This is a genomic window from Streptomyces sp. NPDC014801, assembly GCF_043082085.1.
GTDB lineage: Bacteria > Actinomycetota > Actinomycetes > Streptomycetales > Streptomycetaceae > Streptomyces.
In genome coordinates, this window is the sequence record NZ_JBIBXG010000015.1 from 56,732 (window position 1) to 113,198 (window position 56,467).

Below are 56,467 nucleotides of genomic sequence, written 5' to 3' on the forward strand. Positions count from 1 at the left end.
CGGCTACCTGAACTCCGCGTACTACGGGCGCAACGCCTACGGCATCCAGGCGGCCGCACGGGCCTACTTCAACAAGGACGCCGTGGACCTGAACCCCGGCGAGTGCGCGTTCCTGGCCGCGATGCTCAAGGGCGCCACCTACTACGACCCGGCCGGGGCGACCTCGATCGACCCGGCGGCAACAGCCGAGGCCAACGCCGTGCGTGCCGAGCGCCAGATGCAGGACACGCTGAACAAGATGGTCGAGTACGGCCATCTGGACGCTCAGGAGCGGAACAGGTACCGGACCCTCCCCAAGGTCCAGAACCCTCGCTCGAACACCCGGCTCAGCGGCCAGATCGGGTACCTCGTCGACCTCGCGAACAGCTACCTGGTGACGCACCAGAACGAGACCCATGTGACCCAGCAGAAGCTGCGCGAGGGCGGCCTGTCGATCTACACCACCTTCGACAAGAAGAAGATCCAGGCGCTCGAGGCCTCGGTCACCGCGGTGCAGAAGGCCAACATCAAGCCGAAGCTGCGCCCGCAGTACGACACCCACGTCCAGTTCGGCGGGGCGTCCGTGGATCCGACCACCGGAGCCATCAAGGCGATCTACGGGGGTGAGGACGCCACCAAGCACTTCACCAACAACGCCGACGCCACCGGCGCCCAGGTCGGTTCGACGTTCAAGCCGTTCGTGCTCGCGGCCGCCATGAAGTGGGGCGTGCGCGATGCCAAGCTCGGTCCGGACCAGGCGCAGGACGAGCGCACCATCGTCTCGCCCAAGAGCCTGTACAGCGGCAAGAACAAGCTGAAGATCAAGGACTACCAGGGCAACGTCTGGACGAACGAGAAGGGCGAGGAGTGGCTGCAGACCAATGACGGCGACCAGTCGTACGGCAACCCGCCCAAGTACATGATCGACCTGCGCGAGGCCATGCGGGAGTCCGTGAACTCTGCCTTCGTCCAGCTGGGCATGGACGTCGGACTGGACAAGGTCAAGGAGGCGGCCGTCGACGCGGGCCTGCTGGAGAGCAGCCTCGCGGGCACCAACTATCCGTCCTTCTCGATCGGTATCTCCGACCCCAGCGCCATCCGTATGGCCGGCGCCTACGCCACCTTCGCGGCCAGCGGCAAGCAGCGCGACCCGTACTCCGTCGACAAGGTCGTGAGCAAGGACGGCGTCACCTACGAGCACAAGACCGTGACCAAGCAGGCCTTCACCGCGAAGGTCGCCGACAACGTCACCGATGTGCTGAAGACCGTGGTGGACAAGGGCACGGGTACGGCCGCCAAGCTCCCGGGCCGGCAGGTGGCCGGTAAGACGGGTACCACCGACGGCAACAAGTCCGCCTGGTTCGTGGGCTACACCCCGCAGCTGTCCACGGCGATCACCATGTTCCGCTACGACGACGACGCGTCGAACAAGAACCGCACCTTCCTGAAGATGTTCGGCACCGGTGGACAGAAGAAGATCCACGGTGCCTCGTTCCCGGCGCAGATCTGGCACGACTACATGGCGGAGGCGCTGAAGGGCACGCCGGCCGAGCCGTTCCCGACGCCGGAGCCGATCGGTGAGGTCGTCAACGAGCAGCCCTCGCCGACGCCCACTCCTTCGGCGACCGAATCGGAGGAGGAGAGCCCCTCGCCGACGCCCTCGCCGAGCCAGTCGCAGACCAGCCCGTCGCCGACACCCAGCGGTAAGTGCAAGCCCTGGGACTGGACCTGCGACCAGTCCGGAGGCACCACCACGGGTGGCACCGACACCGGCGGCACGAACGGCGGCGTGAGCTCCTCGCCGTCCCCGACCGACACCAGTGGCAACACCCGGGGCAACCAGAACGGTGGCGGAGGACTCTTCGGAGGCCCGGCCGGATAGCCGCCGCACACCCGAAGCGGGCGTTTCACGTGAAACATCCAGACGTTTCACGTGAAACACGGGCCGCCGCACCGACTCAGGTGGGGCGGCCCTCGGCGTTTTCCCAGCCTTGTACGGCAGGATGTGCCCCATGCCCAGTGCAGAATCGACGCCGCCGAGCGTGCACGAGCCGGATCCGGTGCGGCCGACGAAGGACGACGAGGTCGCCGTGGCCGGCAGCGAGCTGATCGGCGGCCCGCTCGGACGGCGTGCCCTGATCGGGGCCTCCTGGTGGACGCCCGTCCGGATCGTCGCCCTCGTGGCGATCGGCATGTTCGCCCTCGGGCTGGTGCAGAAGGCGCCCTGCTACAACGGCGCCTGGTTCTTCGGTGCCAGCTCGCAGTACACGCACGCCTGCTACTCGGACATCCCGCACCTGTACCAGGGGCGTGGCTTCGCCGAGGGACTCGTGCCGTACTTCGACAAGCTGCCCGGCGACATGGACTACCTCGAGTACCCGGTGCTGACCGGCGTCTTCATGGAGGTGGCGGCCTGGCTGACGCCCGGCAGCGGCAACATCCAGCACCAGGAGCAGTGGTACTGGATGGTCAACGCCGGAATGCTGATGGTCTGCGCGGCGGTCATCGCCGTCTGCGTCTCCCGCACGCACGCCCGCCGGCCGTGGGACGGACTGCTCATCGCCCTCGCTCCCGCCTACCTGCTCACCGCCACCATCAACTGGGACCTGCTCGCGGTCGCCCTGACCGCCGCCGCGATGCTGATGTGGTCGCGGGGCCGCGCGCCGGCCTTCGGTGTTCTGCTGGGGCTCGCCACCGCCGCCAAGCTGTACCCGGTCTTCCTGCTCGGCCCGCTGCTGGTGCTGTGCTGGCGCGCGGGCAAGTGGCGGGAGTTCGGGCAGGCCGTCGGCGGCGCGGCCGTGTCCTGGCTCGTGGTGAACCTGCCGGTGATGCTCTTCGCCTTCGAGGGCTGGTCGAAGTTCTACCGGTTCAGCCAGGAGCGGGGCGTCGACTTCGGATCGTTCTGGCTGATCATGGCCCAGAACTCCAGTCACCCGCTGAGCACGGACACCGTCAACACCCTCGCCACGGCGCTCATGCTGTTGTGCTGCGTGGGCATCGCCGTGCTCACCTTCACGGCCCCCCGCCGCCCCCGGTTCGCCCAGCTGGCATTCCTGATCGTCGCCGCGTTCATCGTGACCAACAAGGTCTACTCGCCGCAGTACGTCCTGTGGCTGGTGCCGCTGGCGGTGCTGGCCCGGCCCAAGTGGCGGGACTTCCTGATCTGGCAGGCGTGCGAGGTGGCGTACTTCCTCGGCATCTGGATGTACCTCGCGTACACCACCAGCGGAGATGCCCACAAGGGGCTGCCCACCGACGGCTACCACTGGGCGATCGCCGTGCACCTGCTGGGGACGCTGTACCTGTGCGCCGTGGTGGTGCGCGACATCCTGATGCCGGAGCGGGACGTGGTGCGCCGGGCCGGCGACGACGACCCGTCCGGCGGCGTCCTCGACGGAGCGGAGGACGTGTTCGTCCTCGGGGCCGCTGCTCATCCCCCGCGGCACGCCGCCCACTTCGACACTCCGCCGGTGGAGTGGGGCAACGGACGTGACCCGGCCGGGGGTTCGCTCTGAGCGAACGGCCCTCGTGTGCCGTACGACAAAGGCCGTACACGGGTCCTTCCGTGTACGGCCTTCGGTGTCAGCGGTGCCGGATCAGCGGTCCACGATCCGGTCGAACTGCGTGGTGGTGTGCCGCAGATGGGCCACCAGTTCCTCGCCGACCTTCGGCTCCGGCGCGTCGGCGGGCACGAACAGGATGGACACCTGCATGTGCGGCGGCTCGGCGAACCAGCGCTGCTTGCCGCCCCAGACGAACGGAGAAAGGTTCCGGTTCACCGTGGCGAGACCGGCGCGGGCGACGCCCTTGGCCCGGGGCATGACGCCGTGCATCGCCTTCGGGGCCTCCAGACCCACGCCGTGCGAGGTGCCCCCGGCCACGACCACCAGGAAGCCGTCGGACGCGGCCTTCTGCTGCCGGTAGCCGAAGCGGTCGCCCTTGGCGACCCGGGTGACGTCCAGGACCGCGCCGCGGTACTCGGTGGCCTCGTGGTCGCCCAGCCACAGCCGCGTGCCGATCCGCGCGCGGAACCGGGTCTGCGGGAACTGCTGCTGCAGACGCTGCAGTTCCTCGGCCTTGAGGTGGCTGACGAACATCGTGTGCAGCGGCAGGCGGGCCGCCCGCAGCCGGTCCATCCAGCCGATGACCTCCTCGACGGCGTCCGAGCCGTCGGTGCGGTCCAGCGGCAGATGGATGGCGAAGCCCTCCAGGCGGACGTTCTCTATGGCGGCGTGCAGCTGCGGCAGGTCCTGCTCGCTGATGCCGTGCCGCTTCATCGAGGACATCACCTCGATGACCACCCGTGCGCCGACCAGGCCGTACACGCCGTCGATGGACGAGACCGAGCGCACCACCCGGTCGGGCAGCGGCACGGGCTCCTCGCCGCGCCGGTAGGGGGTCAGCACCAGCAGGTCGCCGCTGAAGAAGTCCTTGATCCGGGCGGCCTCGTACGTCGTGCCGACGGCGAGCATGTCGGCCCCGAGCCGCGTGGCCTCCTCGGCCAGCCGCTCGTGGCCGAAGCCATAGCCGTTGCCCTTGCAGACCGGGACCAGACCCGGGAACTGCTCCTGCACGTGCTTGTGGTGCGCCCGCCAGCGCGCGGTGTCGACGTAGAGCGTGAGCGCCATGGCCGGACCTGGAACCTTTCTCGTGGCTGCGGTGTGTCCGCGTGGATCGGAGGAGTCGCGGTGCGCCGGAGGTGCCGAGGCACCGCGGGGGAGGTCAGCGACGCGACATGTAGATGTCGAGCGCCTTGTGCAGGAGCTTGTTCAGCGGGAAGTCCCACTCGCCGAGGTACTCGGCCGCCTGGCCGCCGGTGCCGACCTTGAACTGGATGAGGCCGAAGAGGTGGTCGGTCTCGTCCAGCGAGTCGGAGATGCCGCGCAGGTCGTACACGGTCGCGCCGAGCGCGTAGGCGTCGCGCAGCATCCGCCACTGCATGGCGTTGGAAGGCCGCACCTCACGGCCGATGTTGTCGGAGGCGCCGTAGGAGTACCAGACGTGCCCGCCCACGATCAGCATGGTGGCCGCCGCCAGGTTCACGCCGTTGTGGCGGGCGAAGTACAGCCGCATGCGGTTGGGGTCCTCGCTGTTGAGGGCCGACCACATGCGCTGGAAGTACGACAGCGGGCGCGGCCGGAAGTGGTCGCGCACGGCCGTGATCTCGTACAGCCGCTGCCACTCCTCCAGGTCGTGGTAGCCGCCCTGGACGACCTCCACGCCGGCCTTCTCCGCCTTCTTGATGTTGCGGCGCCACAGCTGGTTGAAGTTCTTGTGGACCTCTTCCAGGGAGCGGTTCGCCAGCGGCACCTGGAAGACGTACCGGGGCTGGACGTCGCCGAAGCCGGCGCCGCCGTCCTCGCCCTGCTGCCAGCCCATGCGGCGCAGCTTGTCGGCCACCTCGAAGGCGCGTGGCTCGATGAAGTCGGCCTCCAGGTCGCGCAGCCGCTTCACGTCCTGGTCCTGGATGCCCTTCTTGATGGTTTCGGCGTTCCAGCGCCGGATCACCACCGGCGGGCCCATCTTCACCGAGAAGGCGCCCTGCTGCTTCAGATGGGCGAGCATCGGCTCGATCCAGTCCTGCAGATTCGGCGCGAACCAGTTGATGACCGGGCCCTCGGGCAGATACGCGAGGTAGCGCTTGATCTTGGGCAGCTGCCGGTACAGCACGAGCCCCGCGCCGACCAGCTCGCCGGTGCGGTCGTCGAACCAGCCGAGGTTCTCCGAGCGCCACTCCGCCTTCACGTCCGCCCAGGCCGGGACCTGCATGTGACTCGCCGACGGCAGGCTCTGGATGAAGGCCAGATGCTGCTCGCGACTGATGGTCCTCAGGGTCAGGCTCATTCGGGGCGCTCCTCGGGCTGGTGTGTCCCCATGGGTCAGGGGCTCCGGCTCTGGTGCCGAAGCCTACTGCGCCCACGGAGCGCCCCTGCTGGGCGCACGGCAGATCTCGCCCGGCCGCGCGGCGGCCGGGTGAGTCCCGTGGTCGGAAGGGTGGGAGGTGTCGGGTCGGGTCAGAAGAGGCCGCCGAACAGACCGCCGTTCGCCATCCCCAGGAAGAAGCCGACGCCGGACGCGCCCATGCCCACGACCATGCCGAAGCGCTCGCGGGTCGTCACCGAGATCCACTGGCCGAAGGCGCCGCAGAGGAGGCCCACCAGGCCGGCCCAGGAGCTCAGCAGGTGCAGGCTGTCCGCGGTCAGGGCGGTGATGAAGGACAGCACGCCGAGGACGAGGGTGACGACGAGCAGCGTGTCCTGGAGGGGATGAGGCTTTCCGTCCGTGGCCAGCAGGCCGGAGGCGGTCTTGGGTCGCAATGCCTGTGCCATAGGGCACCTCCTGCGGAAGACGGCGCATCGTAGCGCCATACACACCCGATGTGTACAGATTGTCTGTCCCTCCGGCCGGATTTCAACCGGAAGCGGGTGTGCAGGTAGTCTGTAACGTCTGCACCGGTGTCTGCCCAGGCCGCTTCGAGACGGGCCAGGGCGATTGTGCCGCCCGACCGACGATTGTCAGTGGTGGCCGATACCGTTGCGTACGCATCACAACCCTCCTGCCACGGAACGACCGTGGCCGCTGAGTCCAAAGGAGGTGGGTTCCACATGCGTCACTACGAGGTGATGGTCATCCTCGACCCCGATCTCGAGGAGCGCTCTGTCTCCCCGCTGATCGAGAACTTCCTTTCTGTCGTCCGTGACGGTGGCGGAAAGGTCGAGAAGGTCGACACCTGGGGCCGTCGTCGTCTCGCGTACGAGATCAAGAAGAAGCCCGAGGGCATCTACTCGGTCATCGACCTGCAGGCCGAGCCCGCGGTCGTCAAGGAGCTCGACCGGCAGATGAACCTGAACGAGTCGGTCCTCCGGACCAAGGTCCTCCGCCCCGAGACCCACTGAGCCTCCCGCTCAGCTGATCTCGGGATTCCGAGCAGCACCACCAGCAGCCAGCAAACCCGCCGAGAGGTTCCCCCATGGCAGGCGAGACCGTCATCACGGTCATCGGCAATCTTGTCGACGACCCCGAGCTGCGCTTCACCCCCTCCGGTGCGGCGGTCGCGAAGTTCCGTGTCGCGTCCACTCCCCGCACCTTCGACCGCCAGACGAACGAGTGGAAGGACGGCGAGAGCCTGTTCCTGACCTGCTCGGTCTGGCGTCAGGCGGCGGAGAACGTCGCCGAGTCGCTCCAGCGAGGCATGCGCGTCATCGTGCAGGGCCGGCTGAAGCAGCGGTCCTATGAGGACCGCGAGGGCGTCAAGCGCACGGTCTTCGAGCTGGACGTCGACGAGGTCGGCCCCAGCCTGCGCAACGCCACGGCCAAGGTCACCAAGACCGCCGGTGGCGGTGCCCGCGGTGGCCAGGGCGGTTACGGCGGCGGTGGCGGCCAGGGTGGCGGCGGCTGGGGCGGCGGCCCCGGCGGCGGCCAGCAGGGTGGCGGCGCTCCGGCCGACGACCCCTGGGCGACCGGCGCTCCCGCCGGTGGCAACCAGGGTGGCGGCGGCTGGGGCGGCGGCTCCGGCGGCGGTGGCGGCTACTCGGACGAGCCCCCCTTCTAGACCGTGCGGCCCGGTCCTGCGGGCCGGTCCCGGTCGAGGGTGGGTCGTACCCACACTTCTTGATCACACAGGAGAAACACCATGGCGAAGCCGCCTGTGCGCAAGCCTAAGAAGAAGGTCTGCGCTTTCTGCAAGGACAAGGTCACGTACGTGGACTACAAGGACACGAACATGCTGCGGAAGTTCATTTCCGACCGCGGCAAGATCCGTGCCCGCCGCGTGACCGGCAACTGCACGCAGCACCAGCGTGACGTCGCCACGGCCGTCAAGAACAGCCGTGAGATGGCGCTGCTGCCCTACACGTCCACCGCGCGCTAAGGGAAGGGTGACCGACTCATGAAGATCATCCTCACCCACGAGGTCTCCGGCCTCGGTGCCGCGGGCGACGTCGTCGACGTCAAGGACGGTTACGCTCGCAACTACCTGATCCCGCGGAAGTTCGCTATCCGCTGGACCAAGGGTGGCGAGAAGGACGTCGAGCAGATCCGTCGTGCTCGCAAGATCCACGAGATCCAGACCATCGAGCAGGCCAACCAGATCAAGGCCCAGCTCGAGGGTGTGAAGGTCCGTCTGGCCGTCCGCTCCGGCGACGCCGGCCGCCTGTTCGGTTCCGTCACCCCGGCCGACATCGCCTCCGCGATCAAGGCCGCCGGCGGTCCCGACGTGGACAAGCGTCGCATCGAGCTCGGCGCGCCGATCAAGACCCTGGGCGCCCACGAGACGTCCGTGCGTCTGCACCCCGAGGTTGCCGCCAAGGTCAACATCGAGGTCATCGCGGCCTGACCGCGTGATCGCTGCGCTCGCTTGAGCCAGTGAAAGGGGCCGCACCCGTGAGGTGCGGCCCCTTTCGCATGCCCTGAGGCGGGGTGTTTCACGTGAAACGAGAATTGGTGGCGTCGCCGTTGTTTCACGTGAAACGGAGAGACGTCCGGGTCAGCGGGTCGCGCCCGTCACCAGCCAGCGGCCCGAGCGGGCGCGCAGCCACAGGGTCAGCAAGCGCACGGTCATCATCAGCGCCATCGCGGCCCACAGGGCGGTCAGCCCACCGCCCAGCGTCGGGACCAGCAGGGCCACCGGGGTGAAGACCGCCAGGGTCAGCAGCATCGCCCCGGCGAGGTAGGGGCCGTCACCGGCGCCCATCAGGACGCCGTCCAGGACGAAGACGATGCCGGAGATCGGCTGCGAGAGAGCCACGATCAGCAGGGCGGGCAGCGCGGTGTCCGTCACCGAGGAGTCGCTCGTGAACAGGGGCAGAAAAAGCGGCCGGGTGAGCACCACCAGGGCCCCGAGCACGACACCGACCGCGATGCCCCACTCGACCATGCGCCGGCAGGCGGCGCGCGCACCGTCGGTGTCGCCCGCGCCGAGATAGCGGCCGATGATGGCCTGCCCCGCGATGGCGATGGCGTCGAGGGCGAAGGCGAGCAGGCTCCACAGGGACAGGATGATCTGGTGGGCGGCGATGTCGGCGTCGCCCAGGCGTGCGGCCACCGCGGTGGCGATCATCAGGATGGCGCGCAGGGAAAGCGTGCGCACCAGCAGCGGGACGCCGGCTTGCGCCGAGGCGCGGATGCCCGTGACATCGGGACGCAGGGAGGCGCCGTGCCGGCGGGCCCCGCGGACGACCACCGTGAGGTAGACGGCGGCCATGCCGCACTGGGCGATGACCGTGCCCCAGGCGGATCCGGCGATACCGAGGCCGGCCCCGTAGACGAGGACCGCGTTCAGGGCGGCGTTGGCGATGAAACCGGCGACGGCGACGTAGAGCGGTGTCCTGGTGTCCTGCAGTCCTCGCAGCACACCGGTCGAGGCGAGCACCACCAGCATGGCCGGGATGCCGAGAGCGGAGATCCGCAGATAGGTGGTGGCGTACGGTGCGGCGGTGGACGACGCGCCGAAGAGGTCGACGATCGCCGGTGCCAGGGGGAGGACGGCGGCGATGACGGCCGCGCCGATCAGGACGGCGAGCCAGATGCCGTCCATGCCCTGCCGGATGGCGGCCGGGAGGTCACCGGCGCCCACGCGGCGGGCGACGGCGGCCGTGGTCGCGTAGGCGAGGAAGACGAAGACGCTCACGGCCGTGGTGAGAAGGGCCGAGGCCACACCGAGTCCGGCGAGCTGGGCCGTGCCGAGGTGGCCGACGATGGCACTGTCGGCCATGACGAAGAGGGGCTCGGCGACGAGGGCGCCGAAGGCCGGAACGGCCAGCGCGACGATCTCTCGGTCGTGCCGGCGGCGGGTGGCCCTGGGGGTCGCGGGAGCCTGTGTCATGTGCACTAATCTAGTCGTCCACAGGTAAGAGATGCAATGTGATACTGACCCTTACTTCTCTCGGGGATGGGCACATTCGCGCGCAGTGTTCGAAGCGATCTTGGGCCGACTGGGGAAGTTTTTCTTCTGCACAGCCCGTGGACGGTGAAACCGCAGGTCACAGGCGTCCTCGCGGAGAGGGAGCGAGCTTGTTCACAGTGCTGTCCACCGGGTCGTGCACAGGTTTGGCAAGGTTCTCCACAGCATCGGGCCCGTCGTCCACATGGCCTGTGGATAACCAGATTGGCTGACGCCCCCGAGGGGCCTACCGTTGTCCGGCGCCCGCTCCGTCCGCCGGTGGCAGAACCGCCACAAAACCGGCGCACCACAAACGGAGTCGGGCCTCTCGGTTTGTCAGTGCCGTGCCCTAGAAAAGAGGGGCACGGCGAGGTCCGCTCGGCGGACGGGAGGAGGTGGCTCGGTGAGCATTTCCGAGCCCTTGGACGACCCGTGGGCCGACAGCAGCCCCAGTGATCGTCTGCCCGCCTCCCGTCGGCGCGGCGACGGCGGCCGGGTCCGCGAGGAGCAGCACGACCGCGGCCGGGACAGCGGGGAGTGGGACGGCGGCGGCACGACGTTCGAGCGCGTCCCGCCCCAGGACCTCGAGGCCGAGCAGTCCGTCCTCGGCGGCATGCTGCTGTCCAAGGACGCGATCGCGGACGTCGTGGAGATCCTCAAGGGCCACGACTTCTACAAGCCGGCCCACGAGACCATCTTCCAGGCGATCCTCGACGTCTACGCCCGGGGCGAGCCGGCCGACCCCATCACCATCGCCGCCGAGCTCACCAAGCGGGGTGAGATCAACAAGGTCGGCGGCGCATCGTATCTGCACACCCTCGTCCAGACCGTGCCGACGGCGGCCAACGCCGAGTACTACGCCGAGATCGTGCACGAGCGCGCGGTCCTGCGCCGTCTGGTCGAGGCGGGCACGCGCATCACCCAGATGGGATACGCGGCCGACGACGACGTCGACGAGATCGTCAACCGCGCCCAGGCCGAGATCTACGCCGTCACCGAGCAGCGCACCAGCGAGGACTACCTCCCGCTCGGCGACATCATGGAGGGCGCACTCGACGAGATCGAGGCGATCGGCTCGCGCAGCGGTGAGATGACGGGCGTGCCCACGGGCTTCACCGACTTCGACTCGCTCACCAACGGTCTGCACCCCGGCCAGATGATCGTCATCGCGGCCCGCCCCGCCATGGGTAAGTCCACCCTCGCGCTGGACTTCGCCCGCGCCGCGGCGATCAAGCACAACCTGCCGAGCGTGATCTTCTCCCTCGAAATGGGGCGCAACGAGATCGCGATGCGCCTGCTGTCCGCGGAGGCCCGTGTCGCGCTGCACCACATGCGCTCCGGCACGATGACCGACGAGGACTGGACGCGCCTGGCCCGCCGGATGCCGGACGTCTCCGCCGCACCGCTCTACATCGACGACTCCCCGAACCTGTCGATGATGGAGATCCGCGCCAAGTGCCGCCGCCTCAAGCAGCGCAACGACCTCCGGCTCGTCGTCATCGACTACCTCCAGCTGATGCAGTCCGGCGGCTCCAAGCGCGCCGAGAGCCGCCAGCAGGAGGTGTCGGACATGTCCCGTAACCTCAAGCTGCTGGCCAAGGAGCTGGAGATCCCCGTCATCGCGCTGTCGCAGCTCAACCGTGGCCCCGAGCAGCGCACCGACAAGAAGCCGATGGTCTCGGACCTGCGTGAGTCCGGCTCCATCGAGCAGGACGCCGACATGGTCATCCTGCTGCACCGCGAGGACGCCTACGAGAAGGAGTCGCCGCGCGCGGGCGAGGCCGACCTGATCGTGGCCAAGCACCGTAACGGCCCGACGGCGACCATCACGGTCGCCTTCCAGGGCCACTACTCGCGCTTCGTGGACATGGCCCAGACCTGACGTTGCGGCGGACCGTGCCGTCTGCGGCCAAATGCGGTCGACGCGGGCGGCCCGGGCAGGTGGACTGGGGCGTATGACGACATCTCACGAAGAGCTGCTGCCCGCCACCCGGCGCGCCCTGCTGCACCGGATCGCCGTGGCCCAGGCGGACGGACGGGCCCCCTCGCTCGTCGCGGCCGTCGTCCGCGACGGGCGGACGGTCTGGCACGGTGCCCGTACGTCGGTCGACGGCCACGGGCCCGACGAGAACGTGCAGTACCGGATCGGCTCGATCACCAAGACGTTCACGGCGGTCCTGGTGCTGCGGCTGCGGGACGAGGGGCTGCTCGACCTCGGTGACCCGCTGGAGAAGCACCTGCCCGGGACCGGCGTGGGGGAGGTGACGATCCGTGACCTGCTCGCGCACACCGCGGGTTTGGCGGCAGAGTCACCGGCTCCGTGGTGGGAGCGCACCCCGGCGTCGCTGCGCCCCGAACTCGCCGACGTCCTGGGGGAGCAGCCGCTGCGGCACCCGGTCGGACAGCGGTTCCACTACTCCAATCCGGGGTTCACGCTGCTCGGGGCGCTGGTCGAGGAGGTGCGGGGCGAGCCCTGGGAGCAGGTACTGCGGCGCGAAGTGCTCGAACCCCTGGGCCTGCATCGCACCGATGTGCGCCCGAGTACGCCGCATGCCGGGGGCTGGGCGGTGCATCCCTGGGCGGATGTGCTGCTGCCCGAGCCGGCGGAGGACCTCGGCCGGATGGCCCCCGCGGGCCAACTGTGGTCCACCACGGGCGACCTGGCGCGCTTCGCCGCCTTCCTCGCGCGGGGTGACGACCGGGTGCTCAAAGCGGCGTCCCTGCGGGAGATGCGGACGCCCGCGGCGCCCGCCGAGGCGGCGGACGTGGCCGGCGGCTACGCCTACGGGCTCGGTCTGGAGGTCCGGCACCACGAGGGGCGGCTGCTGGCCGGGCACTCCGGGTCGCTTCCCGGCTTCCTCGCCGGTCTCGTGTTCAGCGTGGAGGACGACCTCGCCGCCGTCGTCCTGGCCAACTGCACGTCCGGGCCTGCGGTGACCACCGTGGCCGCGGAACTGGTGGGGATCGTCGCGGAGGCCGAACCGCGTTTCCCGGACCCCTGGCGCCCGCTGCGCGAGGCCGATCCGGCGGTGCTGGAGCTGGCTGGGCCCTGGTACTGGGGGACACAGGGCTATGGGCTGCGGCTGACGGCCGACGGACTGGTGTCGCTGGAACCCCTCACGGGCACCGGCCGGCGCTCGCGCTTCCGCCCGAACGGTGACGGCACCTGGACCGGGCTGGAGGGCTATTACGCCGGGGAGGTCCTGCGGGCCGTGCGACGCCCGGACGGCTCCGTCGACCACCTGGACCTCGGCTCGTTCGTGTTCACGCGCCTGCCGTACGACGGGAACGCCGAGGTGCCGGGCGGTGTCGATCCGCAGGGGTGGCGGGGCGTCGGCTGACCCGCTCACAGGACGAGGGGGCCTGTTTCACGTGAAACAGGCCCCCTCGTGGCGTCACGGCGCCTGTGTCACAGCGACAGCTTGAAGCCCAGGTGCGAGGCCTCGAACCCGAGCCGTTCGTAGAACCGGTGGGCATCCGTCCGGCTCTTGTCCGAGGTCAGCTGTACCAGTTGGCAGCCCAGGCGCCGGGATTCCTCCACCGCCCACTCGATGAACCGCGTGCCCAGGCCACCGCCGCGCTCATCGGCATGGATGCGCACCGCTTCGATGATCGACCGGGTGGCCCCGCGCCGTGAGAGGCCGGGGATGATCGTCAGCTGCAGGGTGCCGACGACGCGGCCCTCGCGGACGGCGACGACCAGGCGCTGGTTCGGGTCCGTGGTGATGCGCTCGAACGCGGTCAGGTACGGCTGGAGGTCGTCGGGCGATTCGCGCTGTGCGCCCAGCGGGTCGTCCGCGAGCATGCCGACGATGGCAGGGACGTCGTCGGGGACGGCGGGGCGTATCTCAAGATCTCCCATGGCCGCACCCTACGCTGCGGCGACCGGGGCCTTCAGGGTCTCCACGGCGTGTACCAGCGGGGCGAGCTCCGGGTTCTTCGCGGCCTCGTCGAGCGCTTCGCGCAGCGCGGCGTCGTTGGTGGGCCGGGCCTCCTCCAGGAGCTTCAGGCCGGCCTCCGTGACGTTGGTGTAGATGCCACGACGGTCGGTGGGGCACAGGTAGCGCTCCAGCAGGCCCCGGTCCTCGAGCCGGGTGACCAGCCGGGTGGTGGCGCTCTGACTGAGGACGACGGCGTCGGCGACCTGCTTCATCTGCAGATGCCCGCCGTCTCCGTCGTGCTGCCGGCTGAGCACGTCGAGCAGGGAGTACTCCCGCACGCTGAGCTCGTGCCGCGTCTGCAGGGCGCGCTCGATGTGCGCCTCGATCCTCCCGTGCAGCAGAGAGAGCGCGCACCAGCCCTGAGCGAGGGCGGTGAGCGCGGGGTCGGTCGCTGTCATCGGCGTGTTCCTCCCGTCCCGGAGCGGCTGCTGTCCAGGATAGGGCAGCGGCGCAATAGAGCGCGCTTGCAAGTATCCCGCGTCTGCAACTATTGTGGACGCACGCAAAGCGCACCTGCAATCGTCTGGGAAGGTAGTACCCCCGCCATGCCTCTCGCGCTTCTGGCCCTCGCGATCGGGGCCTTCGGAATCGGAACGACCGAGTTCGTGATCATGGGCTTGCTGCCCGAGGTCGCGGGCGACTTCGGGGTCTCCATCCCGACGGCCGGCTTCCTGGTCACCGGCTACGCGCTCGGCGTCATGTTCGGCGCGCCGCTGATGACCGTCCTCGGCACCAAGATCCCCCGCAAGCGGATGCTGATGCTGCTGATGGCCCTGTTCATCGCCGGCAATCTGCTCTCCGCCGTCGCCCCCGTCTTCGCGGTCATGTTCCTCGGCCGTGTCGTCGCCTCACTGGCCCACGGCGCCTTCTTCGGCATCGGCTCGGTCGTCGCGGCCGAACTGGTCGCCCCCGACAAGAAGGCCGGCGCCATCGCCATGATGTTCACCGGCCTGACCGTCGCCAATGTCGTCGGCGTGCCGCTCGGCACCCTCGTCGGTCAGACCGTCGGCTGGCGCGTCACCTTCGCCATCGTCGCCGTCCTCGGCGTCGTCGGCCTGCTCGGCATCGCCAAGCTCGTCCCCGAGATGCCCAAGCCGGAGGGCGTCCACCTGCGCCACGAGCTGGCCGCCTTCAAGAACGTCCAGGTCCTGCTCGCGATGGCGATGACCGTCCTCGGCTTCGGCGGCGTCTTCGCGGCCATCACCTACATCGCGCCGATGATGACGCACGTCGCCGGCTTCGCCGACGGCTCGGTCACCTGGCTGCTCGTCCTGTTCGGTCTCGGCATGGTCGGCGGCAACCTCGTCGGCGGCAGGTTCGCCGACCGCGCCCTGATGCCCATGCTGTACGTCTCCCTGGGCGCCCTGGCCGTGGTGCTGGCCCTCTTCACGCTCACCGCGCACCACAAGATCCTCGCGGCCGTCACCATCGCCCTGATCGGCGCGCTCGGCTTCGCCACCGTCCCGCCGCTGCAGAAGCGCGTCCTCGACCAGGCCCACGGAGCCCCCACGCTGGCCTCGGCGGTGAACATCGGCGCCTTCAACCTGGGCAACGCCCTGTCCGCCTGGCTCGGCGGACTCGTGATCTCGGCCGGGCTCGGCTACACCGCCCCGAACTGGGTCGGCGCCGTCCTCGCCGCGGCCGCCCTGCTGCTCGCCCTGCTCTCGGCCGCCCTCGAGCGCCGGGCCGACAGTCCCAGCGCCGTGATCGCCGCCTCGGTGCCGGCCGAGCAGCGCACCGCCGTCCACCACTGACCCGTTCCCGGGAGCAGCGCACGCGAGCGCGGCTCCCCCGCACCACCGCACCACCCCTCATCAAGGAGAACCTCGTGAGCACCACCACCGCCGTGTCCCCCCTGGCCATCCAGGACGCCGAGACCCTCGTCGCCGCCGCCCACCAGGCCGCCGAGGCCGCGGGCGTCACCGTGAGCGTCACCGTCCTGGACGCCGGCGGCCACCTCCTCGCCTTCCGGCGGGACGACCGGGCCGTACTGATCTCGGGGGAGACCAGCACCCGCAAGGCCTACACCGCGCTCCAGCTCGACACCCCCACCGCCGACCTGGTCGACGCCGTGCAGCCCGGTGGCCTCTTCCACACCCTGCCCACCGCGCTCGACCGGCCGCTGCTGTTCATCGCGGGCGGCGTCCCCGTCCACCGTGACGGTCGGCTGATCGGTGCCATCGGAGTCGGCGGCGGTGCGCCGGAGCAGGACCACGCGTTCGCCACCGCGGCCGTCGCCACGCTGGCCTGACGGCAGCCGCGTCGGCCCTGCAGCGTCGCCCCCACGCCACAGCGCCGGTCCCTTCCCGGGACCGGCGCTGTCGTCTGCCCTCCCGGGCGCGCGGAGGTCAGCCCGCGGCCACCGTCACCGGGGCGAACCGCCGGCTCCAGTCACCCGGCAGTTCGGTGATGCCGTGGGTCATGACGGCGTTGAACGCGACGGACGCCATCCCGTGCTCCTTCGCCCAGCTCAGCAGCTCCTCGTGGCGCACGTCGATGTCGGTGCGCAGGGGCCGGTCGGTGTGGGCGGCGAGGGAGGCCATCAGCGCCTTCGCCGTGCGGGTGTCCCGGGCGATCAGCGGGCCCACCACATGGGTGTCCATGTTCGGCCAGGCGGCCGCGTAACCGATGATCCGGCCGTCCTCCTCGGCGACACGCAACTGGTCGGCGAAGGCGGGCAGCCGGGTCACGATGTGGGTGCGATCGGCGCCGAACACCTCCTCGTCGAGGCGGAGGATGGCCGGCAGATCTTCCGCCGTCGCCGCCCGCGTCGCCACGGCCACCTCTGCGTCGTCCGCCGTGAGGTGGCCGCGGAGCATCTCCGCCCGGCCCGTCGTCTTGAAGCCCAGCTCCTCGTAGAGCGGCCGGCCGTTCGGGGTGGCGTGCAGGGTCAGTGGGGTGGTGCCCTGTTGCGCAAGGACGTGCCGCATCATTCGGCGCCCGACTCCCTGACGGGCGTGGCGTCCGGCGACGAGCACCATGCCGATGGCGGCGAGCGCGGGGCGTTCCCGTGTTCCGTACTCGGTGACGACGCAGGCGCTGACGAGGCCGCCGTCAGGATCGTCGATGCCGTAGCCCGTGCCCGCGGTGAGGAGGAATCCCCACTTGTGTTCCTCCCGGGGCCAGCCACGGTTCTCGGACAGGTTCGCGCAGGCGTCGAGGTCGCGCAGGGTCAGACGACGGATGGGCAGAGCGGCGAGGGAAACAGTCGGCACGCAGGTCAGGCTGTCGGACGGGGGGCCCTGCCGTCCACCTGTTTCACAGCACACGTACGCGCTTTTGGCCATGTCGTGGTCCGGTGGACAGCCCGATGTGGTCCTGGAGACAGCTCGGCGACAGCCCGCCGATGTTTCACGTGAAACGGCAGGCGTGGATCTCCTCGCCAACAGGCGGCGTGGATGTCTTCATCAACGGACGGCGCGGGTCTCCTGAGCCCAGGTCTCCTCAGCCCAGGTCCGGGGCGTGCATCGCGCGGACCCCTTCGATGTTGCCGTCGAGGTAGTGCCGCAACGACAGCGGAACGAGGTGCACGGAGGCGATGCCCACACGGGTGAACGGCACCCGGACGATCTCGTACTCGCCGGCCGGCGCATCGACCTCGGGGCCGTGCCGGAGGGAGGGGTCCATGGACTCCAGACGGCAGACGAAGAAGTGCTGCACCTTCACACCGGTGGCACCACCGTCCTCGCCGATGTGCTCCACCGTGTCCACGAAGCACGGCACCACGTCGGCGATCTTGGCTCCGAGTTCCTCGTACACCTCGCGGTGCAGGGCGTGCACGACGGTCGGGTCTTCCGGCTCGACGCCGCCGCCGGGCGTCACCCAGTAGGGATCCACGCCGGGCTTCGTGCGCTTGATCAGGATGAGATCGTCACCGTCCAGAAGGACGGCGCGGGCGGTGCGCTTGACCACGGGTCGGACGGTCATGGGAGAAATGTGGCCCGGCGCGTTCCGCATGAAACATCCCCGCTGGTTTCACGTGAAACATGGCGAACCGTGACCAACCGGCGCCGTACGGTGACGCATGGCGCGTGCTGCATGCCGCGTCCCGCATGACCCGTCCGGACAGCCTCAGGACCAGTCGACGGCCGCCTGCTGGAGACGCTCATGGGCCCGCGCTATATGCGGCAGGGCCAGGGTGCCGGTACGCACCACCAGGAAGTAGGTCCGCAGCGGAGGCACCGCCGGATGGTGCAGCGCCACGACCTCCCCCCGGTCCAGGGCGCTCGCACACAGGTACCGGGGCAGGACGGCGAGCCCCGCCCCCGTCGCCGTACAGGCGAGGACCGCGCGCAGGTCGGGAACGATGACCGCGCCGGAGGTGGCGGGACGGGCATCGAAGACGGAGGCCCAGTAGCGGGAGACAAAGGGGAGCGACTCGTGGACCTCGACGACGGGCAGGCCCTCCAGGGCCAAGGCGCCCTTGCGGCACACTGCGTCCGGGCCGAGGCGTTCGGCCCAGTGGGGGGCCGCGATCAGGACGTGTTCCTCGTCGCAGAGCGTGGTCGCGGTGAGCAGGGGGCCGCGCGGCCGGGCGGTGGTGATGGCGAGATCGTGATGGCCGGCCGCCAGACCGTCGAGCGCTTCCTCGGCGGTGCCGAAGGACGCGCGCAGCGCCAGGCCCTGTCCGTCCTCGCCGGTCAGCTCCGCCAGGGCCGGCAGGGCGCGCTCGGCGGTGAACTCGGGAGGCCCGGCCAGATGCAGACTCCGTAAGGAGGACTCCTCGTCCAGTCCCGTCTCGGCGATCTCCACCAGGGCGTCCAGATGCGGGGCCGCCTTGTGCGCCAGCTCGTCGCCGATGGTCGTCGGGGTCACGCCCCGGGCCTGACGCAGGAAGAGAGGGCGGCCGAGCTGCCGCTCCAGGGTCCGGATCTGCGAGGTCACGGCGGGCTGGGACAGGCCGAGCAGCGCGGCGGCCCGCGTGAAGGAACCCGCGCGGTGCACGGTGACGAAGGTGCGCAGCAAGGCCAGATCCATGGCGTGCCCTCCCCCTCTCGCCGTCTGTTCGGGGTCCCCGGCAGCGCGCCCCACTATAAATATGTCGATAGGTCTCTGTCGCTACGGTGATTGGACACTGACACAGAGTCAACTAGCCTGGTTCGCACGGTTCTTCGCGCGCGGAACCGCGGACGGTCCGAGCCACGAGGGGGGAGGCTCGGACCGTCCGTCTTGCGTAGCCGGACCTCCTGCAGATGTCCGGGCGCGGCTCAGTCCGCCGACTCCTCCAGCGCCCGCAGCACGTCCGCCACCAGGTCCTCGGGGTCCTCGGCACCGACCGACATCCGGATGAAGCCCTCCGGCACCGCGTCACCGCCCCACCGGCCGCGCCGCTCGGCCGTGGACCGCACACCGCCGAAGCTCGTGGCGTCGTCCACCAGCCGCAGCGCCTCCAGGAACCGGTCGGCACGCGCCCGCGTGGGCAGCGTGAAGGAGACGACGCAGCCGAAGCGCCGCATCTGCTGGGAGGCGACCTTGTGCGAGGGGTCGTCGGGCAGCCCCGGGTAGCGCAGCCCCGTCACGTCGGGATGCGCGCGCAGCGCCTCGGCCACCTTCAGCGCCGTGGCGCTCTGCCGGTCGACGCGCATCTGGAGCGTGGCCAGGGAGCGGTGCGCGAGCCAGGCCTCCATCGGACCCGGGATGGCGCCCACGATCTTGCGCCAGCGGCGCACGGCGGTCATGGGCTCGCCGGCGCGCCCGACGACGTAGCCGAGCAGGATGTCGCCGTGCCCGGTGAGCTGCTTGGTCCCGCTGGCCACCGCGAAGTCGGCGCCCAGCTCCAGGGGCCGCTGCCCGAGCGGGGTGGCCAGGGTGTTGTCGACGGCGACGAGGGCGCCGCGCGCGTGGGCCGCCTCGACCAGCCTCCGGATGTCGCACACGTCGAGCCCCGGGTTGGACGGCGACTCGATCCACAGCAGCCGAGCGCCGTCGAGCACCTCCAGCTGGGCGTCGCCGCCCGTGGGGGCGGTGCGCACCTCGACGCCGAACGCCTCCAGCTGGGCGCGGACCAGCGGCAGCGCCTGGTAGCCGTCGTCCGGCAGCACGACCGCGTCCCCGGCGCGCAGCTGGGAGAACAGCACCGCGGAGATCGCCGCCATCCCGGAGGCGAACACCAGCGTCTCCACGCCGTCCGCGCCCGGCGCCTCCAGCTCGCCCACGGCCCGCTCCAGCAGGGTCCAGGTGGGGTTCTCGTCGCGGCCGTAGGTGTAGGGGCCGGTGGGGTCGCCGGGCAGATGGAAGTGCGCCGCGAAGACCGGCCCCGGCAGCGTCGGTTCGTGCTTCACCGGCTCGGGCAGTCCCGCCCGTACCGCGCGTGTGCCCTCGCCCGGACCCTCGCCCGCGTCGTTCATGCCGCCCGTCCTCCCAGCTGCTCGCGTACCGCGGCGAGCAGACCCTCGCTCGCCGTCTCCACCATCTCAAGGCATTCCTCGAAGCCGTCCATGCCCCCGTAGTAAGGGTCCGGTACGTCGAGGTCGTCGCCCGCGGCGGGGTCGTAGGAGCGCAGGAGCCGTACCTTGTCCTCGTCCCGCCGGGTGGGGGCGAGGCGGCGCAGCGCCTTCAGGTGCCCGGTGTCCAGGGCGATCACCAGGTCGAGGCGCGCGAACCAGGACGGCTGGAACTGCCGTGCCGTGTGCGCGGTGCCGTAGCCGGCCTCCCGCAGGACGGCGACGGTCCGCGGGTCGGCGGCGTCGCCCTCGTGCCAGCCGCCCGTCCCGGCGCTCTCGACCTCGACGAGACCGTCGAGGTCCGCGTCCTCGACGCGGGCGCGGAAGACGGATTCGGCCATCGGGGAGCGGCAGATGTTGCCGGTGCAGACGAAGCAGACGCGGTAGGTCATGCGGGCCTCAGTCCTCGTCGGGCAGGACGACGTGCAGCGCCCAGGACACGATCGAGATGATCAGGCCGCCGAGGACGGCCGTCCAGAACCCCTCGACGTGGAAGCTCAGGTCTATCTTGCCGCTCACCCACGAGGTCAGCAGCAGCATCAGCGCGTTGACGATCAGGGTGAACAGGCCGAGCGTGAGGATGTACAGGGGGAAGGTGAGGACCTTCACCACCGGCTTGACCAGGAAGTTGACCAGGCCGAAGATCAGGGCGACGACGATCAGCGTGACGGCCTTCTTGCCGGTGCTCGCCCCGGTCAGAGTGATCTTGTCAAGCAGCCATACGGCGACCAGCAGGGCTCCCGCGTTGGCGATCGTCTTGACTACGAAATTCTTCATGTGTCTGATCGTGGCAGACAGACACGGCCATGAGCAGAGGCGAGGGCGGACCCGGGCGATGAAGGCTTTCCGGCTGGACGAACTGGAGGCGGAACGCGCCGCCAACGAAGGGGCCTATCTGCAGTTCCTGCGCGAGCGGAACATGTCCGTCGGGCTGTACGCCCTCAACTCGGGCGAGCACGACCCGCAGAAGCCGCACAACCAGGACGAGGTGTACTTCGTCGTCAGCGGGCGCGCCTCCCTCACCGTCGGCCTGGAGACCACGGAGGTGGCGCGCGGCAGCGTGGTGTACGTGCCCGCCGGGGTCGCCCACAAGTTCCACCACATCAGCGAGGACCTGCGGGTTCTGGTGGTGTTCTCCCCGCCGGAAGGCTGAGGCCCGCCCCCGGGTTCCCTAGGGGATCGGTCAGGGGAGGACAAGGGATGCGAGGCCCCCGCCGGCACCCCCCACGGCCCTAGCATCGGGTGCAGGACATCCAGGAGAACCCGGCACCCGTCAACGGGCCGGAACGGAAAGGGCGAAGGCGATGCGAGAGATTTTCGCGGGACTGCCGTGGTGGGTGAAGTGGGTCGCGGTGCCGGTCATCGCCCTCGTCGTGTTCGGCGGTGTGATCGCGTCCGTCGTCGGGTTCGTGATCGGTCTGCTCTTCAAGCTGCTGGTCTTCGTGGCGCTGGTCGGCGGACTGATCTACGTCGTGCGGAAGTTCACCGCGGGATCGTCCTCACGCAGCGACTGGTGAGCGGCGCCGGCCGAGGGCACCGGCCGGCGCGGGCCGCCCGCGAAGGGTGAGCACCGAGGGGAATCGGGTGTTCCCTCGGGGGAGGGAAGTTTCCGGTCGGCCATTTTGCCGAGGGCGGCGGACGGTTAGAGTCCGGAATCCGGTGCGGGGCCGACCCCCCGCGCATGACGGACACCCCCGCACCCGTGTTCCCCGCACGGGCTCCCCTCGCGCTCCGGGAGTGACCCTTGGCCACGGTTGACACCGCCCCCGCGGAACCGCACGCACCCCCCACACGGAACCGCTCCACCACACCCCCACTGCAACGGCCGGCCCCCACACAGGGCCCCGGACAGCAGGCGGCGACCACTCTGATCAGCTCGGTACAGCGCGCGATGCGCCTGCTGGAAGCCGTCACCGAGCACCCCTGCGGCGCCCCCGCCAAACAACTGGCCCGCGAGACCGGGCTGGCCCTGCCCACCGCCTACCACCTGCTGCGCACCCTGGTGCACGAGGGCTATCTGCACCGGGAGAAGGGCCTGTTCTTCCTCGGCGAGTCGGCCGAGCGGCTCGGCAGCAGCGGGGCGGAGCAGAAACGTCGCAGCACGATGGTGGACACCCTCGCGCAGTGGCGCGATTCCATCGGTGTCCCCGTCTACTACGCCATGTACCGCGACGGCGAGATCGAGGTCATGTGCGTCTCGGACACGCCCGGCAACCCGGCGGTCGAGGAGTGGGCCGACTTCCGCGAGACCGCGCACGCGCACGCCATCGGGCAGTGCCTGCTCTCCCAGCTGGACGACAACGCCCGCCGTGACCACCTCTCGCGCCACCCGGCGCAGGCCATCACCCCGTACACCGTGTGTGACAACCGCACCCTCCTGCGCCGCCTGGAACGCCTGCCGCGCATGGAGCCGGTGATCGAGCGGCAGGAGTACGCCCTGGGCACGGTGTGCGCGGCGGTACCCATCACGGTGGGCACCACGGCCGCGACGATGGCCATCTCCCTTCCCGTCCACCAGGCCGAACGGCTGCTGCCCGCGGCGCGCCGGCTGCAGGACGAGATCGGACGGCTGCTCGGCTCGCTGGCGCTCTCTATCAGTATCTGAAAACTCACTCCTTGTGATCTCGCGTACACGTCGAGCAACATGCCACCAGTGTCAAGGGGTTCATTCCCGGCCAGTCGACGGCAAGTGACGGGGTAGGCGAATGCGCGAGTCCGTGCAGGCAGTGCAGGCAGAGGTCATGATGAGCTTTCTCGTGTCCGAGGAGCTCTCGTTCCGCATCCCGGTGGAACTGCGCTACGAAACCGGCGATCCCTATGCCGTGCGGCTGACCTTCCATCTGCCCGGAGACGCCCCGGTGACCTGGGCGTTCGGCCGGGAGCTGCTGCTGGACGGGGTCGGGCGGCCGTGCGGGGAGGGGGACGTCCGCATCGCGCCGGTCGAAGCCGACACGCTCGGCGAGGTCCTGATCCGGCTCCAGGTCGGCGGCGACCAGGCCCTGTTCCGCGCGTCGGCCGCGCCGCTCGTGGCGTTCCTGGACCGCACCGACAAGCTGGTGCCGCTCGGTCAGGAGGGCGCGCTCGCCGACTTCGACGCGCATCTGGACGAGGCCCTGGACCGCATCCTCGCGGAGGAGCAGAGCGCGGGCTGACGCGTCACCGAGGTGGCGTAACGGTTCGCCGCGGGGTGGGGACTGCAGAAACGCTTCTGCGCCGCGGTACGGCGCGGGAGTCGGCGGTACGGGCAGGACGCCTGCCGCGCGGCCAGGAGTTTGCGGTAGGGCACGGCGGCCAGGAGTTTGCGGTAGGGCACGGCGGCCAGGAGCTTGCGGTACGGCACGGTGCCGTCCGGTGGCTCAGCGCTTGCGGCGTCGGCCCCGGCCGCCCCGGCTCGCGGGCGCCGGAATCGAACCGGTGGCCGTGCCGGAACCGGTGGCCGGGCCCGTGGCGCTGCTGCCGCCGTGGCCCGCGCGGCTGCCGGCGCCCCGGCTGCCCGGCGCCGTCCCCGGACGGTCGGCGGAGACCACCAGTGCGGCCAGCGCCGTGGTGACCGGCACCGAGGCGACCAGGCCGATGGAGCCCACCAGCGTGCGCACGATCTCCTCCGCGACCAGCTCACTGTTGGCGACCGTGCCCACGCTGCTCTGCGCGATGGAGAACAGCAGCAGCAGCGGCAGCGCGGCACCCGCGTAGGCCAGGACCAGGGTGTTGACGACGGACGCGATGTGGTCGCGTCCGATGCGGATGCCCGCGCGGTACAGCCCGCGCCAGCCCATCGACGGGTTGGCCTCGTGCAGCTCCCAGACGGCGGAGGTCTGGGTGACCGTCACGTCGTCGAGCACACCGAGGGAGCCGATGATGACGCCGGCCAGCAGCAGACCGCTCATGTCGATCGACGGGTACAGGCCGTGGATGAGACCGGTGCTGTCGTCCGTGTTGCCGGTCAGCGCGGCCCAGCCGATGAACAGCGAGCCGAGGACGCCGATCAGCAGCAGCGAGATCAGGGTGCCGAGGACCGCCACCGAGGTACGGGCCGACAGCCCGTGGCACAGGTACAGGGCGATGAGCATGATGGCGCTGGACCCGACGACGGCGACGACCAGCGGGTTCGAGCCCTGCAGGATCGCGGGCAGGATGAAGAGGTTCAGCACCAGGAAGCTGATGGCCAGCGCGACGAGCGCCATCACCCCGCGCAACCGCCCCACGACCACGACGGCGAGCGCGAAGATGCCGGCCAGCAGGGCCATCGGGAAGCGCCGGTTGACGTCCGTGACCGAGTACTGCAGGTCCTTCGGGGCCGACGGCTCGTAGGCGACCACCACCTGCTCGCCCTGGTGCAGCTGCCGCGTCTGGTCCGGCTGCACGATCTCGGTGAACGTACGGCCCTTGTCCTTGCCGGTGTCGACCCGGACGGTCGCCTTCTTGCAGGTGCCGGCGGCCTGTTGCCGGCCGGAGGAGCCCTCCGCGGTGGAGGCGTCCCCGGTCGGGGCGGTGCCGGAGGCGTTGACAGACGCGCAGCTCACCTCCACCAGCCGGGTGACCGTGGCCTGCTGGGTCTGGCGGTCGAAACCGACGCCGGTGCGCGCGTGGCCCGGGGCGCCGCCGGGCCACAGCACGCAGAGACCGACGACGACCGCCGCGGCGAAGGGGATCAGGATCGCCGCGATGACCTTGCGCAGATGCCGGGAGACGGGAGCGGCGGGCCCGTGACTGTGACTGTGCGAGTGCCCGGGCCCGTGTCCGTGGCCGGAATGCCCGGGCCCGTGTCCGTGGCCGGAATGCCCGGGCCCGTGTCCGTGGCCGGAATGCCCGGGCCCGTGTCCGTGGCCGGAATGGCCAGGCTCGTGTCCGTGGCTGGAAGTGCCGTGGCCCGGTCCGTGCCCGTCACCGTGGCCGGACCCTTGTCCGTACCCGTGCCCGTGCTCGTCCCCGTGCCCGTGCTCCCGGCCGTAGTCGGCGGCCGGGAAGTACCCCTCTTCGGCCTGGTGGCCGGGGCCTCTGGAGCCCTGGCCGCGCGGCGGTTCGGACGGCGGATACGGGGGCGGGGGTGTCGTGGTCACCGCCCGATCATCGCAAGAACGACAGGGGCCCTCTGTTCACCGCGCCCGAAGGGACGCTAGCGTGGAGACACCTTTGCACACGCGGGAGCTCGGAGCACCGGGCTGAGAGGGCGCTGACCTCCGTCTGCGCGATGTTTCACGTGGAACATGACGTCCCACGCCGAAACGTCGGCCGACGGTGACCGCTGCGTCGACCGCCGAACCTGTTACCGGGTAATGCCGGCGTAGGGAGTAGGTCTGATGACCAACAAGGACGCACGCACGCCTGCCTCCGTTCAGAGCGAGACCGCTCAGGAGGCCGGGAAGTCCATCGGCTGGCACAAGGCATACGTCGAGGGTTCACGCCCCGACCTGCGGGTGCCGGTCCGTCAGGTGCACCTCACCAACGGGAAGTCGGTCACGCTGTACGACACGTCCGGCCCGTACACCGATCCGCTCGTCGACACCGACGTCCGCAGGGGCCTGGCGCCGCTGCGGGAGAACTGGATCATCGCCCGCGGCGACACCGAGGAGTACGCGGGCCGTCCCGTCCGTCCCGAGGACGACGGGATCAAGCACACCTCGCCGCGGGGCGGTCTGCGCAACCTCGACGCGGTCTTCCCCGGGCGGCCGCGCCAGCCCCGTCGCGGCCGTGACGGCCAGGCGGTCACGCAGCTCGCGTACGCCCGCCGGGGCGAGATCACCCCGGAGATGGAGTACGTGGCCATCCGGGAGAACGTCTCGCCCGAGGTGGTCCGCGAGGAGATCGCGGCGGGCCGGGCGGTGCTGCCGGCCAACGTCAACCACCCGGAGATCGAGCCGATGATCATCGGCAAGCGGTTCCTGGTGAAGGTCAACGCCAACATCGGCAACTCCGCGGTGACCTCCTCCATCGAGGAGGAGGTCGAGAAGATGACCTGGGCGACCCGCTGGGGCGCCGACACGGTCATGGACCTGTCCACCGGACGCAACATCCACACCACCCGCGAGTGGGTGCTGCGCAACTCCCCGGTGCCCATCGGCACGGTGCCGCTGTACCAGGCGCTGGAGAAGGTCGACGGCAAGGCCGAGGAACTGACCTGGGAGATCTACAAGGACACGGTCATCGAGCAGGCCGAGCAGGGCGTGGACTACATGACGGTCCACGCGGGCGTACGCCTGGCGTATGTGCCGCTCACCGCCAACCGCAAGACGGGCATCGTCTCGCGCGGAGGCTCCATCATGGCCGCGTGGTGCCTCGCCCACCACAAGGAGTCGTTCCTCTACGAGAACTTCGAGGAGCTCTGCGAGATCCTCGCCGCGTACGACGTGACGTACTCCCTCGGCGACGGCCTCAGGCCCGGCTCCATCGCGGACGCCAACGACGAGGCGCAGTTCGCGGAGTTGAGGACCCTCGGGGAACTCAACACGATCGCCAAGCGTTTCCACGTACAGACCATGATCGAGGGCCCGGGCCACGTCCCGATGCACAAGATCAAGGAGAACATCGACCTTCAGCAGGAGATCTGCGATGAAGCTCCGTTCTATACGCTCGGCCCGCTGACCACGGACATCGCTCCGGCGTACGACCACATCACCTCCGGCATCGGCGCCGCGATGATCGCCTGGTGGGGCACGGCGATGCTCTGCTACGTCACGCCCAAGGAGCACCTGGGCCTGCCCAACCGGGACGACGTCAAGACCGGTGTGATCACCTACAAGATCGCCGCGCACGCGGCCGACCTCGCCAAGGGGCACCCGGGCGCGCAGGAGTGGGACGACGCCCTGTCCGACGCCCGGTTCGAGTTCCGGTGGGAGGACCAGTTCAACCTCGCGCTGGACCCGGACACGGCACGGGAGTTCCACGACGAGACCCTGCCGGCGGAACCGGCCAAGACGGCCCACTTCTGCTCGATGTGCGGACCGAAGTTCTGCTCGATGAAGATCTCGCAGGACATCCGCCGTGAGCACGGCGGCAGCCAGGCCGAGATCGAGGAGGGCATGGCGCAGAAGTCGAAGGAGTTCGCGGCGGCGGGCAACCGCGTCTACCTGCCGATCGCCGACTGACGCACGCGCACACCACCAGCGGGCGGGCGGTGCTCCCCACGGGCGCAGGTGCTTCCCGTGCGGGCGCACCGCGCGGGAAGCACGGCCCGCCCGGGTTCATTCCGGCTGGTGTTCCGGGCCTCCGAAGTCCGGGCTGGTGTAGTCCGGACTGGAGAAGCTCGGGCGCGGGCCGGCGGTGGGGCCGTCGTCGGGACTGGTGAACCCCGGCCGGTCGTACCCCAGGCGCGGGATACGGCTGGTCGGCACCGACGGGGACACCGGGTACGGCGTCGTCGTACCGGGCTCGGAGAGGGCGTCGCGCAGAAAGGGGATGATGCCGCGTTCCAGCAGGGCCTCGTGCCAGGCGTCCCGGGCCTGGGCCAGTTCCTCGGGCAGTTCGCCGTAGCCGCCGGGCTCGGCCGGGGCACGGTTGCGCAAGGCGGTGAGCAGCAGGCCGACGGTGGCGACAAGGATCGCGGCCGCCGTGAGGGCGGCGAAGACCCAGCCGGCGGTCACCATCGTCCCGGCAAAGGCGGGCTGCGGGTCGAGCATCTTCAGGACGTACCCGACGAGCAGGAAGATCGCGGCGGCGGTGCCCGCGAGGACGGGGGCGAGGACGGCGACGACGGCGACGGCGCCCGCGCCGGTGCTCTCGGCCATCTCCCCCATGGTGGCCGCGAGCCCGATAGAGGAGCTGTCGGGTTCCCCGGGACCCGAGGTGCGGCCGGTGGCCGAGGCGGCCGGGGCCGGATGGCGCAGTTCCTCGCGGACCTTGACGTAGTGCTGGTACTCGGTGGCGGCCGAGGCGGTGATGAGTGCGGTGGCGCCCAGCGCCATACTGCGCAGCTGTTCGATGCTGAGCCGCTGACCGGCGGCGGACAGCTCCGGGCGGTGTGGTGCGGAGCGCAGCGCCTCATCGAGGATCCGCTCGTACGCCTGGCGGTCCTCGCTCAGCAGGTGCTGCGGAACGCTGTTCATGTGCATCCCCCGATGCTCCGTAGGGCTTGGGGCTCGCATGACGACGAGCCGTCGGGCAGAAACGGAGGGGAGCCTGCTACGGATAAGCCGATGGTAGAGCGGCGACCGCTCGCGGTGACAGGGGGTTTGCACAAATTGCCGGTGGCCCCGGCGCGTTGAGGGCTGCCGGGCCGCGCGGTGCCCGGCGGGGCCGAACGCGCGGCGGACCGGTGCGCTCGAACCCTCAGCCACCCAGCGGCAGTTGCTGGACCAGCAGCTTTCCGGCCATCGTCACGCCGCCGTCCATCGCGATGGCGAGCCCGTCGGCGTAGACGTGCGGGCCCTCGACGACGGGACCGGTGCCGTCCTCGCCGTCCTCGGAGCCGACCTCGCCGAGCAGGTAGGGAATCGGGCTGTGACCGTGAACGATGCGGGTGCCGCCGTACGTATCGAGCAGGGAGCGGACGGCGTCGGCGCCGCCTTCGTCGCGGAAGGAGAAGCGCTTGGTGAACTTGCGGAACAGATCCCAGCACTCGTCCGCGTCGTTGCGGGTCAGCGTCTCGCGGACGGTGTCGTTGACGGCCTCGATCGAGTCGCCGTAGTCGAGGTAGGCGGTGGTGTCGGAGTGCACGAGCAGATAGCCGTCGACCTCCTCGACGGCGTCCAGGCGGGCCATCCACTGCAGGTGGTGGTCCTGGAGGCGGTCCATGTCGGTCTTCTGGCCGCCGTTGAGCAGCCAGGCCGCCTGGAAGGTGGCGGTGCCCGCACCGGAGTTGACGGGGGTGTCGCCGAACCGCTTCGCGCCGAGCAGCAGCAGCTCGTGGTTGCCCATGAGCGCCTTGCAGTAACCGCCGGCCGCCGCGGCCTCCGCGGACAGCCGCATCACCAGGTCGATGACGCCGATGCCGTCGGGTCCGCGGTCGGTGAAGTCGCCGAGGAACCACAGTCGCGCGGTGCCGGCGCACCAGTGGCCCGCCGCGTCGATCAGCCCCTTGTCCTGCAGCGCGGCGATCAGCTCGTCGAGGTAGCCGTGCACGTCGCCCACCACGAAGAGGGGGCCGGGGCCGGGCGCGGGCTGCGCCGGGGCGGGTGCGGGGGCGGCCGCCGGGTCGACGGCCACCTGCACGGTGTCGCCGCGGTTGATGACGGGCAGGTCGCGCTCGGTGGGCGTGTAGCCCTCGGGCACCTCCAGCGGGTCCTCGCCGGCGGGCGCGACGGGCACGACGGGTTCGCCGGGCTGGGCGCTGTGGGCGAACGGACCGGTCTCATGGACGTACGCGGGCACCCGGAAGTCGCGCAGCGTCGCCGTCCGCTCCACCTCGGGTCCCTGACCGGCCCCCTGAGTCATCGACCCCTCCACCATCGCGCCGCATCTGCACCGCTTCGGACTGCCTGGTCGCAGCGGCCCGCGGTGTCGTGGGCCCATCATAGGAATGCGGATCGTGCCGTGTGATGACCCAGGGGTGGTGAATCGGAGCAAGACTCCTGTTCACCGCGGCTTTCGCCCCGTTTGGGAAGGGCTTTCCCCACCTGGTCGCCCCGCGGTCGCGGTCCCGGCGGCGCCGGTCGGGGCATCGCCTCGCCCTCGGACGGTCCGTCGTCGCCGGGGGCCTCGTCACCGCCGAAGGTGAACCGCCGCCCCCGGTTCCTGGCCCCTGCGCCCGGGGAGCCCTCTCATCCCTGTCGGCGGCCATGGCGCGAGCCGCCTCGGCCCCGGGGTGCGTGCCGCCTCAAGCCCCGGAGTGCGAGCCGCCTCGTCCGGACGTGACAACGGGAGCCGTCGCACCTCCCACCGCGGGCAGGCGGCGTCGCCGCCGGTCCTATCCGTCCCGCTCCGGCGCCCGCGGCGGGGAGACCGTCCTGCGCTGCGGACGTCGCTGGGAAGAGGTACGGATGATCAGCTCGGTCGGTATCACCTGTTCGACGGGCTGGTCGGACTCCACGCCCTCGATGGCGTCGATGAGCAGCTGGACGACGGCCGTGCCGATGCGGCGGGGCTTGAGCGACAGCGTCGTGATGGGCGGCTCGGTGCTGGCGTACACGGTGGACTCGCTGCAGCAGACCAGAAGCAGGTCCTCCGGTACGCGCAGCCCGTAGCGGCGGGCGGCGGCGAGTAGATCGGTGCCGTTGGGATCGAACAGGCCGTAGACGGCGTCGGGGCGGTCCGGCCGGGCGAGCAGACGGTCGGCGGCGACGGCGCCGGCGCACGGGTCGTGGGCGGGGTAGGCCTCGTAGACCGGGTCCTGTCCGACCCGCTCGCACCAGCGCAGATAGGCGGTGGTCGACAGGTGGGTGTACGTGTCGGTCGAGGTGCCGGTGAGCAGTCCGATACGGCGGGCGCCGGCGTCGGCGAGGTGGTCGAGGATGTTGAGGACGGCGGCCTCGTGGTCGTTGTCGACCCAGGCGGTCACCGGCAGGGAACCGGCCGGGCGGCCGTCGGAGACCACCGGTAAACCCTGCCGGACCAGCTCGGTGACGACCGGGTCCTGGTCGGAGGGGTCGATGACGACCGTGCCGTCCAGGGCGACGTTGGACCACACGTCGTGGCGGGAGGTCGCGGGCAGGATGACCAGGGCGTAGCCGCGGGCGAGCGCGGCCGAGGTGGCGGCGCGCGCCATCTCGGCGAAGTACGCGAACTCGGTGAAGGTGAAAGGTTCATCCCCGTACGTGGTCACGGTCAGACCGATGAGACCCGACTTGCCGGTACGGAGGGTGCGGGCCGCGGCCGAGGGGCGGTAGCCCAGCCGGTCGGCGACCTCGCGGACGTGCCGCCGGGTCGCGTCCGGGAGCCGGCCCTTGCCGTTGAGGGCGTCGGAGACGGTCGTGATGGAGACTCCGGCGGCGGCGGCAACGTCCCTGATGCCCGCCCGGCCCGGCCGGCTGCCTCGGCGTGAGGTTTCCGCGCGGCTCACCTGGTGCTTCCCTGCTGCTGTCATGGCGAGGTGATAGTAGGGCTCATGCCGTGGGGTAGGGCGGGCGCATATGCACGCGTTGACAGGCACGTTTCTGCATGGTCGCGAAGGGTCAACTGCCTGGGAATGCAAGGTAGTTGCGCGTTTTGCTGCCAGGACGCGATGCGTGGGGGTGGATAGGCCTGGCGCGCCCCCGATGTTTCGAAGAGGTCTCAACTCACCTTGACGAGGGATGCGCGCCACGGCGCGAGCCACCGGCGCGTAGATATATGTACGGCGCGCCCCCCGCGCTGTACGCCTTCGCCGTGCGCTTCGTCTGCCTTCATCCGACGATGCCCGGGATGCCGGCGCGCAGGGGAGGTGCCGCCGCCGCGGCCGCCGCTCAGGAGGTCGCTGCAGACCGGTACGCAGCGCGGCCCAATCCTCATAAGGTGAGCAGTATTGGAAGCCGGCGGCAGTGACGGGCCGCCGGTGGTCGCGAGGAGGACTGCGGTGAGCGAGACGAGCCCGAAGCTGCGCGCCGAGCTGGAGGGTATCCCCACCTACAAGCCGGGCAAGCCCGCCGCGGCAGGTGGCCCGGTGGCCTACAAGCTGTCCTCCAACGAGAACCCCTATCCGCCGCTGCCGGGCGTGATGGAGCGCGTGACCGCCGCCGCCGGGGAGTTCAACCGCTACCCGGACATGGCCTGCACAGGCCTGATGAACGAGCTGTCCGAGCGCTTCGGCGTCCCGCTCTCCCACCTCGCGACCGGCACCGGCTCGGTCGGCGTCGCCCAGCAGCTGGTGCAGGCGACCTCCGGTCCGGGCGACGAGGTGATCTACGCCTGGCGCTCCTTCGAGGCGTACCCGATCATCACCCAGATCAGCGGGGCGCGCTCGGTGCAGGTGCCGCTGACCGAGGGCGATGTCCACGACCTCGACGCGATGGCGGACGCGATCACCGACCGTACCCGGCTGATCTTCGTCTGCAACCCGAACAACCCGACGGGCACGGTGGTGCGCCGGGCCGAGCTGGAGCGCTTCCTCGACCGGGTGCCCGGTGATGTGCTGGTGGTGCTGGACGAGGCCTACCGGGAGTTCATCCGCGACCCCGAGGTGCCGGACGGCGTCGAGCTGTACCGGGAGCGGCCCAACGTGTGCGTGCTGCGGACCTTCTCCAAGGCGTACGGCCTCGCCGGGCTGCGGGTCGGCTTCGCGATCGCCCATGAGCCGGTGGCGGCGGCGCTGCGCAAGACGGCGGTGCCGTTCGGGGTGAGCCAGCTGGCGCAGGAGGCCGCGATCGCCTCGCTGCAGGCGGAGGACGAGCTGCTGGGCCGCGTCGGCTCGCTGGTGTGTGAGCGCACGCGCGTGGTCGACGCGCTGCGGGCGCAGGGCTGGACGGTGCCCGAGACGCAGGCCAACTTCGTGTGGCTGCGGCTGGGTGAGCGCACGCTCGCGTTCGCGGAGGCATGCGAGCAGGCCGGTGTGGTCGTGCGTCCGTTCGCCGGCGAGGGGGTCCGGGTGACGGTCGGGGAGACCGAGGCCAACGACATCTTCGTGAAGGTGGCGGAGAACTTCCGCAAGGAGCTGTAGGGCTCCGCACGCAGGGAGCCGTCAGGCTCCGTCGGCAGATCACGGGTGGCGCCGCGGGTGCGGCCGCGGCCTGGGTGAGCTGCCCGTGGTCGAGGGCTGGATCGGTCCGGTGACTGGTGACCCGGTGGACCGGATCGGTCCGGTGACCGGTTCAGCCGGTGGACCGGGTCGGGCCGGCGGCTGGTCAGCCGGTGGGCTGGGTCAGTCCGGCGGTCCGGTGGACCGGGTCAGTCCTCGATCAGTTCCACGCGGACGGGGTCGCCGTCGCGCACGGTGGCCAGGGCGCGAGCGTCCCCGTCCAGGCGTCCCATCACATTGCAGGGGCTGGCCAGGCGGCATTCGTCGCCCTGGGAGATGGGCGTCGGCCCGTAGGGGAGGGCGAGCGCGTCGCCGTCCGTCCAGAAGGCCACGGTGCCCGGCTCGACGACCTGCCGGGCCGTGGTTTCACGTGAAACCGAGACCCCGGTGTCGAAGTAGACCTCCTCGCCCCAGGTGCGGGCGACGGAGACCAGGGGCAGGGCCTTGGCGAGGGCCTGGGTGGTCGCGGTGTCGTCGAGGGTCGCGGTGAGGTGTCCCGCGGGCCAGGAGATCCGGATCCGCGTCGTCGTGACGTCGTGTGTGCTGTCCGTAGTGGAGTGCGTCTGCATGGCGCGCAATTCAACACAACGTTGAAGTCGCTGCCAAGAGTCTGCCGTGGCGGTCAAGGGGGGACCCCCCTTCGAACGTCGAAAATCGGTGCGTCATAATGGCTTGTGAATGTGAATGCATTCACAAGCGTGTCCCGGTTGCTCCCGCGTTGTGTGTGACAAACAGGGGCAAACGGCTGCCGTACCACGGCGAGGTAAGGAGACTGACGACGTGGACCTGGCTTTGGCGCCGGAGACACTGGCGCGCTGGCAGTTCGGCATCACCACCGTCTACCACTTCCTGTTCGTCCCGCTGACGATCTCTCTCGCCGCGCTCACGGCCGGGTTGCAGACCGCCTGGGTGCGCACGGAGAAGGAGAAGTACCTCAGGGCGACCAAGTTCTGGGGCAAGCTCTTCCTGATCAACATCGCGATGGGTGTCGTCACCGGCATCGTGCAGGAGTTCCAGTTCGGCATGAACTGGTCGGACTACTCCCGCTTCGTCGGCGACATCTTCGGGGCGCCCCTCGCCTTCGAGGCCCTGATCGCCTTCTTCTTCGAGTCGACCTTCATCGGGCTGTGGATCTTCGGCTGGGACAAGCTGCCGAAGAAGATCCACCTGGCCTGCATCTGGATGGTCTCGATCGGCACGATCCTGTCGGCGTACTTCATCCTCGCCGCGAACTCCTGGATGCAGCACCCGGTCGGCTACCGGATCAACAAGGCCAAGGGCCGCGCCGAGCTGACCGACTTCTGGGCCGTGCTGACCCAGAACACCGCGCTCAGCCAGGCCTTCCACACCCTGTCCGCGGCCTTCCTCACCGGCGGCGCCTTCATGGTCGGCATCGCCGCCTTCCACCTGGCCCGCAAGAAGCACATCCGCGAGATGAAGACCTCGCTGCGGCTCGGCCTGATCACCGTGGTCATCGCCGGCCTGCTCACCGCGGTCAGCGGCGACACCCTCGGCAAGGTCATGTTCAAGCAGCAGCCGATGAAGATGGCCGCCGCCGAGGCCCTGTGGGACGGCCAGAGGCCCGCCCCGTTCTCCGTCTTCGCCTACGGCGACGTCGAGAAGGGCCACAACTCGGTCGCCATCGAGATCCCCGGCCTGCTGTCCTTCCTGGCCAACGACGACTTCACCTCGTACGTCCCCGGCATCAACGACGTCAACAAGGCCGAGCAGCAGAAGTTCGGGCCCGGCGACTACCGGCCCAACATCCCCGTCACTTTCTGGGGCTTCCGCTGGATGATCGGCTTCGGCATGACGTCCTTCGCCCTCGGCATCGCCGGCCTGTGGCTGACCCGCAAGAAGTTCCTGCTGCCGCAGCATCTGAGGGTCGGCGAGGACGAGGTGCCGCACCTGGTGCTGTTCAAGAACAAGGCGCTCAGCCCGAAGCTCACCGTCTGGTTCTGGCGCATCGCCGTCTGGACCCTGGCCTTCCCGCTGATCGCCAACTCCTGGGGCTGGATCTTCACCGAGATGGGCCGCCAGCCGTGGGTCGTCTACGGCGTCCTGCAGACCCGTGACGCGGTCTCCCCCGGCGTCTCCCAGGGCGAGGTCATCACGTCGATGGCCGTCTTCACCACGCTGTACGCGATCCTCGCCGTCGTCGAGGTGAAGCTGCTCGCCAAGTACGTCAAGGCCGGCCCGCCCGAGCTGTCCGAGGACGACCTGAACCCGCCCACGAAGATCGGCGGCGACTCCCGGGACGCCGACAAGCCGATGGCCTTCTCGTACTAGGCCGAGGGAGCTGCACAGACATGGAACTGCACGACGTCTGGTTCGTCCTGATCGCCGTCCTGTGGACCGGCTACTTCTTCCTGGAGGGCTTCGACTTCGGAGTGGGTGTCCTCACCAGGCTGCTGGCCCGCGACCGGGCCGAGAAGCGGGTGCTGATCAACACCATCGGCCCGGTCTGGGACGGCAACGAGGTGTGGCTGCTGTCGGCGGGCGGCGCGACCTTCGCCGCCTTCCCCGAGTGGTACGCCACCCTGTTCTCCGGCTTCTACCTGCCGCTGCTGGTCATCCTGGTCTGCCTGATCGTGCGCGGTGTCGCCTTCGAGTACCGCGCGAAGCGGCCCGAGGAGCAGTGGCAGCGCAACTGGGAGAGGGCGATCTTCTGGTGCTCGCTGATCCCCGCGTTCCTGTGGGGCGTGGCGTTCGGCAACATCGTGCACGGCGTGAAGATCGACCGGAACCTGGAGTACGCCGGGAACCTCGGCGACCTGCTCAACCCCTACGCCCTGCTCGGCGGCCTGGTCACGCTGACGCTGTTCACCTTCCACGGGACGGTGTTCACCGCGCTGAAGACCGTCGGGGACATCCGGGAGCGGGCGCGGAAGCTGGCCCTCAAGGTCGGTCTCGCCACCGCCGTCCTCGCGCTGGTCTTCCTGGGCTGGACGCAGCTGGACCGGGGTGACGGTGCGAGCCTGGTCGCTCTGGTGGTCGCCGTCGTCGCCCTGCTCGCGGCGCTCGTGGCCAACCAGGCCGGGCGCGAGGGCTGGTCGTTCGCCCTGTCCGGCGTCACCATCGTGGCCGCCGTGGCCATGCTGTTCCTGACGCTGTTCCCGAACGTCATGCCGTCCACGCTGAACCCGGACTGGAGCCTGACGGTCACCAACGCCTCGTCGAGCCCCTACACCCTGAAGATCATGACCTGGTGCGCGGCGATCGCCACGCCCGTGGTGATGCTCTACCAGGGCTGGACCTACTGGGTCTTCCGCAAGCGGATCGGCACCCAGCACATCGCCGAGCCCGCGCACTGAGGTCTCCCCTCGCGCACTGAGGTGTGTTTCACGTGAAACCAATCGATCCGCGTCTGCTCCGGTACGCCCGGGCCACCCGCCGCTTCCTGCTGGCGGTGGTCGGCCTGGGCGCCCTGGGGGCGGTGCTGGTCATCGCCCAGGCGATGCTCATCGCCGAGACGGTCGTCGGCGCGTTCCAGCACGGCCTGTCCGTGTCCGGCCTGCGCACCCCCCTGCTGCTGTTGGTGGCCGTCGCCGCCGGCCGCGCCCTGGTCGCCTGGCTCACCGAGCTCGCCGCCCACCGGGCGAGCGCGGCGGTGAAGTCGGAGTTGCGCGGCCGGCTGCTGGAGCAGGCCGCCCGGCTCGGCCCCGGCTGGCTGGCAGGGCAGCGGACCGGATCGCTGGTCACGCTCGCCACGCGCGGCATCGACGCGCTCGACGACTACTTCTCGCGCTATCTGCCGCAGCTCGGTCTCGCGGTGGCGGTTCCGGTGGCGGTCCTGGCGCGGATCGTCACCGAGGACTGGGTGTCGGCGGCCATCATCGTCGCCACGCTCCCCCTCATCCCCGTCTTCATGATGCTGATCGGCTGGGCGACCCAGTCCCGGATGGACCGTCAGTGGCGGCTGCTGTCCCGGCTGTCCGGGCACTTCCTCGATGTCGTCGCCGGGCTGCCCACGCTGAAGGTCTTCGGCCGGGCCAAGGCGCAGGCCGAGTCGATCCGGCGGATCACCGGCGAGTACCGCCAGGCGACGATGCGGACCCTGCGGATCGCCTTCCTGTCGTCCTTCGCGCTGGAGCTGCTGTCCACGCTGTCCGTCGCCCTGGTCGCGGTGACGATCGGCATGCGGCTCGTCCACGGCGAGATGACGCTCTACGACGGCCTGGTCGTCCTCGTCCTCGCCCCGGAGGCGTATCTGCCGCTGCGGCAGGTGGGCGCCCAGTACCACGCCGCCGCGGAGGGACTGGCGGCGGCGGAGGAGATCTTCGCCGTCCTGGAGACCCCGCTGCCGCAGTCGGGCACCCGGCCCGTGCCCGCCGGCGCCCTCGCCTTCGACGGCGTGCGCGTGCGCTACCCCGGCCGCTCGGCGGACGCGGTGACCGACGTGTCGTTCAGCGTGGAAGAGGGGGAGACCGTCGCCCTGGTGGGGCCCAGCGGGGCGGGCAAGTCCACGCTGCTCGCGGTGGTGCTCGGCTTCGTGACACCGACCGCCGGGCGGGTGCGGATCGGGGGAGCGGACCTCACGGACGTGGACCTTCAGCAGTGGCGGTCGCGGATCGCCTGGGTGCCGCAGCGGCCGCAACTGTTCGCCGGGACCATCGCCGACAACGTGCGCCTGGCCCGGCCGGACGCCGACGACACCGCCGTACGGCAGGCACTCGCCGACGCGGGGGCGGACTTCGTGGACGCGCTGCCGGACGGACTCGGCACCCTGCTCGGCGAGGACGGGGCCGGGCTGTCCGCCGGGCAGCGGCAGCGGCTCGCGCTGGCCCGCGCGTTCCTCGCCGACCGTCCCGTGCTGCTGCTGGACGAGCCGACGGCCGCCCTGGACGGACGGACCGAGGCGGAGGTCGTCGCGGCCGTGCGCCGCCTCGCCGTGGGCCGCACGGTCCTGCTCGTCGTGCACCGGCCCGCGCTGCTGGAGGTCGCCGACCGCGTCGTGCGGCTGGAGGCCGCGGACCGTGACGCGCGAGCGGACGACGCCACACCGGCCGCGCCCGGGACGAACGGCCCCACGAGCGGCCCCCGGCCCATCGAGGTCGCGCGGGCCACCGCCGAAACCGCGGATGCCGCCGCAGACGGCACCGCCCGCGGCGGCAGCGTGCTCGCCCGCGTCCGCGCCATGTCCGGCGCCCGGCGCGGCCGGCTGCTGCTCGCCCTGCTGCTCGGCAGCCTGGCGCTGGGCAGCGCCGTCGGCCTGATGGCCACCTCCGGTTGGCTGATCTCCCGGGCCTCCCAGCAGCCGCCCGTGCTCTATCTGATGGTGGCGGTGACGGCGACCCGGGCCTTCGGCATCGGCCGCGCGGTCTTCCGCTACGCCGAGCGGCTGGTGTCGCACGACGCCGTGCTGCGCATGCTCGCCGACACCCGGGTCGCGGTCTACCGGCGGCTGGAGCGGCTCGCTCCCGCCGGGCTGCGCGCCCACCGCCGCGGTGACCTGCTCGCCCGGCTCGTCGGGGACGTCGACGCCCTCCAGGACTACTGGCTGCGCTGGCTGCTGCCCGCCGGGGCGGCCGTGCTCGTGTCGGCCGCCTCGGTCGGTTTCGCCGCCTGGCTGCTGCCCGAGGCGGGCGCGGTGCTCGCCGCCGGCCTGCTGGCGGCCGGCGCGGGCGTGCCGCTGCTCACCGGTGCGGTGGCCCGCCACGCCGAACGCCGGCTGGCGCCCGCCCGCGGTGAACTGGCGACCCGGGTCACCGACCTGCTCACCGGGACCGCGGAACTCACCGTCGCCGGAGCGCTGCCCGCCCGTACCGCCGCGGCCGCGCGGGCCGACGTGACCCTCACCCGGATCGCCGCCCGAGCGGCCGGTGCCACCGCCCTCGGCGACGGGCTCACCGCGCTGCTGTCGGGGCTGACGGTCGCCGCCTCCGCCCTGGTCGGCGCCCAGGCGGTCGCGGCCGGACGGCTGAGCGGGGTCGCGATGGCCGTCGTCGTCCTGACCCCGCTGGCCGCGTTCGAGGCCGTGACCTCGCTGCCGCTCGCGGTGCGCTACCGGCAGCGGGTGCGCGAGAGCGCCGGGCGCGTGTACGACGTCCTGGACTCCCCCGCGCCGGTGCGGGAGCCGGAGCGGCCGCTCACGGCCCCCGCCACCCCGTTCCCCGTCGTCGTCTCGGGTCTGACGGCCCGCTACCCGGGCCAGGACCGGGACGCGCTCGCCGGGATCGATCTCACCCTGCGGCCGGGGCACCGGATCGCCGTGGTCGGCCCGTCCGGGTCGGGCAAGACGACCCTCGCGCAGGTGCTGCTGCGGTTCCTGGACCCGTCGGCGGGGTCGTACACGCTGGCCGGTGCGGACGCCCGCGCGCTCGACGGCGACGCCGTACGCCGCTTCGTGGGCCTGTGCGCCCAGGACGCCCACCTCTTCGACAGCTCGGTGCGCGAGAACCTGCTGCTGGCGAAGAAGGACGCGACCGAGGCCGAGCTGCGTGAGGCGCTGGCCCGGGCCCGGCTACTGACCTGGGCGGACAGCCTGCCCGACGGGCTGGACACGCTGATCGGCGAGCACGGCGCCCGGCTGTCGGGCGGGCAGCGGCAGCGGCTCGCGCTGGCCCGGGCCCTGCTCGCGGACTTCCCCGTCCTCGTCCTGGACGAGCCCGCCGAGCACCTGGACCTGCCGACCGCCGACGCCCTCACCGCCGACCTGCTGGCCGCCACCGAGGGCCGCACCACCGTGCTCGTCACGCACCGCCTCGCCGGTCTGGAGGCCGTCGACGAGGTGATCGTGCTGGGCGAGGGCCGCGTGGTGCAGCGCGGCCCCTACCCGCGGCTGGCCGCCGAGGAGGGACCCTTCCGCCGGATGGCGCGGCGCGAGGCGGACGCGGAGGTGCTCGTCGGCGCCCGCTGACACCGGGCCGCTCGTGACGGGCCGTCAACCCCCGTCGGGTGACCCGGTCGCAGTAATCCGCTCCCCCAGTCGTACGACTCGGGTGGGCTCGCGTCCGCCCGCCGCGCGACGATCGCCGGCATGCGTTCACTTCGCCGCCGCCCGCTGATCGCCGCGGTCCTGTGCTGCGCGCTGGCGGCCCTCGCGGCGGGCCCTTCGCCCGACGGCGGCGACGGCGGTGACGGCGGTGACGACGCCGGCGGTGGGGTCGGCACCGAGGTCGCCCGCCTGTACCAGGACGCCGCCGTGGCGACCCAGCGCTACGAGCAGGGCCGGCGCGAGGCCGACGCGCAGCGGGTGCGCGCCGTACGGGCCGAGGGACTGCTCGACGGTCAGCGGCGGCGGCTCGGCGCGCTCCACGAGGACCTGGGGCGGATCGCGCGGGCCCAGTACCGCACCGGCGGCGGGCTGCCCATGGCCGCGCGGCTGCTCATGGCGGACAGCCCCGACCAGCTGATGCGCGGTCAGCATGTGCTGGCCACCGCCCAGTCGGCCGTGGGCCGCGCGATCGACCGCAGTCGGCGGGCCGAGGCCCGGCTGGTCGCCGACGAGGCGAGGACGGCGTCCGCCTGGCAGGCGCTGGAGAAGCGCACCGCCGAGCTCGCCGTGCTGAAGAAGAGCATCGAGGCGAAGCTGGAGGACGCGCGCTCCCGGCTGCAGGGCCAGGCCGACGCGTCGGTCGCGGCGGGCAGCTGCCGCGGTGCCGTCCGGCTGGAGCAGCCGCCGCTGGACGGCACACGCGCGTGGGTCGCGCCGGTGGAGAGCTACCAGCTGTCCGCGGGCTTCGGCAGCGACGGCTCGCACTGGGCGCACCGGCACACGGGTCAGGACTTCGCGGTGCCGATCGGGACGCCGGTGCGGGCGGCGGGCGCGGGCCGGGTGGTGCGGGTGTCCTGCGGGGGCGCCTTCGGCATCGAGATCGTGCTTCAGCACCCCGGCGGCTACTACACGCAGTACGCGCACCTGGCCGCCGTGGCCGTCGACCCGGGGCAGCAGGTGCTGGCGGGGCAGTGGATCGGCCAGTCCGGCACGTCCGGCAACTCCACCGGCCCTCATCTGCACTTCGAGGTGCGGATCACGCCCGACATGGGCTCCGCGCTGGACCCGGTGCCGTGGCTCGCGGAACGCGGGGTGCCGGTGGGCTGACGCCCCGCGGAGTGCGCCACCCCCGGGCGACCAGCGCTGCCCGGCAGCCTCCGGGATCCGCAGCCCTTCGGTTACCCGCGTTCCGCGAGCAGTTGCTCGATCACGACTGCCACGCCGTCGTCGTTGTTGGCGACCGTGCGTCCCGAGGCCGCCGCGATGACGTCGGGGTGGGCGTTGCCCATGGCGTACGAGCGGCCCGCCCAGGTGAGCATCTCGACGTCGTTGGGCATGTCCCCGAAGGCGACGACCTCCTCGTGGGAGATGCCGCGCTCGGCGCAGCACAGGGCGAGGGTGCTGGCCTTGGAGACACCGGGCCCGCTGATCTCCAGCAGGGCGCTGGGGCTGGACCGGGTGACGTTGGCGCGCTCGCCGAGCGCGAGGCGGCCGAGGGTGAGGAAGGCGTCCGGGTCGAGCGAGGGGTGGTAGGCGAGGATCTTCAGCACCGGTTCGTCGGGCAGCGGACCGTCGGGGCCCAGCAGCTCCTCGGCGGACAGGAGGACGTCGGGGACCTCCATGTGCAGCTTCGGGTAGTCCGGCTCCTGGTTGAAGCCGTAGGTCTGCTCGATGGCGTACACGGTGCCCGGTGCCGCGTCCCGCAGCAGCCGTACGGCGTCCAGCGCGTTCTCCCGCGCCAGCTCGCGCACCTTGACGAACCGGTGGGCGCCCGGCCCGCCGTGCAGGTCGACCACGGCGGCGCCGTTGCCGCAGATCGCCAGGCCGTGGCCGTGGACGTGGTCGCTGACGACGTCCATCCAGCGGGCCGGGCGGCCGGTGACGAAGAAGACCTCGATGCCCGCCTCCTCGGCGGCCGCGAGGGCGGCGACGGTACGGGGGGACACCGATTTGTCGTCGCGCAGAAGGGTGCCGTCCAGATCGGTGGCGATCAGCCGCGGCGGGAGAGCGGAGGCCGGGGTCTCGGGCTGTCGGGTCGCTGAGGTCACCGGCCCATTGTCCCGCATATGCCCGCACGACCGTGCGGCACTGTGCACATCTGAGGGCATCTGAGGGATTACCCTGCGTGCCGCACGCCCGGCCGCCGACGGTCCCGGCGGTCACCCGCACCCGCTGCCGCCATGCCCGCCACCGGACTGTTCCGCCGGTCACCCGTACCCGCCGCGGTCACCCCAGCCGCCGAGGTCACCCCAGCCGCCGCGGTCACCCCAGCTGCGCGAGCCCCTTCACGGCGATCTCCTCGAAGACCTCCTGGTCGGCCGCGAAGTCCGAGTCGGGGATCGGCCAGTGCAGGACGATCTCGGTGAAGCCCAGCTCGCGGTGGCGTCCGGCGAAGTCCACGAAGGCGTCGACGGACTCCAGCGGCCGGCTGCGGTCCGGGGTGAAACCGGTGAGCAGGATCTTGTCCATCCCGGTCACGTCCCGCCCGATGGCCTCGCACGCCTCGGACAGCTTCTGCAGCTGGCCGCGCAGCGCCTGGACCGACTGCTCGGGCGTGCCGTTCTCGTACAGCTTCGGGTCACCGGTGGTCACCCAGGCCTGACCATGGCGGGCGGCGAGCTTGAGGCCGCGCGGGCCGGTCGCGGCGACCGCGAAGGGCAGCCGGGGACGCTGCACACAGCCGGGGATGTTGCGTGCCTCGTACGCCGAGTAGAACGTGCCGTCGTGGCTGACGGCGTCCTCGGTCAGCAGACGGTCCAGCAGCGGCACGAACTCGGCGAAGCGGTCGGCCCGCTCGCGCGGCGTCCACGGCTCCTGGCCGCTCGGCAGCAGGGTCGTGGCGTCGAAGCCGTTTCCGCCCGCGCCGATGCCCAGGGTGATCCGGCCGCCGGAGATGTCGTCCAGGGAGATCAGCTCCTTGGCGAGGGTCACCGGGTGCCGGAAGTTCGGGGAGGTCACCAGGGTGCCGAGGCGCATCCGGTCGGTGACCGAGGCGGCGGCGGTCAGGGTCGGGATCGCGCCGAACCAGGGACCGTCGCGAAAGCTGCGCCAGGACAGGTGGTCATAGGTGTAGGCGGTGTGGAAACCGAGCTGCTCGGCGCGCGTCCAGGCCGCACGGCCGCCCTCGTTCCAGCGGCGGTAGGGGAGGATCACGGTGCTCAGACGCAGACTCATGCCCCCGAGCGTAGGCGCACGCCCCTGTTTCACGTGAAACGATCAGACGTTTCACGTGAAACGGTCACCGCACGCGGCTGCCCAGCCACGGAGTGAGCAGGCCGGGCGAGACGTACTCCCGGTGGGTGCGGTCGCCGGGCAGCGGCACGATCAGGAAGTAGCCGGGAGGGAAGCGGCGCGCCCGTACATGGGCGAGGCCGCCGAAGACGGACCGCAGGAACGCCGGCACCTCGTCGCGGTCGAGGTCGGGGAACTCGACGCCTTCGACCTCGATCAGCGCGTCATCCTCGGGGAAGAGCCGGACGCTCACCTGAGGCAGGCCGCCGAACTCGACATAGGCCTCGTGCGGGAGGGTGCCGTCGGGGTCGGTCGCGACGCCCACACCCGCGGCGGTGCGGCGGGAGGTCTGATCGGCGCCGATGGCGTGGCTGACGTCGATCTCACGCGCATACTCCCCGGCGAGCTCGCGCAGGGCGGCGACGGCGGCCTCGGTGGTCGGCAAGTGGTCCATACCTCTTAGGACGCGGGGAAGGGGCCGACGGTTCAGCGCGGCTGAGGAAAGCGCAGGTAGCGCGGGGGGACGGCGCGGGTCAGCCACACCCCGTTGGCGCTGACGTGGAAGACGTGTCCGTCGCGGTGCATGGCACCGGCGTCGACGGCCAGGACGACGGGCCGGCCGCGGCGCGCCCCGACGCGGGTGGCGGTCTCCCGGTCGGCCGAGAGGTGCACGTCGTGGCGGTTCATGGGCCGCAGCCCCTCGGCGCGGATCGCGTCCAGGTTCCGCGCCACGGTGCCGTGATAGAGGTACGGCGGCGGGGTCGCGGCCGGCAGCCCCAGGTCCACCTCGACGCTGTGTCCCTGGCTGGCGCGGATCCGGCCGCCCTCGATCGCGAAGCGCTTCTTGTCGTTGACGGCGACGACGTGCTCCAGCTCGTCTCGCGTGATCGGGAAGCCGTGCCCGGCCGCCGCGGTCAGCAGCGCGTCGATCTCCACCCAGCCGCCCTCGTCCAGCTCCAGTCCGATCCTCTCCGGCTGGTGGCGCAGGTGCTTCGACAGGTACTTCGACACCTTCACGACGCGTCTGTCGTCCATGTCGTTTTCGTTCATGTCGTCATGATGACGCGAGAGACGTGGATCACGAAGTTTTTTTCGCGGGGAGGTTTGATCCACAGCGAACTCGGGTTATCCACAGGCCATTTGAGGATCCTGTGGACAACCGTCTTTGAGACCCCATGAGTTGGTCATGTGTGCTTGCGCGCCAGCATAGTTGTCAGGAGACCGGCGGCTCGATCCGTGCCAGCGCTCGCAACGCCCCGGGAGTGAAGCGGGACATGGCCCGGAACAGCCGTGCCTCCGGCGTCACCGGCACCACCGCCGCGTTCCTCACCACCGCATCCAACACGGCGTCAGCCACCTTCTCCGGCGGGTAGTTTCGCGCGCCGTACAGACGCGCGGTCCGCTTCTGGCGGCGCCGCTCCTCCTCCGCGTCCACGCCGGCGAAGTGCGCCGTGGACGTGATGGCGGTGTTGACGAAGCCCGGGCAGATCGCGCTCACCCCGATGTCCTGGCCCGCGAGTTCGGCGCGCAGGCACTCGCTGAGCATCAGCACCGCCGCCTTGGACGTGCTGTAGGCCGGCAGCGCCCGGGACGGCTGGTAGGCGGCCGCGGACGCGACGTTGACGATGTGGCCGCCCTGCCCGCGCTCGGTCATGTGCCGTCCGAAAAGGCGGCAACCATGAATGACGCCCCACAAGTTGACGTCGAGCACCTTGCGCCAGTCGTCCGTGGTGGTGTCGAAGAAGCTGCCGGACAGGCCGATTCCGGCGTTGTTCACCAGCACGTCCACCACGCCGTACTCGGTGAGCACCTTGTCCGCGAGTTTCTCCATGGCCATCTCGTCGGAGACGTCAACTGCCTCCGCCCAGGCGTCCGGTGCGCCGATCAGCCGGGACATCTCCGCGGTCCGGGCAGCCGCCTCAGCGTCCCGGTCGACGGCGATCACCCGCGCGCCGGCCTCCGCGAACGCGTACGCCGTGGCCCGGCCGATGCCGCTGCCCGCGCCGGTGACCAGGACGAGCTGTCCGCCGAACCGGTCGGCGTGCCGCCCCGACGCGGGTACCCGGCGCCGGCCGTCCTCGACAGAGGAGACGAACTCCTCGATCCACGACGCCAGTTGGTCGGGACGCGTCCGCGGTATCCAGTGTCGCGCGGGCAGCGTGCGGCGCGTCAACTGCGGAACCCACAGCTCCAGTTCGTCGTAGAGGCGCTCGGACAGGAACGCGTCCTGCACGGGCGTGATGAGCTGCACGGGCGCGTGCGCGTACGCGTCCTGGCGGGGCCTGCGCAGCCGGGCGCGGACGTTGTCGCGGTACAGCCACGCGCCGTGCGCCGCGTCGGTGGGCAGCGACGACGTCGGGTAGGCGCCGTCCGGGGTGCGCTCGACGCGTCGCAGGATACCGGGCCAGGCCTTGCCGAGCGGTCCGCGCCAGGCCAGTTCGGGCAGTTTCGGCGTGTGCAGCAGGTAGACGTACCACGACTTGGCGCCCTGGCCGAGGAGCTGGCCGACCCGCCGGGGGGTGGGGTGCTTGAGCCGCCGGTTGATCCAGTGGCCGAAGTGGTCCAGGGACGGCCCCGACATGGAGGTGAAGGACGCGATGCGCCCCTCGGTGCGCTTGACCGTGACGAACTCCCACGACTGCACCGAGCCCCAGTCGTGGCCCACGAGGTGCACCGGCCGGTCCGGGCTCACCGCGTCCGCGACCGCGAGGAAGTCGTCCGTCAGCTTCTCCAGGGTGAAGCCGCCGCGCAGCGGCTTCGGCGCGGTGGAGCCGCCGTGGCCGCGGACGTCGTACAGCACGACGTGGAAGCGGCCGGCCAGCCGGGCGGCGACCTCGGACCAGACCTCCTTGCTGTCCGGGTAGCCGTGCACCAGGATCACCGTCGGCCGGGCCGGATCGCCCAGTTCCGCCACGCACAGGTCCACCCCGCCGGTGCGCACCCGGCGCTCGCGAGCACCCTCGATGGTCACTTGTCCTCCGCCCAGCGCCGCACGTGCGGCAGATCGTCGTCCAGCCAGAAGGCGCTCTCCGCGGGATCCGCCGAGTCGGTGACGACCAGGATCTCCTCGAACTTCGCGCCCGTACCCCGGAAACCGAGGTGGGGTTCGACCGCCCACAGGCCCGGCTGCGGCGGGTGGTCGGAGAAGCGGTAGGGCGACCACAGCGGTGACCAGCCCTCCCGGTGACCGTGCACCGCGTCGCTCAGCAGGCCCTTGAGCGACTGGGTGCCGAACCCGAACAGGCGCGGGGCGAAACGGCGTTCCCGCACCCGGTCCACCTTGTGCGCGATCACCCCGAACGGGTAGGCGCGGTGGCGGTTTGCGTAGCCCTGGCGCACCATGAGCCGGTCCACGTCCTCGTAGATCTCCCGCAGCGAGCGCCGCTCGCGCACCTCGCGCAGGATCAGCTCGCGGTGCGCCTCCAGGTCCGCCATGAGCTTGTCCTGCACGAGGTTCGGGCCGAGCGACCCCGAGTAGCCGATGTCGGCGGTGTACCCCTCGAAGACCGGGGCCATGTCCAGGATGAACGGCATCCCGGGCTCCAGGCGGCGCTGGGTGGGGAAGAACTGCAGCGGCACATGGAAGTCCACGAACGCCGTGCGGTCGCCGAACCAGGCGAACGGCATGTGGAACCAGTCGCGCACGCCCCGCTCGGACAGCCACTCGCGCTGCATGCGCGCCGCCTCGCGCTCGGTCACTCCGGGTCGCAACCGGGCCGCCACCGCCTCGGCGCACTCGTAGGCCAGGCGCTGCACCCGCCGGAATCCTCGCAGCTCAGCGGAGATCTCGCGGGTCACTGCCGTCGTCATGCCAACGCCTCCAGCGCTCCTCGTCGACTGCGCTACGTGCCCGTAACGTGACATCAGCGAATCTGGCACTTGTTAGACGCGGAGTCAATAGGCGGGATCAAGGGCGATCCGCGGGGACACGCGCGGAGGGACGCGCGGGGACACGTGCGGAGGGATGCGCGGGCGTGGAGAACCCGTCCGTAGCTCTCAGGCACCACATCCCCTACGGGCCCGTACGACTGCAGGGTGATGCCGAGACGGCTCTGCGGTCTGACGACGGCCGTGGCGCGTGTCACTACTGTCTGTGGCGTGACTGTGATCGCGACCGAAAGCCTGAGCAAGCGGTTCCCGAGGGTGACCGCGCTCGACCGGCTGTCCGTGGACATCGGACCCGGTGTGACCGGACTCGTCGGGGCCAACGGCGCCGGCAAGTCCACCTTGATCAAGATCCTGCTGGGTCTGTCCCCCGCCACGGAGGGCCGCGCCGAGGTGCTCGGCCTCGACGTCGCCACCAAGGGCGCCGCCATCCGCGAACGCGTGGGCTACATGCCGGAGCACGACTGCCTGCCGCCCGACGTCTCGGCCACCGAGTTCGTCGTGCACATGGCCCGCATGTCCGGCCTGCCGCCCGCCGCCGCACGCGAACGCACCGCGGACACCCTGCGCCACGTCGGCCTGTACGAGGAGCGCTACCGCCCCATCGGCGGCTACTCCACCGGCATGAAGCAGCGCGTGAAGCTCGCCCAGGCGCTGGTCCACGACCCGCAGCTGGTCTTCCTCGACGAACCGACCAACGGCCTCGACCCCGTCGGCCGCGACGAGATGCTCGGCCTGATCCGCCGCGTCCACACCGACTTCGGCATCTCGGTCCTCGTCACCTCCCACCTGCTGGGCGAACTGGAACGCACCTGCGACCACGTCGTCGTCATCGACGGCGGCAAGCTGCTGCGCTCCAGCTCCACCACGGACTTCACGCAGACCACCACCACCCTCGCCATCGAGGTCACCGACACCGACGAGCACCCCGACGGCACCCGTGCCGTGCGCGAGGCGCTGCACGCGCGCGGGGTGAGCACCCACGACGACGGCAGCGGCCTGCCCGGCGCCGGCCACACCCTGCTCCTCACCGCACAGGGCGAGGAGACCTACGACCTGGTCCGGGACGTCGTCGCCGACCTCGGCCTGGGCCTGGTGCGCATGGAACAGCGCCGGCACCACATCTCGGACGTGTTCACCGGCGGCGACGAGCAGCGCAAGGAGGCGGCCGTCCATGGCGGTTGAGCAGCCCCTGGCCACCGGCCCGGGAGACCAGACCCGTATCCACGACATCGGCTACCGCAGCTACGACGGCCCCCGGCTCGGCCGGGCCTACGCCCGTCGCTCGCTGTACGCGCAGTCCCTGCGGGGCGCCTACGGCCTCGGCCGCTCGGCCAAGTCCAAGGTGCTGCCGATGCTGCTGTTCGTGGTGATGTGCGTGCCGGCCGCCATCATGGTCGCGGTGGCCGTCGCCACCAAGGCCAAGGACCTGCCCGTCGACTACACCCGCTACGCGATCATCATGCAGGCCGTCATCAGCCTGTACGTCGCCTCGCAGGCACCCCAGTCGGTCTCCCGCGACCTGCGCTTCAAGACCGTCCCGCTGTACTTCTCGCGGCCCATCGAGACCGCCGACTACGTGCGCGCGAAGTTCGCGGCGCTCGCCTCGGCGCTGTTCCTGCTCACGGCCACCCCGCTGCTCGTGCTGTACGTCGGCGCGCTGCTGGCCAAGCTCGACTTCGCCGACCAGACCAAGGGATTCGGACAAGGACTCGTCTCCGTGGCACTGCTGTCGCTGCTCTTCGCCGGGATCGGCCTGGTCGTCGCGTCGGTCACACCCCGCCGCGGCTTCGGCATCGCGGCCGTCATCGCCGTCCTGACCATCTCCTACGGCGCCGTCTCCGTCGTCCAGGGCATCGCCTACGCCCAGGACAGCACCGGGGCGATCGCCTGGCTGGGCCTGTTCTCGCCGACCACCCTGATCGACGGCGTGCAGTCCGCGTTCCTCGGCGCGACCTCCGCCTTCCCCGGCGGCGACGGCCCGAGCGACGCGCAGGGCGCCGTCTACGTCCTCGTCACCCTCGGTCTGATCGCCGCGAGCTACGGCCTGCTGCTGCGCCGCTACAAGAAGGTGGGCCTGTGACCGCCCACCCGTCGCCCTCCACCACCCTTCCAAGGAATGGGCTGCGCCCATGAGGTCCCTTTCCCCGTCGCCCGCCACCACCCTTCCAAGGAATGGGCTGCGCCCATGAGCACTCTGTCCATCGACCACGTCTCCCGCTGGTTCGGCAACGTGGTCGCCGTCAACGACATCACCATGACCATCGGGCCCGGCGTGACCGGCCTGCTCGGCCCCAACGGCGCCGGGAAGTCCACCCTCATCAACATGATGGGCGGCTTCCTCGCCCCCTCCACCGGCACGGTCACCCTCGACGGGCAGCCGGTATGGCGCAACGAGCGGATCTACCGGCACATCGGCATCGTCCCCGAGCGCGAGGCGATGTACGACTTCCTCACCGGCCGCGAGTTCGTCGTCGCCAACGCCGAACTCCACGGCCTCGGCGACAAGGAGGCCCAACGAGCTCTTGCCACCGTCGAGATGGAGTACGCCCAGGACCGCCGGATCGCCACCTACTCCAAGGGCATGCGGCAGCGGGTGAAGATGGCCAGCGCCCTCGTGCACGACCCCTCGCTGCTGTTGCTGGACGAGCCGTTCAACGGCATGGACCCGCGCCAGCGCATGCAGCTGATGGAGCTGCTCAGGCGCATGGGCGACGAGGGCCGCACGGTGCTGTTCTCCTCCCACATCCTCGAAGAGGTCGAGCAGCTCGCCTGGCACATCGAGGTGATCGTCGCCGGGCGCCACGCGGCCAGCGGCGACTTCCGCCGGATCCGCCGCCTGATGACCGACCGGCCGCACCGCTACCTGGTGCGCTCCAGCGACGACCGCGCCCTCGCGGCCGCGCTGATCTCCGACCCGTCCACCTCCGGCATCGAGGTCGACCACGCCGAGGGCGCGCTGCGCATCCAGGCCGTCGACTTCGCCCGCTTCACGGCCCTCCTGCCGCGCGTCGCCAAGGCGCACGGCATCCGGCTGCTGACCGTCTCGCCGTCCGACGAGTCCCTCGAGTCCGTGTTCTCGTACCTGGTCGCGGCGTAGGAGGCCCATGATGTACGACCCCACTGTCGCCCGGCTCACCTACCGGGCGCTGCTCGGCCGGCGCCGCGCCCTCATCCTCGGCGCGCTGCCGCTGCTGCTGATCGTCATCTCGGTCGCGGTGCGCGCGCTCACCGGGGCCGACGACCAGACCGCCTCCGACGTCCTCGGCGGGTTCGCGCTGGCCACGATGGTGCCGATCATCGGCGTCATCGCCGGCACCGGCGCGATCGGGCCCGAGATCGACGACGGCTCGGTGGTGTACCTGCTGTCCAAGCCGGTCAAGCGCCCCACGATCATCCTCACCAAGCTGATCGTGGCGATCGCGGTGACCATGGTGTTCTCCGCCGTGCCCACCCTGATCGCGGGGCTGATCCTCAACGGCAACGGCCAGCAGATCGCCGTCGCCTACACGGTCGCGGCGCTGGTCTCCTCCATCGCCTACGCCGCCGTGTTCCTGCTGCTCGGCACGGTGTCCCGGCACGCGGTGGTCTTCGGCCTGGTCTACGCCCTGGTCTGGGAGGCGCTGTTCGGCTCCCTCGTCCCCGGCGCCCGGACGCTGAGCATCCAGCAGTGGTCCCTGGCCGTGGCCCACAAGGTCGCCGGCGGCGACCTGGTCACCTCCGACGTCGGGCTCACGACGGCCACGGTGCTGCTGATCGCGGTCACCGTGCTGGCCACCTGGTACGCCGGCCAGAAGCTGCGGGCGCTCACGCTGGCAGGCGAGGAGTAGCCACAGCCGGCCTCGACGGGGGGTCACAGCGGACGACGACTGCGACCCCCGGGGCGCGGCGAGCTGCGCGACCGGCCACGCGCCTTCCCGGGCCCGGCAGCGCACCGCAACCCTCGCGGCGCGCCCCCGTCAGCCCAGCAACCGCTCCAGCACGACCGCGATCCCGTCCTCGTCGTGGGAGGACGTCACCTCGTCGGCGACCGCCTTCAGCTCCTCATGGGCGTTGGCCATGGCCACCCCCCGCGCCGCCCAGGCGAACATCGGCACATCGTTGGGCATGTCGCCGAAGGCGATCGTGTCGGCGGCCTTCATCTTCAGCCGGCGGGCCGCCAGCGACAGCCCCGTGGCCTTCGACAGACCGAGGGGCAGCAGCTCCACGATGCCCTGGCCGGCCATCGCGACCGTGACGAACCCGCCCGCGGCCCGCCGGGCCGCCTCGGCCAGCTCGTCGTCGGACAGCTCGGGATGCTGGATGTAGATCTTGTTCAGCGGGGCGCTCCACAGATCGGAGGCGTCCGAGAACGGCGTCGCGGGCAGCTTGCCGGTCAGCGCGTAACCGGGCCCGACGAGCACCTCGCCGTCCAGGCCGTCACGGCTGGCCGCCAGGTACAGCGGCCCGACCTCGGCCTCGATCTTGGCCAGCGCCACTCCGGCCAGCTGCCGGTCCAGGGTGACCGTGGTCAGCAGGCGGTGCTCCCCGGCGTCGTACACCTGCGCGCCCTGGCCGCACACGGCGAGGCCGCGGTAGCCGAGGTCGTCGAGGATGTGCCGGGTCCACGGCACCGCCCGGCCCGTGACGACGATGTGGGCCGCGCCCGCCGCGGTGGCCGCGGCGAGCGCGTCACGGGTGCGCTGCGAGACCGAGTCGTCCGAACGCAGCAGCGTCCCGTCGAGGTCGGTCGCGATCAGCCGGTAGGGGAAGCCGGTCACTTGGCGACCGGCTCCAGCACCTCACGGCCGCCCAGGTAGGGCCGCAGCACCTCGGGCACACGGACGGAGCCGTCGGCCTGCTGGTGGTTCTCCAGGATCGCCACGATGGTGCGCGGTACGGCGCACAGCGTGCCGTTGAGCGTGGCCAGCGGGCGCACCTTCTTGTCCTCGCGGACGCGGATGGACAGCCGGCGCGACTGGAACTCGGTGCAGTCCGAGGTGGAGGTCAGCTCGCGGTACTTGCCCTGGGTCGGGATCCACGCCTCGCAGTCGAACTTGCGGGAGGCGGAGGCGCCGAGGTCGGCGGAGGCGACGTCGATCACCCGGAACGGCAGTTCCAGCGAGGTCAGCCACTGCTTCTCCCACTCCAGCAGCCGCTGGTGCTCCGCCTGCGACTCCTCGGGGGTGACGTAGGAGAACATCTCCACCTTGTCGAACTGGTGGACGCGGAAGATGCCGCGGGTGTCCTTGCCGTGCGAGCCGGCCTCGCGGCGGAAGCACGGCGAGAAGCCGGCGTAGCGCAGCGGCAGCTGGTCGGCGTCGATGATCTCGTCCATGTGGTACGCCGCGAGCGGCACCTCGGACGTGCCGACCAGGTACAGGTCGTCCTTGTCGAGGTGGTAGACGTCCTGCGCGGCCTGGCCGAGGAAGCCGGTGCCGGCCATGGACTGCGGGCGCACCAGCGCCGGGGTGAGCATCGGCGTGAAGCCGGCCGCCGTGGCCTGGGCCAGCGCGGCGTTGACCAGCGCCAGCTCCAGCAGGGCGCCGACGCCGGTGAGGAAGTAGAAGCGGGAGCCGGAGACCTTGGCGCCACGCTCGACGTCGATGGCGCCGAGCAGCTGGCCGAGCTCCAGGTGGTCCTTGGGCTCGAAGCCCTCGGCGGCGAAGTCCCGGATGGTGCCGTGCGTCTCCAGGGTGACGAAGTCCTCCTCGCCGCCCACGGGGACGTCGGGGTGGACGAGGTTGCCGAGCTTGAGCAGCAGCTCCTGGGTCTCGGCGTCGGCGGCGTCGCGCTCGGCCTCGGCGGCCTTGACGTCGGCCTTGAGCTGTTCGGCCCGCTTGAGCAGGTCGGCCTTCTCGTCGGCGGACGCCTTGGGGATCAGCTTGCCGAGCGACTTCTGCTCGTTGCGCAGCTCGTCGAAGCGGACGCCGGAGGACCTGCGCCGCTCGTCGGCAGACAGGAGAGCGTCGACGAGCGCGACGTCCTCTCCACGGGCGCGCTGAGAGGCGCGCACACGGTCGGGGTCCTCACGAAGCAGGCGAAGGTCAATCACGCGGTCAAGGCTACCGGTGCCCGGTGACGGCTCACGACTCACTATTCCCTGGCGCGCCGAATAGTCGCTTACGGATAGTTATGGGTCAATTGCGCCGAGTGTCCGAACCGGGTGTCGGCTGGCTCGAATCGCTTGTGGACGGCGGCACTTGAGGCCCGTCCCGTCCACAGGGATCCACAGCCCCGGAAAAGTTATCCACAGGGTGTGAGAAAGATCTGTGGACTTCGGAATTGATCACTCCGCGACGGTAAGCGGACCTCAGGATTCCCGGTGCACCTCCCTTTTAGCCGCACTTTCGAGTGGAAAGTGTTCGCTCCAAAGGATTGTTCAAAGGAAACAGGTGGACGAAGTGTGACCCGTGCGCCTCTGGGCGCTTGTGGGCCCTCCAGGGCGATTTGTCGACTGAGTGGTGCTTCCCTGTCGACTTGTCCCCAGGTCGAGAAGCCCACCTGTGGATAACTTCTGTGGATAACGAAGATATGCAGGTAGGACTGGCCGGAACCCTGCGGGGCCCTCGACCGTCGTCCTCTCACCCCGCCGTCCTGGAACCGCCCGTCCTAGAACCGCCCGTCCTGGCAGCGCGCCACCCAGTCCGCCGCCGCCACGAACTCCTCGTCCGAGGTCCCCGGCAGCGTCGGCCGCACGTCTCCGGGCGTGACATCGGCCCGCGGATAGGAGCCGAGGTAGCGCACCTGCAGACAGATCCGCTTCAGCCCCGTCAGGGCCTCGGCCATCCGCCGGTCGGAGATGTGGCCCTCGGCGTCGATGCAGAAGCAGTAGTTCCCGATGCCGGCACCGGTCGGCCGGGACTGGAGCAGCATCAGGTTGATCCCGCGGGTGGCGAACTCGCCCAGCAGGTCGCGCAGCCCGCCGGGGTGGTCGTCGCGCTGCCAGAGCACGACGGAGGTCTTGTCGGCACCGGTCGGGGCGGCGGGCCGGGCCGGACGGCCGACCAGGACGAACCGGGTCTGCGCGGTCTCCGGGAAGTCGTGGATACCGGTCTCCAGCGCCTCCAGTCCGTAGCGGGCGGCGGCGAACTCACCGGCGAAGGCGGCGTCGTACCGGCCTTCCTGGACCAGGCGGGCGGCGTCCGCGTTGGAGGCGGCCGACTCCCAGTCGACGTCGGGCAGGTTCGTGCGCAGCCAGTTGCGCACCTGGGACTGGGCCGCGGGGTGGGCGGAGACCGTCTTGATGTCGGCGAGCTTCGTGCCGGGCCGGACCAGCAGCGCGAAGGTGATCGACAGCAGCACCTCGCGGTAGATCATCAGCGGGGCGCCGGCGACCAGCTCGTCCAGGGTGGTGGTGATGCCGCCCTCGACCGAGTTCTCGATCGGCACGAACGCCGCCTCGGCCTCGCCGGCCCGCACCGCGTCCAGCGCCGACTGCACCGACACGTACGGGATCAGCTCCCGGGTGGCCGCTTCCGGAAGCGTGCGCAGGGCGACTTCGGTGAAGGTGCCCTCGGGGCCGAGATACGCATAGCTCGCTGGCATGGTCTCACCCTAATGGCCGCGGGCCGCCCGGGCTCAGGCGTCTCACCACAGCCACTCGACCGGGTGGTTTGAACGAGGAAGACCCTGCACAGCGCGTCAGCCTGTGCAACGCGGCCCCCGGCTCCCACGGCAACTCACCCGGCCCGCCGACCGCCGCCTGGCCCGGCCACCCCGCCCCGCCCCAGCTGCCCGGCCGTCGCCTGGCCCGGCCACCCCGCCCCGCCCCAGCCGCCCGTCCGCCGCCCGCTCACCCCTCCAGCAGCCGCTGCCCCACGTACTCGCCCTTCGCCGCGCCGCCCGGCACGGCGAACAGCCCGCTGGACTCGTGCCGGATGAAGCGTGACAGCGCGTCGCCCCGGTCGAGCTTGCGCTGCACGGGCACGAAGCCGCGCAGCGGGTCGGCCTGCCAGCAGATGAACAGCAGTCCCGCGTCCGGCGTCCCGTCGGCGTCGAAGCCGTCGTGGTAGGAGAACGGGCGCCGCAGCATCGCCGCCCCGCCGTTGCGGTCGGGCCGGGTGATGCGGGCGTGGGCGTTGACCGGGACGACGTACTCGCCGTTGGCGTCGGTCTTCTCCAGGTCCATCTCGGTGGTCTCGGTGCCGCCCGACAGCGGCGCCCCGTCGGACTTGCGGCGCCCGATGACCGCCTCCTGGTCCTTCAGCGGCAGCTTCTCCCAGTCGTCGAGGAGCATGCGGATGCGGCGGACGACGACGTAGGAGCCGTGCGCCATCCAAGCGGGCTGTCCGTCCGCCGGCACGAACACGCGCTGGTCGAAGTCGGGGTCGGCCGGCTTGGGGTTGCGGGTGCCGTCGACCTGGCCCATGAGGTTGCGGGCGGTCATGGGGTGGGAGGTGGCCCCGGGGCTGCGGTTGAAGCCGTTCATCTGCCAGCGCAGCCGGGCCGCGGTGCCGGCGTCCTTCTGGACGGCGCGCAGGGCGTGGAAGGCGACCAGCGCGTCGTTGGCGCCGATCTGCACCCACAGGTCGCCGTCGCTGCGGGCCTTGTCGAGCTGGTCGGAGGAGAAGGAGGGCAGCGGGTCGAGGGCGGCCGGGCGCTGCTTCTCCAACCCTGTGCGGCCGAAGAAGCTGTGCCCGAAGCCGAAGGTGATCGTCAGTGCCGAGGGCCCGGCGTCCCGGGCGACGTCGGTGTCCCCGTGCGCGGCGGGCTCACCCGCCATGAGCCGTTCCGCGGTCGCCGACCAGCGGCGCAGCAGGGCGGCGGCCTCCTTGCGGCCCGCGCCCGGGGCCAGGTCGAAGGCGGCGAGATGGCCCCGGGCCTGGAGGCCGTCGGTGATGCCGGGCTGATGTTTCCCGTGAAACATCGCGCGCTCGGCGCCGAGCGAGGTCAGCGGGGTGGCCTGGGCGGGCGCGGCCGCGTAGCCCGCCGCCGCGCCGGCCGTGCCGAGGACGAGCCCGGTGGCACCGGCGGTGCCGAGCAGCCGGCGGCGGGAGACGCCGGGCGTCTGCGCGGGGAGGGGGGACTGGTCGGGCATGGTGCGTTCAGCCGATCTGCGCGTTCTTGGAGACGGTCACCTGGTCGATGTCGGAGGTCCGTACGGTCACGGCGACCTGCCAGTCGCCGGCCATCGGGATCTGCACTCCGTCCGCCGACCAGTGTCCGGTGGTGATGTGGTCCGGTACGACGGGCAGCGGCCCGACGTCCTTGGCGGCGAGGGTGAGGGCGATCTTCAGCTCGGGCACGTCGAAGGCACGGCCGTCGGGGTGGGTGACGTAGACGTGCATCTCGTTGGCGCCGACGCCCGCCGGGTCGAGGTCGATGCTGACGACGCCCTTGCCGTCCTTGCCGCCGGTGTCGAAGGGGATGTCCAGCGTGACGGCCCCCGGCCCGGCGGTCGAGGACGAGGCGGAGGACGCCGGGGACGACGAGGTGGCGGCCCGGGCGGCCTCCTCGGTCCGGCCGGGCTCGGTGGAGGTGAGCGCGGTGGTCACCGCGAGCAGGACGATGGCGACGGCGGCCTCGGCGAGGACGGCGCGGCGCAGCCCGAACCGGTGGGGGTCCGCGTCCCGCTGCTGCTTGCGGCGGGCGGCGTCCATGGCGGCG

At 71.0% G+C, this 56,467-nt stretch carries 52 protein-coding genes and 1 riboswitch (2 of these 53 cut by a window edge); of the genes, 24 read left to right on the forward strand and 28 right to left on the reverse strand.

The features are described 5' to 3' along the window. Together ACF1AL_RS32770 and ACF1AL_RS32775 are read left to right on the forward strand one after the other, a co-directional pair. Positions 1–1,861, forward strand: partial view of a transglycosylase domain-containing protein gene (locus ACF1AL_RS32770; protein WP_391702240.1) — the 3' portion only. 824 nt of this gene lie to the left of the window's left edge; the window shows 1,861 of its 2,685 coding nt (coding positions 825–2,685); the start codon falls outside the window, past its left edge; its stop codon occupies positions 1,859–1,861. Positions 1,862–1,991: 130 nt separating this feature from the next. Continuing rightward, entirely contained in the window at positions 1,992–3,494 is a 1,503-nt protein-coding gene (locus tag ACF1AL_RS32775) for a glycosyltransferase family 87 protein (RefSeq protein WP_391828413.1), read from the forward strand. Between the two features lie 81 nt (positions 3,495–3,575). On the opposite strand, the gene ACF1AL_RS32780 is transcribed toward ACF1AL_RS32775, so the two are convergent. The 3 genes from ACF1AL_RS32780 to ACF1AL_RS32790 form a co-directional block, all read right to left on the reverse strand. Further along, a complete protein-coding gene (locus ACF1AL_RS32780) occupies positions 3,576–4,607 on the reverse strand; it encodes an alanine racemase (protein ID WP_366835176.1) in 1,032 nt (343 codons plus the stop codon). 94 nt (positions 4,608–4,701) lie between these two features. Continuing rightward, positions 4,702–5,823, reverse strand: coding sequence for a peptidoglycan bridge formation glycyltransferase FemX (gene femX, locus ACF1AL_RS32785; RefSeq protein ID WP_366835175.1), 1,122 nt, complete (start codon positions 5,821–5,823; stop codon positions 4,702–4,704). Positions 5,824–5,993: 170 nt separating this feature from the next. Further along, positions 5,994–6,308, reverse strand: coding sequence for a hypothetical protein (locus ACF1AL_RS32790; protein WP_366835174.1), 315 nt, complete (start codon positions 6,306–6,308; stop codon positions 5,994–5,996). Between the two features lie 276 nt (positions 6,309–6,584). Between ACF1AL_RS32790 and rpsF the strand changes: the two genes are divergently transcribed. The 4 genes from rpsF (at position 6,585) to rplI (ending at position 8,314) form a co-directional block, all read left to right on the forward strand. Further along, positions 6,585–6,875, forward strand: a complete 291-nt coding sequence (gene rpsF, locus ACF1AL_RS32795) for a 30S ribosomal protein S6 (RefSeq protein WP_009189556.1) — start codon at positions 6,585–6,587, stop codon at positions 6,873–6,875. 74 nt (positions 6,876–6,949) lie between these two features. Next, positions 6,950–7,531 carry a single-stranded DNA-binding protein gene (locus ACF1AL_RS32800; protein WP_384201273.1) on the forward strand — a complete coding sequence of 194 codons (582 nt, stop codon included), beginning with the start codon at positions 6,950–6,952 and terminating at the stop codon, positions 7,529–7,531. Between the two features lie 81 nt (positions 7,532–7,612). Continuing rightward, positions 7,613–7,849 carry a 30S ribosomal protein S18 gene (rpsR, locus tag ACF1AL_RS32805; protein WP_003949403.1) on the forward strand — a complete coding sequence of 79 codons (237 nt, stop codon included), beginning with the start codon at positions 7,613–7,615 and terminating at the stop codon, positions 7,847–7,849. Between the two features lie 18 nt (positions 7,850–7,867). Then, positions 7,868–8,314, forward strand: a complete 447-nt coding sequence (gene rplI / locus ACF1AL_RS32810) for a 50S ribosomal protein L9 (RefSeq protein ID WP_366835172.1) — start codon at positions 7,868–7,870, stop codon at positions 8,312–8,314. A gap of 150 nt (positions 8,315–8,464) precedes the next feature. On the opposite strand, the gene ACF1AL_RS32815 is transcribed toward rplI, so the two are convergent. Next, on the reverse strand, positions 8,465–9,802 hold the full coding sequence (locus tag ACF1AL_RS32815; RefSeq protein WP_384201269.1) for an MATE family efflux transporter: 1,338 nt from the start codon (positions 9,800–9,802) through the stop codon (positions 8,465–8,467). Positions 9,803–10,262: 460 nt separating this feature from the next. On the opposite strand from ACF1AL_RS32815, the gene dnaB reads away from it, so the two are divergent. Together dnaB and ACF1AL_RS32825 are read left to right on the forward strand one after the other, a co-directional pair. Beyond that, positions 10,263–11,741: a replicative DNA helicase gene (dnaB, locus tag ACF1AL_RS32820; RefSeq protein ID WP_391828415.1), complete on the forward strand. Its 1,479-nt coding sequence runs from the start codon at positions 10,263–10,265 to the stop codon at positions 11,739–11,741. A gap of 73 nt (positions 11,742–11,814) precedes the next feature. Next, positions 11,815–13,200: a serine hydrolase domain-containing protein gene (locus tag ACF1AL_RS32825; RefSeq protein WP_391828417.1), complete on the forward strand. Its 1,386-nt coding sequence runs from the start codon at positions 11,815–11,817 to the stop codon at positions 13,198–13,200. A 68-nt stretch (positions 13,201–13,268) separates the two neighbouring features. Here ACF1AL_RS32825 and ACF1AL_RS32830 read toward each other — a convergent pair whose 3' ends face one another. Next, entirely contained in the window at positions 13,269–13,721 is a 453-nt protein-coding gene (locus ACF1AL_RS32830; protein WP_391828419.1) for a GNAT family N-acetyltransferase, read from the reverse strand. Between the two features lie 9 nt (positions 13,722–13,730). Continuing rightward, the gene (locus ACF1AL_RS32835; protein ID WP_366835167.1) at positions 13,731–14,198 is read right to left on the reverse strand and encodes a MarR family transcriptional regulator; all 468 of its coding nucleotides are present in this window, start codon (positions 14,196–14,198) and stop codon (positions 13,731–13,733) included. A 147-nt stretch (positions 14,199–14,345) separates the two neighbouring features. Here ACF1AL_RS32835 and ACF1AL_RS32840 point away from each other — a divergent pair, with 147 nt between their 5' ends. Together ACF1AL_RS32840 and ACF1AL_RS32845 are read left to right on the forward strand one after the other, a co-directional pair. Continuing rightward, positions 14,346–15,554, forward strand: a complete 1,209-nt coding sequence (locus tag ACF1AL_RS32840) for an MFS transporter (RefSeq protein ID WP_391702252.1) — start codon at positions 14,346–14,348, stop codon at positions 15,552–15,554. Positions 15,555–15,628: 74 nt separating this feature from the next. Next, positions 15,629–16,051, forward strand: a complete 423-nt coding sequence (locus ACF1AL_RS32845) for a heme-binding protein (RefSeq protein ID WP_391828421.1) — start codon at positions 15,629–15,631, stop codon at positions 16,049–16,051. Between the two features lie 97 nt (positions 16,052–16,148). Here ACF1AL_RS32845 and ACF1AL_RS32850 read toward each other — a convergent pair whose 3' ends face one another. From ACF1AL_RS32850 to ACF1AL_RS32875, 6 genes are all read right to left on the reverse strand, one after another. Continuing rightward, positions 16,149–17,015: a GNAT family N-acetyltransferase gene (locus ACF1AL_RS32850; RefSeq protein ID WP_391828423.1), complete on the reverse strand. Its 867-nt coding sequence runs from the start codon at positions 17,013–17,015 to the stop codon at positions 16,149–16,151. A 229-nt stretch (positions 17,016–17,244) separates the two neighbouring features. Further along, positions 17,245–17,727 (reverse strand): NUDIX domain-containing protein, encoded by a 483-nt coding sequence (locus tag ACF1AL_RS32855; protein WP_384201253.1) that lies wholly within the window; start codon positions 17,725–17,727, stop codon positions 17,245–17,247. A 144-nt stretch (positions 17,728–17,871) separates the two neighbouring features. Continuing rightward, entirely contained in the window at positions 17,872–18,777 is a 906-nt protein-coding gene (locus tag ACF1AL_RS32860; protein WP_391702258.1) for a LysR family transcriptional regulator, read from the reverse strand. 230 nt (positions 18,778–19,007) lie between these two features. Continuing rightward, positions 19,008–20,147 carry a cystathionine gamma-lyase gene (locus tag ACF1AL_RS32865; RefSeq protein WP_391828425.1) on the reverse strand — a complete coding sequence of 380 codons (1,140 nt, stop codon included), beginning with the start codon at positions 20,145–20,147 and terminating at the stop codon, positions 19,008–19,010. Then, entirely contained in the window at positions 20,144–20,635 is a 492-nt protein-coding gene (locus ACF1AL_RS32870) for a low molecular weight protein-tyrosine-phosphatase (protein ID WP_366835160.1), read from the reverse strand. Before ACF1AL_RS32870 ends, ACF1AL_RS32865 begins: the two co-directional genes overlap by 4 nt. 7 nt (positions 20,636–20,642) lie before the next feature. Continuing rightward, entirely contained in the window at positions 20,643–21,020 is a 378-nt protein-coding gene (locus ACF1AL_RS32875; protein WP_366835159.1) for a phage holin family protein, read from the reverse strand. Positions 21,021–21,078: 58 nt separating this feature from the next. Here ACF1AL_RS32875 and ACF1AL_RS32880 point away from each other — a divergent pair, with 58 nt between their 5' ends. The 4 genes from ACF1AL_RS32880 (at position 21,079) to ACF1AL_RS32895 (ending at position 23,395) form a co-directional block, all read left to right on the forward strand. Continuing rightward, on the forward strand, positions 21,079–21,396 hold the full coding sequence (locus tag ACF1AL_RS32880) for a cupin domain-containing protein (protein WP_366835158.1): 318 nt from the start codon (positions 21,079–21,081) through the stop codon (positions 21,394–21,396). Positions 21,397–21,547: 151 nt separating this feature from the next. Then, a complete protein-coding gene (locus tag ACF1AL_RS32885; protein WP_366835156.1) occupies positions 21,548–21,760 on the forward strand; it encodes a DUF5326 family protein in 213 nt (70 codons plus the stop codon). A 350-nt stretch (positions 21,761–22,110) separates the two neighbouring features. Continuing rightward, a complete protein-coding gene (locus ACF1AL_RS32890) occupies positions 22,111–22,848 on the forward strand; it encodes an IclR family transcriptional regulator (RefSeq protein WP_391828527.1) in 738 nt (245 codons plus the stop codon). 100 nt (positions 22,849–22,948) lie between these two features. After that, positions 22,949–23,395, forward strand: coding sequence for an SsgA family sporulation/cell division regulator (locus tag ACF1AL_RS32895; RefSeq protein ID WP_366835155.1), 447 nt, complete (start codon positions 22,949–22,951; stop codon positions 23,393–23,395). A gap of 204 nt (positions 23,396–23,599) precedes the next feature. On the opposite strand, the gene ACF1AL_RS32900 is transcribed toward ACF1AL_RS32895, so the two are convergent. Next, on the reverse strand, positions 23,600–25,303 hold the full coding sequence (locus ACF1AL_RS32900; RefSeq protein ID WP_391828427.1) for a YibE/F family protein: 1,704 nt from the start codon (positions 25,301–25,303) through the stop codon (positions 23,600–23,602). A 71-nt stretch (positions 25,304–25,374) separates the two neighbouring features. Beyond that, positions 25,375–25,551, forward strand: a riboswitch (TPP riboswitch). Here ACF1AL_RS32900 and thiC point away from each other — a divergent pair. Continuing rightward, the gene (thiC, locus tag ACF1AL_RS32905; protein ID WP_366835153.1) at positions 25,544–27,328 is read left to right on the forward strand and encodes a phosphomethylpyrimidine synthase ThiC; all 1,785 of its coding nucleotides are present in this window, start codon (positions 25,544–25,546) and stop codon (positions 27,326–27,328) included. It overlaps the preceding riboswitch by 8 nt. A gap of 96 nt (positions 27,329–27,424) precedes the next feature. On the opposite strand, the gene ACF1AL_RS32910 is transcribed toward thiC, so the two are convergent. The 3 genes from ACF1AL_RS32910 to ACF1AL_RS32920 all read right to left on the reverse strand — a co-directional run bounded on the left by ACF1AL_RS32910 (position 27,425) and on the right by ACF1AL_RS32920 (position 31,200). Beyond that, the gene (locus ACF1AL_RS32910; protein ID WP_391778166.1) at positions 27,425–28,291 is read right to left on the reverse strand and encodes a hypothetical protein; all 867 of its coding nucleotides are present in this window, start codon (positions 28,289–28,291) and stop codon (positions 27,425–27,427) included. Between the two features lie 217 nt (positions 28,292–28,508). Next, positions 28,509–29,627, reverse strand: coding sequence for a metallophosphoesterase (locus ACF1AL_RS32915; protein ID WP_366835151.1), 1,119 nt, complete (start codon positions 29,625–29,627; stop codon positions 28,509–28,511). Positions 29,628–30,084: 457 nt separating this feature from the next. Then, positions 30,085–31,200 carry a LacI family DNA-binding transcriptional regulator gene (locus ACF1AL_RS32920; RefSeq protein WP_391658731.1) on the reverse strand — a complete coding sequence of 372 codons (1,116 nt, stop codon included), beginning with the start codon at positions 31,198–31,200 and terminating at the stop codon, positions 30,085–30,087. Between the two features lie 468 nt (positions 31,201–31,668). On the opposite strand from ACF1AL_RS32920, the gene hisC reads away from it, so the two are divergent. Beyond that, positions 31,669–32,748, forward strand: coding sequence for a histidinol-phosphate transaminase (hisC, locus tag ACF1AL_RS32925; RefSeq protein WP_391702274.1), 1,080 nt, complete (start codon positions 31,669–31,671; stop codon positions 32,746–32,748). 227 nt (positions 32,749–32,975) lie between these two features. Here hisC and ACF1AL_RS32930 read toward each other — a convergent pair whose 3' ends face one another. Further along, positions 32,976–33,395 carry a cyclophilin-like fold protein gene (locus tag ACF1AL_RS32930; protein WP_391702277.1) on the reverse strand — a complete coding sequence of 140 codons (420 nt, stop codon included), beginning with the start codon at positions 33,393–33,395 and terminating at the stop codon, positions 32,976–32,978. 211 nt (positions 33,396–33,606) lie between these two features. Here ACF1AL_RS32930 and ACF1AL_RS32935 point away from each other — a divergent pair, with 211 nt between their 5' ends. The 4 genes from ACF1AL_RS32935 (at position 33,607) to ACF1AL_RS32950 (ending at position 40,870) form a co-directional block, all read left to right on the forward strand. Then, positions 33,607–35,115, forward strand: coding sequence for a cytochrome ubiquinol oxidase subunit I (locus tag ACF1AL_RS32935; protein ID WP_391702279.1), 1,509 nt, complete (start codon positions 33,607–33,609; stop codon positions 35,113–35,115). Positions 35,116–35,135: 20 nt separating this feature from the next. Next, complete coding sequence (gene cydB / locus ACF1AL_RS32940; protein ID WP_366835145.1) at positions 35,136–36,140, forward strand: cytochrome d ubiquinol oxidase subunit II; 1,005 nt, start codon at positions 35,136–35,138, stop codon at positions 36,138–36,140. A gap of 32 nt (positions 36,141–36,172) precedes the next feature. After that, on the forward strand, positions 36,173–39,685 hold the full coding sequence (gene cydD / locus ACF1AL_RS32945) for a thiol reductant ABC exporter subunit CydD (protein ID WP_391828429.1): 3,513 nt from the start codon (positions 36,173–36,175) through the stop codon (positions 39,683–39,685). Positions 39,686–39,805: 120 nt separating this feature from the next. Continuing rightward, positions 39,806–40,870 (forward strand): peptidoglycan DD-metalloendopeptidase family protein, encoded by a 1,065-nt coding sequence (locus tag ACF1AL_RS32950; RefSeq protein ID WP_391828431.1) that lies wholly within the window; start codon positions 39,806–39,808, stop codon positions 40,868–40,870. A 71-nt stretch (positions 40,871–40,941) separates the two neighbouring features. On the opposite strand, the gene ACF1AL_RS32955 is transcribed toward ACF1AL_RS32950, so the two are convergent. The 6 genes from ACF1AL_RS32955 to ACF1AL_RS32980 form a co-directional block, all read right to left on the reverse strand. Continuing rightward, complete coding sequence (locus ACF1AL_RS32955; protein ID WP_366835142.1) at positions 40,942–41,829, reverse strand: HAD hydrolase family protein; 888 nt, start codon at positions 41,827–41,829, stop codon at positions 40,942–40,944. 196 nt (positions 41,830–42,025) lie between these two features. Then, positions 42,026–42,937 carry an LLM class flavin-dependent oxidoreductase gene (locus tag ACF1AL_RS32960; protein WP_391828433.1) on the reverse strand — a complete coding sequence of 304 codons (912 nt, stop codon included), beginning with the start codon at positions 42,935–42,937 and terminating at the stop codon, positions 42,026–42,028. 64 nt (positions 42,938–43,001) lie between these two features. Then, a complete protein-coding gene (locus tag ACF1AL_RS32965) occupies positions 43,002–43,448 on the reverse strand; it encodes a hypothetical protein (RefSeq protein ID WP_391828435.1) in 447 nt (148 codons plus the stop codon). 32 nt (positions 43,449–43,480) lie between these two features. Then, entirely contained in the window at positions 43,481–44,044 is a 564-nt protein-coding gene (locus ACF1AL_RS32970) for an RNA 2'-phosphotransferase (protein ID WP_391702291.1), read from the reverse strand. A 163-nt stretch (positions 44,045–44,207) separates the two neighbouring features. Beyond that, entirely contained in the window at positions 44,208–45,965 is a 1,758-nt protein-coding gene (locus ACF1AL_RS32975) for an SDR family oxidoreductase (RefSeq protein WP_391828437.1), read from the reverse strand. Further along, positions 45,962–46,804, reverse strand: coding sequence for a M24 family metallopeptidase (locus ACF1AL_RS32980; RefSeq protein WP_384201201.1), 843 nt, complete (start codon positions 46,802–46,804; stop codon positions 45,962–45,964). Before ACF1AL_RS32980 ends, ACF1AL_RS32975 begins: the two co-directional genes overlap by 4 nt. A 294-nt stretch (positions 46,805–47,098) precedes the next feature. Here ACF1AL_RS32980 and ACF1AL_RS32985 point away from each other — a divergent pair, with 294 nt between their 5' ends. From ACF1AL_RS32985 to ACF1AL_RS33000, 4 genes are all read left to right on the forward strand, one after another. Beyond that, complete coding sequence (locus ACF1AL_RS32985; RefSeq protein ID WP_366835428.1) at positions 47,099–48,064, forward strand: ABC transporter ATP-binding protein; 966 nt, start codon at positions 47,099–47,101, stop codon at positions 48,062–48,064. After that, a complete protein-coding gene (locus ACF1AL_RS32990; protein WP_386911315.1) occupies positions 48,054–48,962 on the forward strand; it encodes an ABC transporter permease subunit in 909 nt (302 codons plus the stop codon). Before ACF1AL_RS32985 ends, ACF1AL_RS32990 begins: the two co-directional genes overlap by 11 nt. Positions 48,963–49,067: 105 nt before the next feature. Then, positions 49,068–49,979, forward strand: coding sequence for an ABC transporter ATP-binding protein (locus ACF1AL_RS32995; protein WP_366835135.1), 912 nt, complete (start codon positions 49,068–49,070; stop codon positions 49,977–49,979). Between the two features lie 10 nt (positions 49,980–49,989). Beyond that, positions 49,990–50,709, forward strand: a complete 720-nt coding sequence (locus ACF1AL_RS33000) for an ABC transporter permease subunit (RefSeq protein ID WP_391702301.1) — start codon at positions 49,990–49,992, stop codon at positions 50,707–50,709. A gap of 129 nt (positions 50,710–50,838) precedes the next feature. On the opposite strand, the gene ACF1AL_RS33005 is transcribed toward ACF1AL_RS33000, so the two are convergent. The 5 genes from ACF1AL_RS33005 to ACF1AL_RS33025 form a co-directional block, all read right to left on the reverse strand. Next, complete coding sequence (locus ACF1AL_RS33005; RefSeq protein ID WP_386584436.1) at positions 50,839–51,639, reverse strand: HAD family hydrolase; 801 nt, start codon at positions 51,637–51,639, stop codon at positions 50,839–50,841. Further along, positions 51,636–52,913 (reverse strand): serine--tRNA ligase, encoded by a 1,278-nt coding sequence (serS, locus tag ACF1AL_RS33010; protein WP_366835132.1) that lies wholly within the window; start codon positions 52,911–52,913, stop codon positions 51,636–51,638. The genes ACF1AL_RS33005 and serS overlap by 4 nt, the downstream gene beginning before the upstream one ends. Before the next feature lie 557 nt (positions 52,914–53,470). Beyond that, positions 53,471–54,406, reverse strand: a complete 936-nt coding sequence (gene pheA / locus ACF1AL_RS33015) for a prephenate dehydratase (protein ID WP_366835131.1) — start codon at positions 54,404–54,406, stop codon at positions 53,471–53,473. A gap of 247 nt (positions 54,407–54,653) precedes the next feature. Beyond that, a complete protein-coding gene (efeB, locus tag ACF1AL_RS33020; protein WP_391828439.1) occupies positions 54,654–55,898 on the reverse strand; it encodes an iron uptake transporter deferrochelatase/peroxidase subunit in 1,245 nt (414 codons plus the stop codon). Positions 55,899–55,905: 7 nt separating this feature from the next. Then, positions 55,906–56,467, reverse strand: partial view of a copper resistance protein CopC gene (locus tag ACF1AL_RS33025; protein WP_391828441.1) — the end only. The gene runs 1,319 nt beyond the window's last position; the window shows 562 of its 1,881 coding nt (coding positions 1,320–1,881); its start codon lies off the right edge, out of view; its stop codon occupies positions 55,906–55,908.

Coding starts and splice junctions, on each gene's coding strand:
- ACF1AL_RS32855 (WP_384201253.1), bottom strand. CDS start 17,727: ATGACCGTCCGACCCGTGGTCAAGCGCACCGCCCGCGCCGTCCTTCTG.
- ACF1AL_RS32815 (WP_384201269.1), bottom strand. CDS start 9,802: ATGACACAGGCTCCCGCGACCCCCAGGGCCACCCGCCGCCGGCACGAC.
- ACF1AL_RS33000 (WP_391702301.1), top strand. CDS start 49,990: ATGTACGACCCCACTGTCGCCCGGCTCACCTACCGGGCGCTGCTCGGC.
- pheA (WP_366835131.1), bottom strand. CDS start 54,406: ATGCCAGCGAGCTATGCGTATCTCGGCCCCGAGGGCACCTTCACCGAA.
- rpsR (WP_003949403.1), top strand. CDS start 7,613: ATGGCGAAGCCGCCTGTGCGCAAGCCTAAGAAGAAGGTCTGCGCTTTC.
- ACF1AL_RS32970 (WP_391702291.1), bottom strand. CDS start 44,044: ATGAACGAAAACGACATGGACGACAGACGCGTCGTGAAGGTGTCGAAG.
- ACF1AL_RS32840 (WP_391702252.1), top strand. CDS start 14,346: ATGCCTCTCGCGCTTCTGGCCCTCGCGATCGGGGCCTTCGGAATCGGA.
- ACF1AL_RS32775 (WP_391828413.1), top strand. CDS start 1,992: ATGCCCAGTGCAGAATCGACGCCGCCGAGCGTGCACGAGCCGGATCCG.
- ACF1AL_RS32875 (WP_366835159.1), bottom strand. CDS start 21,020: ATGAAGAATTTCGTAGTCAAGACGATCGCCAACGCGGGAGCCCTGCTG.
- ACF1AL_RS32885 (WP_366835156.1), top strand. CDS start 21,548: ATGCGAGAGATTTTCGCGGGACTGCCGTGGTGGGTGAAGTGGGTCGCG.
- ACF1AL_RS32980 (WP_384201201.1), bottom strand. CDS start 46,804: ATGACGACGGCAGTGACCCGCGAGATCTCCGCTGAGCTGCGAGGATTC.
- thiC (WP_366835153.1), top strand. CDS start 25,544: ATGACCAACAAGGACGCACGCACGCCTGCCTCCGTTCAGAGCGAGACC.
- ACF1AL_RS32950 (WP_391828431.1), top strand. CDS start 39,806: ATGCGTTCACTTCGCCGCCGCCCGCTGATCGCCGCGGTCCTGTGCTGC.
- efeB (WP_391828439.1), bottom strand. CDS start 55,898: ATGCCCGACCAGTCCCCCCTCCCCGCGCAGACGCCCGGCGTCTCCCGC.
- ACF1AL_RS32895 (WP_366835155.1), top strand. CDS start 22,949: ATGCGCGAGTCCGTGCAGGCAGTGCAGGCAGAGGTCATGATGAGCTTT.
- ACF1AL_RS32800 (WP_384201273.1), top strand. CDS start 6,950: ATGGCAGGCGAGACCGTCATCACGGTCATCGGCAATCTTGTCGACGAC.
- ACF1AL_RS32955 (WP_366835142.1), bottom strand. CDS start 41,829: ATGCGGGACAATGGGCCGGTGACCTCAGCGACCCGACAGCCCGAGACC.
- ACF1AL_RS32995 (WP_366835135.1), top strand. CDS start 49,068: ATGAGCACTCTGTCCATCGACCACGTCTCCCGCTGGTTCGGCAACGTG.
- ACF1AL_RS32990 (WP_386911315.1), top strand. CDS start 48,054: ATGGCGGTTGAGCAGCCCCTGGCCACCGGCCCGGGAGACCAGACCCGT.
- femX (WP_366835175.1), bottom strand. CDS start 5,823: ATGAGCCTGACCCTGAGGACCATCAGTCGCGAGCAGCATCTGGCCTTC.
- ACF1AL_RS32920 (WP_391658731.1), bottom strand. CDS start 31,200: ATGACAGCAGCAGGGAAGCACCAGGTGAGCCGCGCGGAAACCTCACGC.
- ACF1AL_RS32930 (WP_391702277.1), bottom strand. CDS start 33,395: ATGCAGACGCACTCCACTACGGACAGCACACACGACGTCACGACGACG.
- ACF1AL_RS32790 (WP_366835174.1), bottom strand. CDS start 6,308: ATGGCACAGGCATTGCGACCCAAGACCGCCTCCGGCCTGCTGGCCACG.
- ACF1AL_RS32780 (WP_366835176.1), bottom strand. CDS start 4,607: ATGGCGCTCACGCTCTACGTCGACACCGCGCGCTGGCGGGCGCACCAC.
- rplI (WP_366835172.1), top strand. CDS start 7,868: ATGAAGATCATCCTCACCCACGAGGTCTCCGGCCTCGGTGCCGCGGGC.
- ACF1AL_RS32865 (WP_391828425.1), bottom strand. CDS start 20,147: ATGAACGACGCGGGCGAGGGTCCGGGCGAGGGCACACGCGCGGTACGG.
- ACF1AL_RS32960 (WP_391828433.1), bottom strand. CDS start 42,937: ATGAGTCTGCGTCTGAGCACCGTGATCCTCCCCTACCGCCGCTGGAAC.
- ACF1AL_RS32830 (WP_391828419.1), bottom strand. CDS start 13,721: ATGGGAGATCTTGAGATACGCCCCGCCGTCCCCGACGACGTCCCTGCC.
- ACF1AL_RS32835 (WP_366835167.1), bottom strand. CDS start 14,198: ATGACAGCGACCGACCCCGCGCTCACCGCCCTCGCTCAGGGCTGGTGC.
- rpsF (WP_009189556.1), top strand. CDS start 6,585: ATGCGTCACTACGAGGTGATGGTCATCCTCGACCCCGATCTCGAGGAG.
- ACF1AL_RS32860 (WP_391702258.1), bottom strand. CDS start 18,777: ATGGATCTGGCCTTGCTGCGCACCTTCGTCACCGTGCACCGCGCGGGT.
- ACF1AL_RS32910 (WP_391778166.1), bottom strand. CDS start 28,291: ATGCACATGAACAGCGTTCCGCAGCACCTGCTGAGCGAGGACCGCCAG.
- ACF1AL_RS32870 (WP_366835160.1), bottom strand. CDS start 20,635: ATGACCTACCGCGTCTGCTTCGTCTGCACCGGCAACATCTGCCGCTCC.
- ACF1AL_RS32880 (WP_366835158.1), top strand. CDS start 21,079: ATGAAGGCTTTCCGGCTGGACGAACTGGAGGCGGAACGCGCCGCCAAC.
- cydB (WP_366835145.1), top strand. CDS start 35,136: ATGGAACTGCACGACGTCTGGTTCGTCCTGATCGCCGTCCTGTGGACC.
- ACF1AL_RS32915 (WP_366835151.1), bottom strand. CDS start 29,627: ATGGTGGAGGGGTCGATGACTCAGGGGGCCGGTCAGGGACCCGAGGTG.
- ACF1AL_RS32825 (WP_391828417.1), top strand. CDS start 11,815: ATGACGACATCTCACGAAGAGCTGCTGCCCGCCACCCGGCGCGCCCTG.
- ACF1AL_RS32965 (WP_391828435.1), bottom strand. CDS start 43,448: ATGGACCACTTGCCGACCACCGAGGCCGCCGTCGCCGCCCTGCGCGAG.